The organism is Methylobacterium ajmalii, assembly GCF_016613415.1.
GTDB lineage: Bacteria > Pseudomonadota > Alphaproteobacteria > Rhizobiales > Beijerinckiaceae > Methylobacterium > Methylobacterium ajmalii.
On the sequence record NZ_JACWCT010000085.1, the window covers coordinates 1 to 49,776 of the forward strand.

General features: G+C 72.1%; 39 protein-coding genes and 2 pseudogenes. 12 read left to right on the plus strand and 29 right to left on the minus strand.

Features of this window, described 5'->3' with window-relative positions; translation table 11 throughout:
- The 5 genes from HPY23_RS15810 to pssA form a co-directional block, all read left to right on the plus strand.
- On the plus strand, positions 1-323 hold a 323-nt coding region (locus tag HPY23_RS15810; protein WP_200649645.1), incomplete at its 5' end, for a LysM peptidoglycan-binding domain-containing protein.
- A gap of 180 nt (positions 324-503) precedes the next feature.
- The gene (locus HPY23_RS15815; protein ID WP_210344648.1) at positions 504-2,459 is read left to right on the plus strand and encodes an ABCB family ABC transporter ATP-binding protein/permease; all 1,956 of its coding nucleotides are present in this window, start codon (positions 504-506) and stop codon (positions 2,457-2,459) included.
- Between the two features lie 87 nt (positions 2,460-2,546).
- The gene (locus HPY23_RS15820; RefSeq protein WP_236012959.1) at positions 2,547-4,847 is read left to right on the plus strand and encodes a fused MFS/spermidine synthase; all 2,301 of its coding nucleotides are present in this window, start codon (positions 2,547-2,549) and stop codon (positions 4,845-4,847) included.
- A gap of 85 nt (positions 4,848-4,932) precedes the next feature.
- Complete coding sequence (locus tag HPY23_RS15825; RefSeq protein ID WP_048431092.1) at positions 4,933-5,646, plus strand: phosphatidylserine decarboxylase; 714 nt, start codon at positions 4,933-4,935, stop codon at positions 5,644-5,646.
- Between the two features lie 15 nt (positions 5,647-5,661).
- Complete coding sequence (pssA, locus tag HPY23_RS15830; RefSeq protein ID WP_091881309.1) at positions 5,662-6,519, plus strand: CDP-diacylglycerol--serine O-phosphatidyltransferase; 858 nt, start codon at positions 5,662-5,664, stop codon at positions 6,517-6,519.
- A gap of 17 nt (positions 6,520-6,536) precedes the next feature.
- Here the strand turns inward: pssA and tam are convergent, their stop codons facing one another.
- Positions 6,537-7,310, minus strand: a complete 774-nt coding sequence (gene tam / locus HPY23_RS15835) for a trans-aconitate 2-methyltransferase (protein WP_091881307.1) — start codon at positions 7,308-7,310, stop codon at positions 6,537-6,539.
- Between the two features lie 109 nt (positions 7,311-7,419).
- On the opposite strand from tam, the gene mscL reads away from it, so the two are divergent.
- Positions 7,420-7,830 carry a large conductance mechanosensitive channel protein MscL gene (gene mscL, locus HPY23_RS15840; RefSeq protein WP_091881304.1) on the plus strand — a complete coding sequence of 137 codons (411 nt, stop codon included), beginning with the start codon at positions 7,420-7,422 and terminating at the stop codon, positions 7,828-7,830.
- A gap of 129 nt (positions 7,831-7,959) precedes the next feature.
- Here mscL and HPY23_RS15845 read toward each other — a convergent pair whose 3' ends face one another.
- The 3 genes from HPY23_RS15845 to HPY23_RS15855 all read right to left on the minus strand — a co-directional run bounded on the left by HPY23_RS15845 (position 7,960) and on the right by HPY23_RS15855 (position 10,546).
- Positions 7,960-9,051 carry a calcium:cation antiporter gene (locus tag HPY23_RS15845; RefSeq protein ID WP_407942707.1) on the minus strand — a complete coding sequence of 364 codons (1,092 nt, stop codon included), beginning with the start codon at positions 9,049-9,051 and terminating at the stop codon, positions 7,960-7,962.
- Between the two features lie 87 nt (positions 9,052-9,138).
- A complete protein-coding gene (locus HPY23_RS15850) occupies positions 9,139-10,020 on the minus strand; it encodes a branched-chain amino acid aminotransferase (protein WP_236012960.1) in 882 nt (293 codons plus the stop codon).
- Between the two features lie 175 nt (positions 10,021-10,195).
- Positions 10,196-10,546 carry a hypothetical protein gene (locus HPY23_RS15855; protein ID WP_091881299.1) on the minus strand — a complete coding sequence of 117 codons (351 nt, stop codon included), beginning with the start codon at positions 10,544-10,546 and terminating at the stop codon, positions 10,196-10,198.
- Between the two features lie 738 nt (positions 10,547-11,284).
- Here HPY23_RS15855 and HPY23_RS15860 point away from each other — a divergent pair.
- A complete protein-coding gene (locus HPY23_RS15860) occupies positions 11,285-11,884 on the plus strand; it encodes a DUF4142 domain-containing protein (RefSeq protein WP_091881296.1) in 600 nt (199 codons plus the stop codon).
- A 164-nt stretch (positions 11,885-12,048) separates the two neighbouring features.
- On the opposite strand, the gene HPY23_RS15865 is transcribed toward HPY23_RS15860, so the two are convergent.
- From HPY23_RS15865 to HPY23_RS15875, 3 genes are all read right to left on the minus strand, one after another.
- Positions 12,049-12,753 (minus strand): DUF4142 domain-containing protein, encoded by a 705-nt coding sequence (locus HPY23_RS15865; protein ID WP_091881294.1) that lies wholly within the window; start codon positions 12,751-12,753, stop codon positions 12,049-12,051.
- A 141-nt stretch (positions 12,754-12,894) separates the two neighbouring features.
- A complete protein-coding gene (locus tag HPY23_RS15870) occupies positions 12,895-13,284 on the minus strand; it encodes a hypothetical protein (protein ID WP_091881291.1) in 390 nt (129 codons plus the stop codon).
- Between the two features lie 142 nt (positions 13,285-13,426).
- Positions 13,427-13,975, minus strand: a complete 549-nt coding sequence (locus HPY23_RS15875) for an HNH endonuclease (protein ID WP_048431169.1) — start codon at positions 13,973-13,975, stop codon at positions 13,427-13,429.
- A gap of 619 nt (positions 13,976-14,594) precedes the next feature.
- Between HPY23_RS15875 and HPY23_RS15880 the strand changes: the two genes are divergently transcribed.
- Both HPY23_RS15880 and HPY23_RS15885 read left to right on the plus strand, forming a co-directional pair.
- Positions 14,595-17,246, plus strand: coding sequence for a DUF3772 domain-containing protein (locus HPY23_RS15880; protein ID WP_091881288.1), 2,652 nt, complete (start codon positions 14,595-14,597; stop codon positions 17,244-17,246).
- Positions 17,243-17,761: a CAP domain-containing protein gene (locus HPY23_RS15885; RefSeq protein WP_244537474.1), complete on the plus strand. Its 519-nt coding sequence runs from the start codon at positions 17,243-17,245 to the stop codon at positions 17,759-17,761. Before HPY23_RS15880 ends, HPY23_RS15885 begins: the two co-directional genes overlap by 4 nt.
- A 45-nt stretch (positions 17,762-17,806) precedes the next feature.
- Here the strand turns inward: HPY23_RS15885 and HPY23_RS15890 are convergent, their stop codons facing one another.
- The 3 genes from HPY23_RS15890 to HPY23_RS15900 form a co-directional block, all read right to left on the minus strand.
- Positions 17,807-18,760 (minus strand): class I SAM-dependent methyltransferase, encoded by a 954-nt coding sequence (locus tag HPY23_RS15890; RefSeq protein WP_091881285.1) that lies wholly within the window; start codon positions 18,758-18,760, stop codon positions 17,807-17,809.
- Positions 18,761-18,849: 89 nt separating this feature from the next.
- Positions 18,850-19,683: an OmpA/MotB family protein gene (locus tag HPY23_RS15895; protein WP_060850700.1), complete on the minus strand. Its 834-nt coding sequence runs from the start codon at positions 19,681-19,683 to the stop codon at positions 18,850-18,852.
- 70 nt (positions 19,684-19,753) lie between these two features.
- Positions 19,754-20,527 carry a motility protein A gene (locus HPY23_RS15900; protein ID WP_048427583.1) on the minus strand — a complete coding sequence of 258 codons (774 nt, stop codon included), beginning with the start codon at positions 20,525-20,527 and terminating at the stop codon, positions 19,754-19,756.
- A gap of 279 nt (positions 20,528-20,806) precedes the next feature.
- Here HPY23_RS15900 and HPY23_RS15905 point away from each other — a divergent pair, with 279 nt between their 5' ends.
- A complete protein-coding gene (locus HPY23_RS15905) occupies positions 20,807-22,582 on the plus strand; it encodes a glucan ABC transporter ATP-binding protein/ permease (RefSeq protein WP_060850699.1) in 1,776 nt (591 codons plus the stop codon).
- 402 nt (positions 22,583-22,984) lie between these two features.
- Here HPY23_RS15905 and HPY23_RS15910 read toward each other — a convergent pair whose 3' ends face one another.
- From HPY23_RS15910 to ahcY, 11 genes and pseudogenes are all read right to left on the minus strand, one after another.
- Complete coding sequence (locus tag HPY23_RS15910; protein WP_091881283.1) at positions 22,985-23,767, minus strand: helix-turn-helix domain-containing protein; 783 nt, start codon at positions 23,765-23,767, stop codon at positions 22,985-22,987.
- A gap of 107 nt (positions 23,768-23,874) precedes the next feature.
- Positions 23,875-24,471, minus strand: a complete 597-nt coding sequence (locus HPY23_RS15915; RefSeq protein WP_060850697.1) for a class GN sortase — start codon at positions 24,469-24,471, stop codon at positions 23,875-23,877.
- Positions 24,468-26,558, minus strand: a complete 2,091-nt coding sequence (locus tag HPY23_RS15920) for a marine proteobacterial sortase target protein (RefSeq protein ID WP_091882053.1) — start codon at positions 26,556-26,558, stop codon at positions 24,468-24,470. Before HPY23_RS15920 ends, HPY23_RS15915 begins: the two co-directional genes overlap by 4 nt.
- A gap of 296 nt (positions 26,559-26,854) precedes the next feature.
- Positions 26,855-28,510, minus strand: a complete 1,656-nt coding sequence (locus HPY23_RS15925; RefSeq protein WP_091881280.1) for a methyl-accepting chemotaxis protein — start codon at positions 28,508-28,510, stop codon at positions 26,855-26,857.
- A 182-nt stretch (positions 28,511-28,692) separates the two neighbouring features.
- Positions 28,693-29,369 (minus strand): annotated as a pseudogene (locus tag HPY23_RS15930) (transposase).
- Between the two features lie 162 nt (positions 29,370-29,531).
- Complete coding sequence (addB, locus tag HPY23_RS15935) at positions 29,532-32,702, minus strand: double-strand break repair protein AddB (RefSeq protein ID WP_244537473.1); 3,171 nt, start codon at positions 32,700-32,702, stop codon at positions 29,532-29,534.
- An 80-nt stretch (positions 32,703-32,782) separates the two neighbouring features.
- Complete coding sequence (locus tag HPY23_RS15940) at positions 32,783-33,280, minus strand: GNAT family N-acetyltransferase (RefSeq protein ID WP_091881275.1); 498 nt, start codon at positions 33,278-33,280, stop codon at positions 32,783-32,785.
- A gap of 184 nt (positions 33,281-33,464) precedes the next feature.
- A complete protein-coding gene (locus HPY23_RS15945; RefSeq protein ID WP_060847222.1) occupies positions 33,465-34,208 on the minus strand; it encodes a nucleotidyltransferase family protein in 744 nt (247 codons plus the stop codon).
- Between the two features lie 23 nt (positions 34,209-34,231).
- Entirely contained in the window at positions 34,232-35,764 is a 1,533-nt protein-coding gene (gene tsaE / locus HPY23_RS15950; RefSeq protein WP_175539841.1) for a tRNA (adenosine(37)-N6)-threonylcarbamoyltransferase complex ATPase subunit type 1 TsaE, read from the minus strand.
- Positions 35,765-35,923: 159 nt separating this feature from the next.
- Positions 35,924-38,395: a sensor histidine kinase gene (locus HPY23_RS15955; RefSeq protein WP_060847224.1), complete on the minus strand. Its 2,472-nt coding sequence runs from the start codon at positions 38,393-38,395 to the stop codon at positions 35,924-35,926.
- A gap of 370 nt (positions 38,396-38,765) precedes the next feature.
- On the minus strand, positions 38,766-40,172 hold the full coding sequence (gene ahcY, locus HPY23_RS15960) for an adenosylhomocysteinase (RefSeq protein WP_060847225.1): 1,407 nt from the start codon (positions 40,170-40,172) through the stop codon (positions 38,766-38,768).
- Positions 40,173-40,370: 198 nt separating this feature from the next.
- Here ahcY and HPY23_RS15965 point away from each other — a divergent pair, with 198 nt between their 5' ends.
- Positions 40,371-42,014: an ABC transporter substrate-binding protein gene (locus tag HPY23_RS15965; protein WP_091881268.1), complete on the plus strand. Its 1,644-nt coding sequence runs from the start codon at positions 40,371-40,373 to the stop codon at positions 42,012-42,014.
- Between the two features lie 59 nt (positions 42,015-42,073).
- Here HPY23_RS15965 and HPY23_RS15970 read toward each other — a convergent pair whose 3' ends face one another.
- From HPY23_RS15970 to HPY23_RS16005, 8 genes are all read right to left on the minus strand, one after another.
- Positions 42,074-43,465 carry an adenylate/guanylate cyclase domain-containing protein gene (locus tag HPY23_RS15970; protein WP_244537472.1) on the minus strand — a complete coding sequence of 464 codons (1,392 nt, stop codon included), beginning with the start codon at positions 43,463-43,465 and terminating at the stop codon, positions 42,074-42,076.
- 4 nt (positions 43,466-43,469) lie between these two features.
- Complete coding sequence (locus HPY23_RS15975; RefSeq protein WP_091881261.1) at positions 43,470-44,219, minus strand: pseudouridine synthase; 750 nt, start codon at positions 44,217-44,219, stop codon at positions 43,470-43,472.
- Positions 44,220-44,229: 10 nt separating this feature from the next.
- Positions 44,230-45,150, minus strand: a complete 921-nt coding sequence (locus tag HPY23_RS15980) for a class I SAM-dependent methyltransferase (protein WP_091881258.1) — start codon at positions 45,148-45,150, stop codon at positions 44,230-44,232.
- A 1-nt stretch (position 45,151) separates the two neighbouring features.
- Positions 45,152-46,156: a GTPase Era gene (gene era, locus HPY23_RS15985; protein ID WP_060847230.1), complete on the minus strand. Its 1,005-nt coding sequence runs from the start codon at positions 46,154-46,156 to the stop codon at positions 45,152-45,154.
- Complete coding sequence (gene rnc, locus HPY23_RS15990) at positions 46,153-46,863, minus strand: ribonuclease III (protein WP_091882050.1); 711 nt, start codon at positions 46,861-46,863, stop codon at positions 46,153-46,155. Before rnc ends, era begins: the two co-directional genes overlap by 4 nt.
- A 121-nt stretch (positions 46,864-46,984) precedes the next feature.
- Positions 46,985-47,776, minus strand: a complete 792-nt coding sequence (gene lepB, locus HPY23_RS15995; RefSeq protein ID WP_060847231.1) for a signal peptidase I — start codon at positions 47,774-47,776, stop codon at positions 46,985-46,987.
- A 173-nt stretch (positions 47,777-47,949) separates the two neighbouring features.
- Complete coding sequence (acpS, locus tag HPY23_RS16000; protein WP_060847232.1) at positions 47,950-48,363, minus strand: holo-ACP synthase; 414 nt, start codon at positions 48,361-48,363, stop codon at positions 47,950-47,952.
- Entirely contained in the window at positions 48,360-49,118 is a 759-nt protein-coding gene (locus HPY23_RS16005; protein ID WP_091881255.1) for a pyridoxine 5'-phosphate synthase, read from the minus strand. The genes acpS and HPY23_RS16005 overlap by 4 nt, the downstream gene beginning before the upstream one ends.
- Before the next feature lie 477 nt (positions 49,119-49,595).
- Here HPY23_RS16005 and HPY23_RS16010 point away from each other — a divergent pair.
- Positions 49,596-49,776: pseudogene (locus HPY23_RS16010) on the plus strand (hypothetical protein); the annotation flags it as partial.

Genomic DNA, 49,776 nt, shown 5'->3' on the forward strand with positions numbered 1-49,776 from the left:
CCGCGCCCCCGGCCGCCCCGGCCGCCCCGGGCGCGGAGGCCGGCCTCGCGCCCGCCGATCCCGGCGCGGTGTTCGTGCCCGGCATCAGCACCGCCAGGATCGTGCGCGGCGACAACCTGTGGAGCATCAGCCGCCGGACCTACGGCCGCGGCCTGCGCTACACGGTGATCTTCGACGCCAACCAGGACCAGATCCGCGACCCGAACCGGATCTATCCCGGCCAGGTCTTCGTGCTGCCCGGAGAGACGCCCCGGCCGCAGGGCCAGCGCGAGGGCAAGGGCGACGGCAAGGGTCAGCCGTCGGCGGCGCAGGGGCGAGGCTGAGTTTCCCGCTCCGACGGATCGGCATCGGCGAAGCCGTGCCGGGCGTCGTCGTGCTGCGACGTGCGGCCGGGCGCCGGCGCGCCGAACGCCGCCGCCGCAGGTCCGGGCCGCGTCGGACGCGCTGTCTTGCCGGATCGTCCTGGCCTATATCCGGCGCCGATCCCGCCCGGAACCGGTCCCTTGTCCAGTCAACAGACCCCCCCGGCCGAGCCCGAGCGGCCCGGCCTCGTCGCGACCTACCGCCGCCTGTGGCCGTATCTCTGGCCCCACGGCCGGCCCGACCTGCAGCGGCGCGTCTTCATCGCCTTCGGTCTCCTGCTCGTCGCCAAGGTGGTCACCCTGGCGATGCCGTTCACCTTCAAATGGGCGACCGACGCCCTGGTGGCGGTGGTGGGCGGCCGGGACGGCCTCGGCAAGGAGGCCGCGGTGCCGACCGGGATCTGGGCGGCGCCCGCCCTGATGATCCTGCTCTACGGCGCCACCCGGATCGCCATGGCGCTGCTGACGCAGGTGCGCGACGGGTTGTTTGCCAAGGTGGCGATGCACGCGGTGCGGCGCCTGGCGCTGCAGACGTTCCAGCACATGCACCAGCTGTCGCTGCGCTTCCACCTCGAGCGCAAGACCGGCGGCCTGACCCGGGTGCTCGAGCGCGGCCGCAACGGCATCGAGGAATTGTCGCGCCTGATGGTGCTGACGCTGGTGCCGACCATCGTCGAGTTCCTGCTCGTCATCGGCACGCTCGCCTACGAGTTCGACATCCTCTACTCGGTGGTGGTGCTCATCATGGTGGCGGCCTATCTCGGCTACACCTACAAGGCCACGGAGTGGCGCATCGCCATCCGCCGGCGGATGAACGATTCCGACACCGACGCCAACACCAAGGCGGTCGATTCGCTGCTCAACTACGAGACGGTGAAGTATTTCGGCGCCGAAAAGCGCGAGACGGACCGCTACGACCAGTCGATGGCCCGCTACGAGAAGGCCTCGACCCAGACCTACGTCTCGCTCGCGGTGCTCAACGCCGGCCAGGCGGTGATCTTCACGATCGGCATGGGCGTTGTGATGTGGCTGGCCGCCCGTGACATCATGGCCGGGCGGGCGACGATCGGCAGCTTCGTGCTCGTCAACACGATGCTGGTGCAGCTCTCCATGCCGCTCAACTTCATGGGGATGATCTATCGCGAGATCAAGCAGGCCCTGATCGACATCGACGACATGTTCAAGATCCTGCACCGCAACCCGGAGATCGCCGACCGGCCTGGCGCGCAGCCGCTCGCGGTCTCGGACGCGGTGGTGCGGTTCGAGGACGTGCACTTCGCCTACGTGCCGGAGCGGCCGATCCTGCGCGGCATCAGCTTCACGGTGCCGGCGGGGCGCACCGTCGCGATCGTCGGTCCGTCGGGTGCCGGCAAGTCGACGCTGTCGCGCCTGCTGTTCCGGTTCTACGAGCCGCAAGGAGGCCGCATCACGGTCGACGGGCAGGACATCGCGTCGGTGCAGCAGGACTCGTTGCGCGCCGCGATCGGCATGGTGCCGCAGGACACCGTGCTGTTCAACGACACGATCGGCTACAACGTCCGCTACGGCCGCTGGGAGGCCTCCGAGGCGGAGGTGCGCGAGGCGGCGACGCTGGCCCAGATCGACCGCTTCATCGCCGCCCTGCCGGAGGGCTACGACACGCCGGTGGGCGAGCGCGGCCTGAAGCTCTCGGGCGGCGAGAAGCAGCGCGTTGCCATCGCCCGCACCATCCTGAAGGGCCCGCCGATCCTCGTCCTCGACGAGGCGACCTCGGCGCTCGATTCCTTCACCGAGCGCGAGATCCAGGACGCCCTCGACCGGGTGAGCCGCGGCCGCACGACGCTCGTCATCGCCCACCGCCTGTCGACGGTGGTCGGCGCCGACGAGATCATCGTCCTCGACCAGGGCCGCATCGCCGAGCGCGGCACCCACCTGGGGCTGCTGGACCAGGGCGGGGTCTACGCGGCGATGTGGAACCGCCAGCGCGAGGCGGAGGCCGCCCGCGAGGCGCTCAAGCGCGCGGAATCGCAGGAGGGCGAGAGCCTGCGCACGCACCTGGAGCCCGGCGAGATCCCCGGGACGCTCGCCAAGGCGCCCGAGCCGGCCGCGGTCTCGTGAGTGACGGGGAGCGTGCATCGGCGCTCCCCTGCACCTCGTCTTAAACGGCACCGGGCGAGAATGGGCCCGAGCCCGCCGGACCTATCCATGTCGATCGACCTGCCCACTTCGGCCATCCCGCCCGCGACGGCGGCCGTCCCTCGCTCCGGCCCCTTCCTCGTCCGTTTGCAGGTTTCGGCCGCCGCGATCGCCCTGCTGCTCTCCGCCTTCCTGCTGTTCTCGGTCCAGCCGATGTTCACCAAGATGGTGCTGCCGCGCCTCGGTGGCAGCCCGGCGACGTGGTCGGTCGCCCTGGTGGTGTTCCAGGCCCTGCTGCTCGGCGGCTATCTCTACGCCCACCTGCTCGCTCGGCATCTCGGCACCCGCGCGGCGCTCGCAGTCCATCTCGGGCTGATGCTGGTCGCCGCGCTGGCGCTGCCGATCGGCCTGCCGGCAGGCTTCGACCGGCCGCCGGGAGAGAACGAGGCGCTCTGGCTCGTCGGCCTCTTCGCGACCGCGGTCGGGCTGCCGTTCTTCGCCCTTTCGGCGAACGGGCCGCTGCTCCAGGCCTGGTTCGCCCGCTCGGGCCATCCGCGGGCCGGCGACCCCTACTTCCTATACGCCGCCTCGAATGTCGGCTCCTTCGCCGCGCTCCTCGCCTACCCGCTGCTGATCGAGCCCCTCCTGACGTTGCGGGTGCAGGCCGAGGCGTGGGTTGCGGGCTTCGCGGTCCTCGGCCTCCTCATCCTGGCCTCGGGCCTCGCCTCCGGTACCGCTCTGCCGGCGTCACCGGGGACGCCGGCACCGGCCCTGGCTTCCCCCGCACCGGGCTGGCCACGGCGTTGGGCCTGGATCGGTTTCGCCTTCGTGCCCTCCGCCCTCCTGGTCTCGGTCACCGCCCACATCTCGACCGATGTCGCGGCGGCGCCCCTCCTCTGGGTGGCGCCCCTCGCGCTCTTCCTCCTCACCTTCGTGATCGCCTTCCGGGACGGGATGGGCCGGCCCGGCCCGGCGCTCCTGCGCCTCCAGGTCTGGGGCACCGCGCTCGCGCTCGCGAGCTTCGTCGTCGGCGTCGGGCTGTGGGGCGGGCTCGCGCTCCATCTCGGCCTGTTCTTCGTCAGCGCCCTGATCGGCCACGCGAGGCTCTACCACCTGCGTCCGGCTTCCGACCGGCTGACGGAGTTCTACGTGTGCGTCTCGCTCGGGGGCGTGCTCGGTGGCATCGCCTGCGGGCTGGTCGCGCCGCTCGTGTTCTCGCGGGTGGTCGAGTACCCGCTGCTGATCGTCGCCGCCCTGGCCTGCCAGCCGGGCTTCGCTGCCGGCGGCCGCGCCTCGCTCGTCCGGGCTGCGCAGGGCGGTCTCGCGGCGATGGCCGCGGCGGCGCTCATGGTGCTGGCCGGGCGGGCCCTCGGCGTGTCGGCCCTGCCGCAGCTCCTCGCCCTCGCGGGGGCGGGCCTGCTGGCGGCGAGCTGGCGCGATCCGCAGCGCCTCGCCGTGGCGGCATTGCTCGCCCTCGTGGCCGGCCTCTCGGTGATGCGGGCGGACGCGGCGGTGAGCATGCGCTCGTTCTTCGGCATCCACCGCATCGCCGAGACGCCGGACGGGACGATGCGCCTGCTCATGCACGGCACCACGATCCACGGGGCGATGCGGCTCGTGAACCCGGACGGCACCGCCCCCGACGGGCCGCCGGAGCCCCTGGTCTACTACACGCCCGAAGGGCCGCTCGGCAGGGCGATCCGAAGCGTGCGGGCGGCGCGGGGCGGCTCGCTCGGCGCCGTCGCGGTGGTCGGTCTCGGGACCGGCAGCCTCGCCTGCCACCGGGTCGGGGACGAAGCCTGGCGCTTCTACGAGATCGACCCGGCGGTCGCCCGCATCGCCCGCGATCCGGAGAAATTCCGCTTCCTCTCGGCCTGCGGCCCCGACATGCCGGTGGTGCTGGGCGACGCCCGCCTGACCCTCGCCGAGGCGCCGGGCGGCGAGAATCCGGGCGGGTTCGGACTCCTGATGATCGACGCCTTCTCGTCCGACGCGATCCCGGCCCACCTCCTCACCCGGGAAGCCCTGGCGCTCTACCTCGCCAAGCTGTCGCCCACCGGCGTGCTGGTGATGCACATCACCAACCGCCACCTCGACCTCGGTCGCATCGTGGCCCGGGTCGGTGCGGAGTTCGACCTGTCGACCTTCGTCGCCCGCGAAGCCTTTGCCTTCGACCCGGTGCGGTTCCGTGCCGCGGGCACGGTCGCGTTGCTCGCCCGCGATCCCGCCCATCTCGGCACGCTCGCGGCCGATCCGGCCTGGGAGCGGATCGGCCCCGATCGGGCGCGGCGCCCCTGGACCGACGATTTCTCCAACATCCTCCAGGCGATGGCCGACAAGCACGCGCTCCCGCGCCGATCGAACGATTGACGCGAAGCCACGCGCCTGCCATCCGCGGGCGCTGGACCGGCCGTTCGCGGCCGGGACGACGGCCCGAGGACCGACCCGAGGACTTATGACCGACCTGTTCGAGACGATCCGCCGCGTGCTCGTGCCGATCCACAAGGAGGGCTACCCCTTCATCGCGATCGGCATCGTGCTGACGGTGCTCGCCGGCACCTTCGTGCAGTTCCTCGGCTGGATCTTCCTGCTGCTGACCCTGTGGGTCTGCTACTTCTTCCGCGACCCCGAGCGGATCGTCCCGGTCGGCGACGGGCTGGTGATCTCGCCGGCCGACGGCCGGGTGAACCTGATCAGCACCGTGCTGCCGCCCTCCGAGCTCGACCTGCCGTCCGTGCCGATGCTGCGGATCTCGGTGTTCATGAACGTGTTCGACTGCCACGTGAACCGGGTGCCGGTCACCGGCCGGATCGACCAGGTCCACTACACCCCGGGCCTCTTCCTCAACGCCGAGCTCGACAAGGCGAGCGAGGACAACGAGCGCAACGGCCTCGTCATCGAGACCCGCCAGAACGGCGAATCGGTGCGGATCGGCGTGGTGCAGATCGCCGGCCTCGTCGCGCGCCGCATCGTCGACTGGGTCAAGCCCGGCGACGACCTCACGGTCGGCGACCGCTTCGGCCTGATCCGCTTCGGCTCGCGGGTCGACGTCTACCTGCCGGCGGGCACGCGGGTGCTGGTCGGCCTCGGCCAGAAGGCGGTGGCGGGCGAGACCGTGCTGGCCGACCTGCGCGGGACCGGCCCGGTGCGGCAGTTCCGGCGCACCTGACAGGGGAGGCCTCGCATGGACGACCTCTTCCCGCCCTTCGCGCCCGAGCCGAACGAGCCCAAGTCGACCGATTCGAAGTCGGTCGAACCGAAGTCGCGCCGGTTCAAGCCGGTGCCGGTGCGGATGATCATTCCCAACATGATCACCCTGATGGCGGTGTGCCTCGGGCTCACAGCCGTGCGCTTCGGCTTCGAGGGCAAGTTCGAGCCGGCGGTGATCGCGATCATCGCCGCCGCGGTGCTCGACGGGGTCGACGGGCGGGTGGCGCGCCTGCTCAAGGGCACCTCGCGCTTCGGCGCCGAGCTCGATTCGCTGGCCGATTTCGTCAATTTCGGCTGCGCCCCGGCGCTGATCCTCTACAGCTTCGTGCTGCACAACCTGAAGTCGCTGGGCTGGATCGTCGCCCTGATCTTCGCCATCGCGATGGCGCTGCGGCTCGCGCGCTTCAACGTGATGCTGGACGATCCCCACCGGCCGGAATGGAAGAAGAACTTCTTCGTCGGCATGCCGGCCCCGGCCGGCGCGCTGACCGTGATGCTGCCGCTCTACCTGCACTTCCTCGGCTTAGAGATGGCGCCGAGCTTGGCGCCGGTCGCGCTGATCTACATGCTGGTGATCGCCCTCATGGTGATCTCCACGGTGCCGACCTTCTCGGGCAAGACCATCGGCAAGCGGGTGCCGCGGGAATACGTGCTGCCGATCTTCGTCGTGACGGTGGCGGCGTTCGGGCTCTTGATCAGCTTCCCGTTCGAGATCCTGGCGCTCCTGAGCCTCGGCTATCTCTGCGCGATCCCAATCGGCGCCAACCAGTACCGGCGCCGCCTCAAGGCCGAGGCGGCCGCGGGCCCGGCCGAGGACGCGCCGGCGGCCTGAACCCGGCGCGGCGCCTTTCAGCGCCGCCGCGCCACCAGGAAGAGCCGCGGGAACGGCAGCAGCACCCGCCCGTCCTCCTGCGCCGGATAGGCCTCGCGCAGGCCGGCCTCGTAGCGGGCGAGGTAGGCCGCCTGCTCGTCCGGGGCGAGGGGCGCCAGGAACGGCCGCAGGCCGGTCGCGCGCACCCACTCGACGATGCCGCGATGGCCGGGGAGCGGGTGGATGTAGGTGGTGCGCCACAGATCGACGCTGCAGCCCGCCCGCGACAGCCAGGTGTCGTAGTCCTGCACGCTGCCCAGCGTGGTGCGGGCGCCCGCGGCGCCGGACAGCGCGTCGCGGAACGGCGCCTCGGCGGCCACCTCCCGCATCAGCCGGTGCGAGGGCTCGGCGAGGTTGTCGGGCATCTGCACCGCGAGGCAGCCGCCCGGCGCCAGGAACCCGGCGAGGCGCGGGAGCAGGGCGGCGTGGTCGGGCAGCCATTGCAGCACCGCGTTGGCGTAGATCAGGTCGGGCGGGGCCTCCGGCTCCCAGGCGGCGAGATCGGCCTCGACGAAGGCGAGGTCGGGCAGCGTCCGGCGCGCCTCGGCCAGCATGGCGGGTGAGGAATCGAGGCCGGTGATCGCCGCCCCGGGGTAGCGCGCCGCCAGGAGCGCCGTGCTGTTGCCCGGCCCGCAGCCGAGATCGACCACCCGGGCGGGCGCGGCCAGCGGCACCCGTGCCAGGAGGTCGGCCGCCGCGCGGGTGCGTTCGTCGGCGAATGTCAGGTAGCGGCCCGCATCCCAATCCGTCATCGTGACACTCCCCGGCGCCCTCTTGCGCTCCAGCTTAATCCCGGTCGGTCCGCCCGCGTGACGCCGCGTCGCGCAGGGCAGACCCCCGCTCGCAGGAGACCGGTCCGGCATGCTCGAGGAATTCAAGAAGTTCGCCCTGCGGGGCAACGTCGTCGACCTCGCGGTCGGCGTGGTGATCGGCGCGGCCTTCGGGGCCATCGTCACCTCGCTGGTCCAGGACGTGATCATGCCGATGGTGGGCGCGATCACCGGTGGGCTCGATTTCTCGAACTACTACCTGCCGCTGTCCTCGAAGGTGCAGACGGGGCTGGCCTACGCCGAGGCCAAGAAGCAGGGCGCGGTGATCGGCTACGGCCAGTTCATCACCACGGCGCTGAACTTCCTGATCGTCGCCTTCGTGCTGTTCGTGGTGATCCGCGCGATGAACCAGCTGCAGCGGCGCGAGGAGGTCAAGAAGGAGGATCCGGCCGAGGTGAAGCTGCTGGCCGAGATCCGCGACCTCCTGGCGGCGCGGCGCTGAGGGCCGTGCCGGACCGGCTCATGCCCGCGTGCCTCGGCGTCGACACGTCGATGCCGAGGCATCCGGCGCCGACGCCCGTTCGGGCTTGCCCTGCACCTTCGAACGCATCGGTTCGACGGTGCGGCGGTGTCACGGGCTGAAGATCAGCGTCAGGTAGGCGAAGAAGACCACGAGGTGGACGGCGCCCTCCAGCACCGTGGTGCCCTGGCGCGAGAAGGTGATGACGCTCAAAAGCAGCGTCATCGCCAGCACCGCCATCTCGGCCGGGGCGAGGCCCAGCACCACCCGCTGGCCCGAGATCAGCCCGATGGCGAGGACCGCCGGCACGGTGAGGCCGACCGTCGAGGTCACGGCGCCGAGGCACAGGTTGATCGCCCGCTGGAGCTGGTCGCGGCGGATCGCCTTGACGGCGCTGATGCCTTCCGGGGTGAAAACGATGGCGGCGATGATGACGCCGCCGAGCGCCGAGGGCGCGCCCAGCGCCTTGATGCCGTGGTCGAGGATCGCCGCCAGGCTCTTCGACAGGAGCACGATCGGCAGCAGGCTGACGAGGAGCAGGCCGGCATGGCGCAGGATCGCGCCCGCGCCGGCATCCGGGTGGGCGGCGCGCGCCTCCGGCGCGTCGGCGCCGGGCTTGACGAAGTCGAGGAAGAAGTCGCTGTGGCGCCCGGTCTGGAGCAGCAGGAAGATGCCGTAGAGCACCACCGTCAGCACCGAGAAGGCCACCGCCTGCACCACGGTCAGCGAGCCGTCTGGGGTCGAGGTCGTGAAGTTCGGAATGATGAGCGCGATGGTGGTGAGCGGGATGATCGCCGCGAGATACGCGCCCGCCCCGTCCAGGTTGTAGTTCTGGCGGTGGTGGCGCAGGCCGCCGAGGATCAGGCCGAGGCCGACGAGGCCGTTCATCACGATCATGATGACGGCGAACATCGTGTCGCGCCCGAGGGTCGGGGCGGCCTTGGCGCCGAGCATCACGGCGGCGACGAGCGCCACCTCGATCACCACGATCGACAGGGTCAGGATCAGGGTGCCGTAGGGCTCGCCCAGGCGGTCGGCCAGCTCCTCGGCCTCGTGCACCACCCCGAAGGCCGACCACAGGATGACGGCGAACAGCCAGGCGAACAGCCCGGCCGCCACCAGGGGGGCGTCGAGCCCTCCGAGCCAGCCGCCGCCGAACACCGCGAAGGCCGCCACCGTCGCCCACGCCACTCCCAACCGCACGACCATCATCGTCCCGAACGCTCTCCGGCTGCCCCGCCCGCCACAAGGGTCGCGCGGGCGCCGGCGTCAAGGTTTAATGTTGCTCGTTCATTGCCGGTGGGCGAAGGCCCAGTACAGCGCGCGCGCCTTGGAAAAGAGAGGGCCGGGCGCGAAGGTCCGGTCGTCGAGGGCGGTGACCGGGACGACCTTGGCGTAGTTGCCGACCGAAAAAACCTCGTCGGCGCCCATCAGGTCGTCGACCGTCAGCGTCGTCTCGACCACGGTGACCCCCGCCTCGCGCAGGAGCGCGATCACCCGGCCGCGGGTGATGCCGGCCAGGAACGTGCCGTTCGCGACCGGCGTATAGACCACGCCGTCGCGGGCCATCATCACGTTGGCGGTGGCGAACTCGGCGACGTTGCCGAGCGCGTCGCGCATCAGGGCGTTGCCGAAGCCGCGGGAGGCAGCCTCCGCGATCGCCCGGGCGCCGTTCGGGTAGAGGCAGCCGGCCTTGGCGTCGAGGGGCGCGGAATCGGCGGTCGGGCGCCGGAACGGCGACAGGGTGGCGGTGAAGCCGGTCGGCGGCGGCATCGGCGCCTCGTAGAGGCACAGGCACCAGCTGGTCGAGGCCGGGTCGATCCGCACCGCGCCGCCGAGCCCGCCTTCGGCCCAGTACATCGGCCGGATGTAGAGCGCGGCGTCGGGCGAAAACCGCGCCAGGCCCTCGCGCACGAGCGCGGTCCAGGTCTCGTGCGTCACCACCGGCTCGAGGCCGAGCGCCACGGCCGAGCGGTTGACCCGGGCGAGGTGGAGGTCGAGGTCCGGCGTCACCCCCTCGAAGGCGCGGGCGCCGTCGAACACCATCGAGGCGAGCCAGGCGGCATGGGTGCGCGGCCCCATCATCCGCACGTTGCCCGGATGCCAGGCGCCCTCGAAGTAGGTCCAGGTTTCTTCCTGCGCCGTGCCGGCCATGTCTTTCGTCCCGGTCATGTCGCGCTCCCGTTCCCGTTCCCGGCATGATGGCGCGGCCGCGCACCGGCTGTCCATGCCGGGAGGTCTTCGGCCGGCGAGGGGGAGGGGCGAGCCGGCCGCGGGTCGGGCCGTCGGCGTCACGCCAAGACTTCGGGGAGCAAGACTTCGGGGAGCAAGGCTTCGTGCAGAGGCGTCACGCGACGTCGAAGTCGCCGGGGCGCCGGGCCAGGAGCTCGAGAGTGCGCACCACCGCGAGGCCGATGCGGTCGGCGTCGAACATGCCGTCCGGGGTCGCCGGCTCGACGCCGACCGGGCCGATCTGCCCGTCTGGCGTGTCGATCACGACCTGGTAGACGTCGCCCTTCGGGCTCGCCCGGTCGCGCACCAGCGACACCGCATGCGTCCCGACCTCGCCGTAACACCGGACGTACTGCGCCGGGCCGCCGCTACGGCCCGCCTTCCGGTCGTTGCCCGGGGCCTCGTCCCGGGTCTCGTCCCGAGCCTTGGCCGCGCGCTGGAAATCCGGACGGATGACGTTGTCCATCTGCCTCTCCCGCTGGTCGCCAGTCGATCCGCCGGGGCTACTCCTCGGTCCGACCCGGCCCGTCCGGGACCCGGGGCGGCCGCGCGAGACCCGACGCGGCGTATTCCTCCTCGGCGCTTCGGGGCGCGCCCTGATTCGCCATGCCGCCTGTATGACACAACTGGATTGCGTGCGGATTGCGTTGAATGTTGCGCATGCGGCGACGCCGCCCGCGGCGGAGCCGGGACGGCGCGGGAGACGCGGGGAGGGGAGCGGGGAAGATCGGTCGTCGCGGTGGTGACGGTGCGGGCCGTGGTGATGCCTGCCCATCGGCCGGCTCGGCAGGATGGGGCGGCGCTTCCGTTCGGCAGGATGGGGCGGCGCTTCCGTCCTTCATCGAGGGTCGCGTAGAGCGGCTGCGCGCCGTCCATTCCCTGCGTCACAGGGCGCCGTCGAGCATCCGGGCGCTCCGGAGTCCCGCCAGAGCTCCAGTGGTCACGCTGCGTCGCATGACACGATCCCTCGCCGCGACACGTCCCACGACGCCTCCCGTGGGCGCCTGCGGCCCCCCGGGAGCGCGAGGACGCGTCGAGCAACTTGGCGCGGACCTCCCCGGAGGCCGACGGCTCCGTCACGTGCGGCATCGGCGGGCACGATTCGCGGAAGGCCACGCTGAAACCCGGCCAGGACCGGTTCGTTGGCTCGTGCGTCCGGTACTCCCCGGGTGTTTATTGCCGCGCAGTGTCCCAAGGGGTCTCCATGCATCGTCGTCTCGTCGTCTCCGCCATCGTGTCCGCCGTGGCGATCCCCTCCCTGGCGAGCGTCGCCTTCGCCCAGCAGCAGGGCGGCCCGACCGCCGCCGCCACCGGCAATACCGGGGCCCGGATGGGCGAAGCCGAGGCCAGGCACGCCGCCGACACCCTGGCGGCCGGCTCGGCCTCCCTGGCGGCGAGCCGTGTCGCCCTGAACAAGGCCACGGACCCGCACGTCAAGCAGTTCGCCCGGATGGAGGTCGCCGAGCAGGAGACCATCGCCGACGTGCTCAAGGCGATGCGCGATCCCGCCCAGGTCGCCAGCGGCCAGGTGAAGCCCCCGGCCGAGCCCGAGGTCACCGGCCGGCTCGACCCGAAGGGCAAGGCGATGCTCGACAAGCTCGACCAGGCCAAGTCCGGCAAGGCCTTCGACAGCGAGTACCTCCGCGGCCAGATCGAGGGCCACCAGGCGCTCCTGAAGATCCAGGAGGCCTATCTCGCCTCCGGCAAGGACCGGGAGAATCTCGGCGTCGCCAAGCTCGCCCGCGGCCAGATCCGCGAGCACCTGGCGCTGCTGACGGAGATCGAGAAGGCCCTCAAGGACTGAACGACGGACGCGCCCTCGAACGGCGTTCGAGGGCGCCAATCATCTGGCGAGAAGTGTCCAGCGGGAACCATCCGGCGCTCGTCGCGCGACGGAATGGCCGTCGGTCGTCCGCTCCGTGGCGGCCCCGCCGCATCCGGCGCGGGCCGCCCGTCGGATCGGGCCCGTCAGCCCTCGGCGGCTCCGCCCATCATTCGCTGCATCTGGGAGAGCTGCGAGATGTGCAGCCGGATCAGCGGCACGGCGCCCCGGGCGATGCGGCGGAGCGCCGGGTCCTCTCCGCCCTCGGCGTAGGAGCCGTGGAGCGCCAGGGCCTCGCGGTGGCCCTGGAGCGAGGCGTCGACGAAGGCCGCGTCGTATTGCGGACCGCCCTGAAGGCCGGAAAGCTGCCCCAGGATCTGCGCCTTCTGCTCGTCCGAGGCCATGCCGCCGGAGGCACTGCCGGGGCCCGTCACGCCGAGCACCCCGCCGACGGTTCCGGCCACGCCGCCCGCCACCGCGAGCGGCGCCGCCACCAGGCCGCCGACGAGTCCGCCGGGGCCCGCCAGACTTCCGCCCGCCAGACCTCCGCCCGGCTGGCCGCCGCCGACCGGCACCGCCACGTTGCCGCCGGTCACCGCGTCGATCTTGTTGGCGAGGTTGACCTGCTGGGTCACCTCGGCCCGCGCGAACCGCTTGACCCGCGGGTTCCCGGTCTTGGCGTAGGCGTCCCGGGCGGTGTTCTCGAGGAAGAGGCCGCCCTTGGTGGCCATCGCCAGGTAGGCGGGCGTCGGCATGGCGCCGGCCGCGACCGGCTGGGCGACGGCGGTACGGGTGACCGCCAGGGCAGCTGTGGCGGAGACGAGGCCGGCGAGAAGGTGGCGGCGATGCATGAAACGGGCTCCGGGTGAGGGTGCGCAACCCGGCGCTCTCGGCCCCGGATGCTCCGGGGGAGTAATTTCCTCGTTCTGCCGACGTTCCGCCGCGCCGAAACCCGATGCCACGATCGCGGCACCGTCACGCAGCGCTGGCGTTCACGCCCGGCGCGGCCACGCCTCCGGCGTCGCCCGTCGCGTGAAGCGCCGCCACGGCCGGCTCATCAGCACGAAGGCCAGCACCACGCCGGCGGCGTACCAGCCGTGCAGGCTGGCGTAGCCGCCCTCCGGCGTCCAGGCGAAGCCGCCCAGGAAGACGTAGGAGACGGCCGCCGCCAGGGTGCGGAAGGCGAGCAGCCAGGGATGCTGCAGGATCGGATCGCCGTTCGCGACTGCGACCCCGAGCCCGGTCAGGGCGAAGAGCACGCCGCCGAGCGGCAATCCGAGGAACAGCGAGAGGACGGCGCGCAGGAAGAGCCCCGGCCAGTCGCGGCGACGACGGGTGGAGGCGGGGATTGCGGGCGCGTCGGTCACGGTCGTGTGCGGCATGCGGCTTTCGGCGCTGGCGGGCCGCGCGACGCGGCCGGGGCGGATCAAGCCACCAGCGTGTAGCCCAAACCGGGCCGGTCCCTCCAGGGTGTCCGTGCGGGAGGGGCCGCGCGAAGCGCTCCTCCCGCCGCTGCGCCGCGCCTCAGGTCTCCAGTTCGCTGTCCCAGTACAGGTAGTCGATCCAGGTATGGTGGTACTGGCGGTGGTCGAATTCCGGCTGGCGGCGGTGCAGCTCGTGGCGGCTCGGCCGACGCGGCTCGTTGAGGAGCGGCATCTCGGCCTCCTCGGGGGTGCGGTTGGCCTTGCGCAGGTTGCACGGGCTGCAGGCCGCGACGACGTTCTCCCAGCTCGACAGCCCGCCGCGGGAGCGCGGCACGACGTGGTCGAAGGTCAGGCCGCCCGAGGGCAGGCGCAGACCGCAATACTGGCACGAGAACGTGTCGCGCAGGTAGATGTTGTAGCGCGTGAAGGCGGGGCTGCGCGCCATGGCGACGTAGCTCTTGAGCGCCACCACGCTCGGCACCCGCAACGAGCGGCTGGGGGAGCGCGCCTCGACGTCGTAGCTCGCCACCAGGGTGACGCGGTCGAGGAACAGGGCCGTGAACGCATCCTTCCACGACCACAACGAGAGCGGATTGTAGGAGAGCGGCCGATAATCCGCGTTAAGCACGAGGGTTTGAAGATCCAGCATCATCCTGCCCTGGCGACGGGCCGACCGCAGCGAAGGGGGCCGGCGCGATGCCGGTCCTCGCGGTGCTCGCCAGGAGAGGAGATGGGGACCATCGCCTACCCTCCGAGCCGGTCGGGAAGAGTGGGGGGACACGGCGGATGGACGCGGCGGCCGCTCGCGGAGCGCACGCCGTCGAGCCTGCCCGGGATGCGATCCGGGCGCCGTCTGGGCTGCCGATGAGGCGCGATCACCGCCATCCTCTCGCAGCAGAACGAAAAGGCCGTGTCCATCGGGGCTTAGTCTAATAGCAGCATGACAGGGTTGTGAAGGTTTCGGGTCGGGGCGTCTCGTCACGCCCCACCGGTTTCGCGCTCCACAGGGGAACGCGCGTCCCATTCCCTCGGTCCATCCTCGGCGCCGCGGTGCCGGATGCCGTTGCGTCAGGGACCGCCCGGCACCGATTTTCGCCCCATTGATTCGCGATTCCCCCGGCCCGCCGCGTTCGACCGTCCGTCCCCGATGACGTAGGTGGGGCGGGCAACCGTCCCCGCCGCCCCGGCCGACGGGCGGCCCGCGCGGGCCCCGGAGCCCTTGCGGCGGCGGGCGGACGACGACGCGACGCGGGTGAGAAGGAGTAGGCATGAGACAGCTTCGCCGATGGACGATCGCCCTGGCCGCATTCCTCGTGAGCCCCGGGCTCGCGGCTGCGCAGGGCCCCGCGGCGAAACCGGAGCGGGCCGTCCTCGCCCAGGCGCAGGGCGCCAAAGCCGACACCAAGGGCGAGAAGGCCGCCCAGCCCGCCGCGGCCCAGCCCGGCGCGCCCGCGGAGGCGGCCAAGCCCGCCGCCCCGCCGCCCCAGACCCCGATCTCCGAGCAGATCAAGCAGATCCGCGCCCAGCTCGACGCCGAGAAGGCCGACCTCGACCAGCGCGAGCAGGCCCTGACCCATCGCGAGCTGAACAAGGACGACCTCGCGCTCCTGCGCGAGGGCATTCCGCCGGTGGCCGATCGCCTGCGCCAGGTCGTCGACCATCTCGGGCCCCGGCTCGATGCGGCCAAGGAGCGGCTGACCCAGCTCGGGCCCAAGCCCAAGGAACCCGAGGGCGCCGACGTGGCGCAGGAGCGGGCCCAGCGCGAGGCCGGCGTCGCCGAGATCGACGACACCCTGCGGCTCGCCCGCTCGCTCCTGGTCCAGAGCGACCAGATCACCGACCAGATCAGCAACCGTCGCCGCGCCGCCTTCACCCGCGCCCTGTTCGAGCGCACCGACGGCCTGGTGAGCCCGAGCCTGTGGCTGCGCGCAACGAGCGATTACGGCCGCGACCTGCGGGCGCTGAAGGCCTCCCTCGACGACTCGGTCGTCCAGGTCCAGCGCCGGGGCACCGCCCTCAACCTCGTCCTGCTGGCGCTCGCGATCGGTGTCTCGGTGGCGCTCTATGTCGGGCGTCGCCACATCGCCCCCCGGGTCGGCCACCGCGCCGCGACCGACGGGCAGCCGACCCGGTTCGCCCGGGTGATGGCGGCCTGGCGGGTCTTCCTCGTCGGCGCCGTGCCGGCGGTGCTCGGCAGCTTCCTCGTCGGCTACACCCTCGACGTCACCGAGCTCCTGCCGGTGCGATTGCTGCCGGCGGCCCACCGGATCGTCGCCTCGCTGGCCTTCGTGGCGGTGGTCGAGGCGATGGCCGACGCGCTGCTCTCCCCCGACCGCCCGGCCTGGCGCCTCGTCGCGATGACCGACGCCACCGCCGAGCGGCTGAACCGCCTGATCCTCGCCATCGCCTCGGTGATCGCGATCGGGCGCACCATCGAGGGCCTGAACGAGGGCATCTCGCTCAGCCTGCCGATCACCATCGTGACGAAGGGCGTGTTCGCGGCCGTCGTCGCGGTGGTGCTGGCCGAGGGCCTGCGCCGTTTCGCGGCCCGGGCCGAGGAGGCCGACGAGGCCTGCCTCGGGCCCTACATCGCGGCCGAATCGAATGCCGGCATCGGCGGGCCCCTGCGCATCCTCGGCTGGATCGTGGTGGCGGCGATCGGGGTCTCGGCGCTCGTCGGCTACATCGCCCTGTCGTCGTTCCTGATCGACCAGCTGATGTGGACCGCGATCGCCGCGGCGATGCTCTACCTGGCGATCGCGAGCGTCGACGCCGTGGTGGCCTCCGCCCTCCAGGCCGATTCGCGCATCGCCACGGCGCTCCAGGCCAATACCGGCCTGCGCAAGCGCTCGCTCAACCAGATCGCGGTGCTGATCTCGGGCTTCGTCCGGGTGCTGCTCCTCACCGCCGCCGGCGTGCTACTGCTCGCCTCCTGGGGCGTCGATTCGACCGACCTGTTCACCTGGGCCCAGGCCGCGTTCTTCGGCTTCACGGTCGGCGGGGTGACGATCTCGCTCTCGACCATCGCCATCGCGATCGGGCTGTTCACGCTCGGCCTCGTCATCACCAAGGCGATCCAGCGCTGGCTGGAAAACACCTACCTGCCGGCCACCGACCTCGATCCCGGCCTGCGCAACTCGATCTCGACGGTGAGCGGCTATGTCGGCTTCCTGCTCACCCTGGCGCTGGCCTTCTCTTATCTCGGCCTGAGCCTGGAAAAGCTCACCATCGTGGCCGGCGCCCTGTCGGTCGGTATCGGTTTCGGCCTGCAATCGATCGTCAACAACTTCGTCTCGGGCCTGCTGCTGCTCTGGGAGCGGCCGATCCGGGTCGGCGACCTCGTGGTGATCGGCGACAACGAGGGCTATGTCCGCCGCATCAGCGTGCGCTCGACCGAGATCCAGACCTTCGACCGCTCGGCGGTGATCGTGCCGAACTCGAACCTGATCTCCGGCGTGGTGAAGAACCGGGTGCGCGGCGACCGCACCGGGCGGGTCACGATCACGGTCAGCGTCCTGCGCAACCAGGACCCGGTCCATGCCGCCGAGCTGATCGTCGGCTGCGCCAAGGCCCATGCCGAGGTGCTCAAGGAGCCGCCGCCCCGGGTGGTCTTCCGCAAGATCGGCGACCCGTTCCTCGAGTTTGAGCTGATCGCGATGATCACCGACGTCGGCTCGCAGGCGAAAGTGCAGAGCGACCTCAACTTCGCGGTGTTCAGGACCTTGTCGGAAGGCGGTCTCATCCCCAATCTCGGACCCGGATCGAGCATCGTCACGGTTCAGGGGCTCGACGCGATGCAGGACGCCATGGGGCAGATCGCCCGCATGACCCTGCCCGGCGCCGCCCGCCCCGAGCCCCGTCCCGAGACTCGCCCCGACACCGAGGCCGAGCGCCGCAGAACCCCCGAGACCGTGCCGTGACCGTCATCCCCGCCGCGCTGAGGCGCCTCGCCCTCCTCGCCCTTCCGGCCGGCCTCGCCGCCTGCTCGGCGACCGAGGCGACGCGGGTGACGAGCGCGGCGGGGGCGGGACCGAGCCTGTACTGGCCGATGGCGGCGACCGGCGCCCAGATCGACGCCGGCGCGGCCCAGCAGATGATCGCGGCATACCGCAGCAACAAGGGCCTGCCCCCGCTCGCCCTCGATCCCGGCCTCCAGCGCCTGGCCGAGACCGAGACCGCCGCCATGGCGGCGGCCGGCCGCCCGAGCCAGGCCGACATCGTCAAGACCGTTGCATCCCGGATGGGCTTCCCCGAGCCCGGCGCCAACCTCTCGGCCGGCTACCATACGCTGGCCGAGGCGTTCTCGGGCTGGCGCGAGAGCCCGTCCCACAACGCCGTGATGCTCGATCCGACTGCTACCCGGATGGGGATCGCCACCGCCTACGCGCCGGGCTCGAAGTACAAGGTGTACTGGGCGCTGCTGGTGGCGAAGTAGGCCGCCCCGAGACCGGTCGAAGGGTTTGCCCGGCCGGTTCGTTCCTCACCCCGGCTTGCGCGCCACGCTCAACAGGTTGCCGACGTCGAGCGCTGCCCCGCATCCGCCGAGGCCGAGCGCCTCCGCGGTGGCGAGGGCGATGGGCTTCAACGGGCCGGGGAGGGGCAGCAGGCGCAGCCAGTAGCGCAGGGGATAGCGGTTGCGGATCGCCCGGATGGCGATGTCGACAAAGCCCGCCTCGCCGAGCAGCCGGTCCAGGCTCGCCGGGCAGAAGAGCTGCATGTGCTCGATGTCGATGATCGGCGAGCGGCGGCCGAGTAGCCGGTTGATCGGCGCCCGGTAGTCGTGGGTCACGAAGGCGACCAGCCCGCCGGGCCGCAGGAGATCGAAGGCGGCCCGGGTCAGGGCGCGGGGATCGGTAACGTGCTCCAGGGTCTGGAAGCAGCAGACCAGGGACAGGCTGCCGGGGGCGTGGTCGCCGGGCTCGAACACCCCGATCCGCAGATGCGGGCGGATGTCGGCCGGAGCGGCCTCGGCGGCGGCGTGCGAGGGCTCGACCCCGATCACCTCGGCAAAGCCCAGCCGCTGCAGGTCGCGCAGGAAGATCCCGCTGCCGGCGCCGATCTCGAGGGCGGTGCCGCCACGATGCTCCGGGCGCAGGTGCGGCGCCAGGGCCTCGGCATAGGCGCGGGCAGCAAAGCGCGCCTCCTCGGCGCTGTCGTAGCCAGCCTGCCGGTAGGCATGCGCCAGGGCCTCGGCGCTCGGCGCCTCGGCGGCGTACACGGTTTCGCAGCTGCCGCAGCGCACGAGGCGGAATGACATGTATTCGGGCGGCTTGCGCGAGGCGAAGCTCAGCGCGCCGATCCGGGCCGGGTCGATCGAGGCCGACAGGAACGGGCGTGCGCCGCGCTCGGGCGCGCCGCAGACCGGGCAGTCGCGGCCCTTGAGCCCGTCGAGGAGCGCGGCCGGCGCGGCGGGATCGGGGCGGTCCGGGGTCACGGGCGCATCTCGTCGGTCGCGAGCGGGAGCGGGTGGCGGGAGGGGAGGGCGCGCCGCGATTTCCGCGGGCGTCCCCGGCCGGGGCCGGCTTACGGGAACCCCGTCCCCCGCGGCGTCGGCGGCGCCTCGTTCATCAGCGTCACCGTCACGCGCCGGTTGGCCGGCAGGTACGGGTTGTCGGGAAACAGCGGCTCGGTGTCGGCCTTGCCGGAGACCGCGGCGAAGCGATCGGCGGGCAGGCCGTTGCTCGCCAGGATCTCGCGCACGCTCACGGCGCGGCCGGCCGACAGCTCCCAGGGCGGGGCGACCGAGCGGCGGCCGGGCCGGTCGGCGGCGGTGTAGCCGGTCACCGCGATCCGGTTGGGCAGCCGGCGCAGGGTCGGCACGATCCGCTCCAGCACCTGGCGGGTGCGGTCGTTCGGCCGGGTCGAGCCCTCCGGGAACATCGAGCGGTTGTCCTGGTCGACGAGCGAGATGTCGAGGCCCCGCGCCGTCACCTCGATGACGATGCTCTTCGACAGTTCGGCGATCTCCGGCAGGTCCTGCAGCGCCTGGCGCAGGGAGGTCATGGCGAGGCCGAAGCCGTCCTTGTAGCCGTGATGCGAGATGCCGTCGGCCAGGATCTCGTCGTCCGTCGGCGGCTCGGCCCGGTCGGAGGCCTTCTCGGGCGGGATGTCGCGGACGTCCCGCAGCTTGGTCGCCGAGGGCAGGCCGTTCTTCTCGATGATGCCGTTGAAGCGCGATTCCCGGTTGGTGCCGAAGGCGTCGCGCATCGAGCCCGCCACCGCCTGGAGCTTCTTCTGGTCCTGGGTCGAGTAGGCGGCGATCATGACGAAGAAGCTCATCAACAGCGCCATCAGGTCCGCGAAGGTCACGAACCAGCCGTGACCGCCATGGGCCCCGCCCCGCTTCTTTCTGGCCACCGCTCAGGTCTCCTCGAAGGGCGAATGCCCGTGGCTCGGGCCGCCTCGGCGGCCCCGTCCTCGCGGTGCGTCAGGCCGCCTCGGCGGCCATGTCTTCACGATGATTGTGCGGCAGGTAGGCGATCAGCATCTCGCGCACGAGCGACGCGCTCTTGGCGTCGCGGATCAGCAGCACGCCGTCGATGATGAGCGAGCGCGACACGTCCTCCTCCTCGAGCTTGACGTGCAGCTTGTCGGCGATCGGCAGGGTGATCATGTTGGCGATCAGCGCGCCGTAGAGCGTGGCCAGCAGCGCGGTCGCCATCGCCGGGCCGAGCTTCGAGGGGTCCGACATGTTGGCGAACATCGTCACCATGCCGAGAATCGTGCCGATCATGCCCCAGGCCGGAGCGCAGTCGCCGAAGGCGCGGTAGACCTTCGAACCCTCGTCGAGGTGCATCAGGAAGTTGTCGCGGTCGCGCTCCATCGTGTCGCGAATGAACTCGCGGTCGTAGCCGTCCGCGATGTAGCGCACGCCCTGCGCCAGGAACGGGTCCGAGATCTCGAGGCTCTCCAGCGCCATCGGGCCCTGGCGCTTGACCACGTCGGCGATCTTGGTGATCTCGTCGATCAGGTCGCGCGGGCGGATCGCCCGCATGTTGAAGGCGTAGCGCAGGCCCATCGGCACGCCGTGGACGATGACCGAGAACGGGAAGCGCAGCATGGTGGCGGCGGTGGCGCCGCCGAAGATCACGATCACCGCGTGCTTGTCGAAATAGGCGGCGAAGTTGCCGCCGTCGATCATGATCAGCACGAACACGACCGCGATGCCGCCGACGAGGCCGGCGCCGGTTGCGATATCCATCTGGGGTCGGCCTCTTCATGCACCGCCGCGCGGCCCCGCGATCGTGGGGCGCGTCGTCGGACGTCGCGTGTGTCCTGACCGGCAGATTACGCCCGACAGGCTCAACGAAGCGTAAAGGTCCCCCTCCGCGACCCTGCGCCGTCATGCGCCGTTCAGCGAGAACCCGTTAAGAGACCATCCATGCGATCGAACGGCCGCCACAACAAGGCCGCGCGCGGGGCAGGCGGCGGGCGAGGGCCAGGGCCGCGGACAGGGTCATCTCACCAGGGTTCACCGTCCATGCGGTTGATCAGGCTCTACGTTCGGGTCATGGGCCAGCTCGGCTCCGATCTGCGCCTCGGCGCGCTGCTGACCGCCGCCAACGTCGCCCTGGCGGTGGCGGCCTTCGCCGAGCCGGTCTTGTTCGGCCGCATCATCGACCGGCTCACCCACATGCCGGCCGGCGGCGCCGGCACGTCGAGCCTGCTCGGCCTCGTCGCCCTCTGGGTCGGCTTCGGCCTGTTCTCGATCGGGGCCGGCGTGCTGATCGCGCTCCATGCCGACCGGCTCACCCACCGCAGCCGGCTTTCGGCGATGGCGAACTACTTCGAGCACGTCCTCGACCTGCCGCTCGCCTTCCACTCGTCCAACCATTCCGGCCGGGTGCTGAAGGCGATGCTGGAGGGCACGAGCGGCATGGCGGCGACCTGGCTCGGCTTCTTCCGCGACCATTGCGCGGCGCTCGTCTCCCTCGTCGTGCTCCTGCCGATGACGCTCTTCCTCAACTGGCAGCTCGGCTCGATCCTGGTCGCCCTGATGCTGGTGTTCACCGGCCTCACCACCTTCGTGCTGCGCCGCACCGAGACGCTGCAGGGCGAGGTCGAGGCCTATCATTCGGGCCTCGCGGCGCATGCCTCGGACGCGCTCGGCAACGTCGCGGTGATCCAGTCCTTCACCCGCGCCAAGGCCGAGAAGGAGGCGATGCACGGCATCATCCGCGACCTCCTCGCCGCCCAGACCCCGGTCCTGTCCTGGTGGGCGCTGGCCTCCGTCGCCACCCGCGCCTCCGCCACGCTGACCATGACGGCGATCTTCGTCACCGGCATCGTGCTGCACGGCCACGGGCTGGCCACCGTCGGCGACGTGGTCTCGTTCATGAGCCTCGCCACCATGCTGGTCGCCCGGCTCGACCAGGTCGTCGCCTTCGTCAACAGCCTCTTCCTGCAGGCGCCCAAGATGCAGGAATTCTTCGACATCCTCGACACCGTGCCGGCCGTCCACGACCGGCCCGGCGCCAAGGCGGTGGCGCGGCTCGACGGCAACGTGTCGTTCGAGGACGTGCGCTTCTCCTACGACGGCCGCCGCCCGGCGCTGGACGGGGTGTCGTTCTCGGCGCGGGCCGGCGAGACCGTGGCGCTCGTCGGCACCACCGGTTCGGGCAAGTCGACGACGCTCGGCCTGCTCCACCGCGCCTTCGACCCCGATGCCGGCACGATCCGCATCGACGGCGAGGACCTGCGCGACATCGGCCTCTCGTCGCTGCGCCACAACATCGGCGTGGTGTTCCAGGAGCCGATGCTGTTTGCCCGCTCGATCCGCGAGAACCTCCAGGTCGGCCGGCCCGACGCCACCGACGCCGAGATGCTCGATGCGCTGGAGCGCGCCCAGGCCTCCGAGTTCATGGCGCGCCAGCCCGACGGGCTCGACACGATCATCGGCGAGCGCGGCCGCTCGCTGTCGGGCGGCGAGCGCCAGCGGCTCTCGATCGCCCGGGCGCTCCTGAAGAACCCGCCGGTCCTGATCCTCGACGAGGCGACGAGCGCGCTCGACGCCACCACCGAGCGCAAGCTCCAGGGCGCGCTGGAAGCGGTGATGGAGGGGCGCACCACCTTCGTGATCGCCCACCGCCTGGCGACGATCCGCGACGCCGACCGCATCCTGGTCTTCCACGAGGGCCGCATCGTCGAGAGCGGCACCTTCGACGAACTGGTGGCCGAGGGCGGCCGCTTCGCCGCCCTCGCCCGGGCGCAGTTCATGGCGGCCGAGCCCGTGGCGGACTACGCCCTCGCGGCATGAGGCGGGTCCGTCCGCCGACGGGGAGAGGGGCGGCCCGTCGCGACCCGGTCAGCGCATCCCGCCTCGCCCTCTCGGTCCGATGCGGAATCCGGACGATCGCTTCCGGATTTCGCGTCACCCGCCCGCGCGGTGGAGCCGCAGGCTCCACACGCATGAGCGAAGCCGGGATCGGCATTGCGAAGCGATCAGCCAGAAATCGTATCAGACCATCATTGGTCCAAAGCGATCATCGGCCCGGGACGAACCACCGCCATCCACGCAAAGCGCGCGAGAACCACCGATCCAGGGCAATCCCAACCCCCGCTTCGGATATCGGGAAAAGGCCCTGAAGAAAGCGGCCGTCCGAGATCGGGAAAATTCGCTAGAAATTGCGAATTTGAAATACCTTGAAAGGCGAGGCTCTTACGCTGGACCCCGCCCCGGGAAGACCGCGAACCCGTCCTCCCGTACCCGATCGAGGATCGTCCGGTAGGCCGGATCGCAGGGGCTGCCGGGGGCGATCCGGCCATATTCCACCGCCTCCGGGGCGGAGCGCTCCGGCACCAGCGCGATCGGGGTGGCGGCCGGGGTGAGATGGGCGCCGCGGCCCGAGACCAGGGTGGTGAGGATGCCGAACAGCTCGCCCCGGATCGTCGGCCTGCCCAGCACGGCGAGGCGGTACTGCCCCTGGAACTCGGTGACGAGGTAGATGTGGCCCGACTGGTTCGGCACCGACACGGTGCCGGACTGCGCGAAGGGCGCATCGAGCCGCTCGGCCTCGCGGAAGACCAGCCGGGCGCTGCCCGCGTCCCAGGCGATCTCGGTGACGTAGGCAAAGATCGTCCCCTCCTGGCCGAAGGACGGCCGGAGCGTCAGGTAGCGGCCTTCGAGAAAGGCCACCGCCGCGCGCGTGTAGGAGCCGAACGCCTCCGGCGCCTCGCGGGGGAGGACCTCCCGGCTCGGGGCGGCCTGGCGCAGCGACAGGCCGAGCGCCTCCTCGAGGCGGATCGTCGTCGCCAGCGTGAAGGGCCGGCGGCCGGACAGGGCTTTTTCCAGGGTCGAGATGCTGATGCGCGCCGCATCCGCCAGGGCGAGGCGCGACATCCGCCGCCGCGCCAGGGCCTCCCGCACCGCGTCGGCGACGGCAAGGCTCTGCCCCTCCGGCAGGGCGGCCTCGTCGGTCTCGATCACGGTCTCGGGCGGCATGCGGAGGTGTCCCGTGGAACCCGGGCGGGCTCCGGCCGGAGACCGAGCCGATCCCGGACGGACCCGCACGAAACCGCACGTGCGGGACACCGTCAAGGTGCGGCGCGTCATCGGGGCGATCCGCCCGGCCCGACCCCCGGGTCCTCCTTCGCCACCGCCTCGACCACCAGGCGCTCGGGCCCCGGCCCCAGAGCGTCGAGGGGCCAGCAGGTGACGAGCGCCAGGCGCCGGCCCGGCGCCGCCGGATCGAGGCCGGACTGGTCGAACCGTACGATCCGGCGCCCGGTGACCCGGAAGCGGACGACCCGCCCGTCCAGCCTCCGCACCTCGACCGGATCGCCGGGGACGAGGCGCCCGAGGCTGCGGAACTGGGTGTCGCGATGGGCGGCGTAGACCGCGATGCCCGGCTCGCCGGCCTCCGGCGTACCCTCGACGTGGCCCGGCCCGAAGGCCAGCGCCTGCCCGCTCGACCCGGCCAGCGCGATGTGGGCCTCGCCGAGGGTCGGGAAGGCGATGCGGGCGACCGGCCTGGTGTCGGCTGCGGGCCAGGGGCGCACGGGCGCCCCCGTCTCGAGGCCGCGGGCGAAGGCGCGGGCCAGCAGCGCCTGCGCGAGCGCGGCCTTGGCGGGGATCCAGGCGCCCTGCGCCGCCAGGATCAGGCCGCCCGACGCCAGGGCGGCGGCGAGGAGCGCGCGCGCCCTCACCGGGCGACCCGCCGGCCGCGCACGAGCAGGGCGAGGCCGAGGAGCCCGGCGCCGAGCATCAGCCGCAGCGTGGAATCGGTCGCGGTCTGCGGCAGGGCGAGCGACCCGGTGGCGGCGGGGGCCAGCGCGGCCTTGCGCAGGATCGGGGCGGGGGCGGGCGCCCGCGGCTGGTCGGTGCCAAACACCGCCTCGAAGTCCCAGCCCGCCGGCAGGTTGAGCGGCAGGTCGGTGCGGGCGAGGCGCGCCCCCGCCGGCCGGCGCGGCGTGGCGTCGGTCGCGACGAGCGAGGTGAGCCGCGTCGTCAGGCCGTGGTCGAGGGCGAGCCGCAGGATCGCCGCGTCGGCCGCCTCAGGGGTCATCCGGCCGGTGATCCGCGCGGTCTCGGCCTCGCCGATCCGGGCCCGGGCCCAGACCTTGCCGATCCCGGCACCGTCCTCCGCCTGAGACAGGTCCAGCACCGTGCGCCAGGGCCGGCCGCCGATCCGGCCGGTGAGGGTCAGGGTGCCCCTGGCCTCGTGCATCCGCGCCGCGATCGTCACCGGCTCGCCGCGATAGAGGTCGGGCAGCGCGGTCGGGGTGGCTTCCGCCGGCTCCGAGAAGGTCGCGGCAAGGTCGGTGACGACCGGGCTCTCGAGCTTCGCCAAGAGCTCGCGCATCCGGTCGGCGACCTGGTCGACCGAGCCGATCAGCGTGACGGTGCCGCGGCCGAGTTCGGCGGCGTGGCGCATCAGGTGCCCGTTCGGCGCCGAGCCGATGCCGACCATGAACAGCCGGGTGCGCCCGCGCGCCTCGGCGATGGCCGAGAAGATCCGGCCCTCGTCGCCGATCGCCCCGTCGGTGAGGAAGACGACCTGGCGCACCCGCCCGGTCTCCTCCGGGTCGGCGTCCCGCAGGGCCGCCTTGAGCGGCGCCAGCATCTCGGTGCCGCCCCGCGCCTCGAGCCCGCCGACGAAGCTCTTGGCTTGCGCCAGATGCGGCTCGTCGGCGGCGACGAGGTCGGAGAAGACCGTTTCCATCGTGTCGTCGAAGCGGATCACGTTGAAGCGGTCGCCCGGGCGCAGGCGGTCGAGGCCGACGAGCAGGCTCGCCTTGGCCTGGCGGATCGAGGTGCCGCCCATCGAGCCCGAATTGTCGATGACGAAGATCACGTCCCGCGGCAGGGACGCGGCTTGCGCTGCGGCGACGGGCGGGGTGACGACGGCCAGCACCGCGTCGGCCCCCGCCACGCGCTCGCGGAAGAGGCCGAGGCCGGGGCTCGTGCCGGGGGCCGGCGTCCAGGTCAGCTCGAAGTCCCGGTCGGTCGCGGTGGCGCCGTCGCGCAGCGCGATGCGGCGCTCGCGCTCGGACGGGGCGTCGATCGTGATGGCATGGGTCGCGCTCTCGACCCGGCCGAGGGAGAATCCGGCCTTGAGGTCGATCGAGAGGGTCAGCGGGTTGACCGGCGCGTGGCGGGCGGGATCCAGCACCGGGGCGGTGATCGCGTCCCGGTCGGGCACCGGATCGGGGGCGGGGCGACCGGTCGCGGCCTCCTGCACGGCGGGCGGGGCGGGGTTGTAGCGCGGGGCGGCGACGGTCGGCAGGCGCAGGGAATAGGTGTCGCCGGAGCGCCGCACGCCCTGCTGGTACTGGATCTGGACCAGCACGGTCTCGCCGGGGCCGATATTGGCGACCGCGTTGGTGAACAGGTTCGGCCGCTGCTGCTCGACGAGCGCCGCCGCCTTGCCCTCGGCCCGGGCGGCCTCGTAGTCGCGCCGCGCCGCCTCCCGCTCGCGGATGTCGGCGACGATCACCCGGTCGCCGACGACGAGGCGCATCGCGTCCACCGCCGCGTCCTCCGGCAGCGGAAACAGGTAGGTGCCCTCGACCCAGTCCGACGTGGTGTTGCGGAAGGCCTGGGTGATGGTCGCCCGCGCGGTCGGCCCGCTCACGGTGATCGCCGCATCGGCGGCGAGCCGCGGGGCGGCGACCGGCGCGCCGCCGCCGTGGCGCAGGAGCAGGGTGCCGGCCTCCTCGGCCCTGGCCTGCATCCCGCCAAGCAGCGCCAGCGCGGCGGCGACGAGGGGAGCGACGAGGAGGTTGCGGGGCATCGGGCGCGGGTTCGACACGGGTATCACGAGGAGCCTCCATCCTTGGTCGACCGGCTCGGGGACCGGCCGACCTGGAGGCTCGCGCAGAGCCGAAAGCGTCGCCACGGGACGCTTCGCCCAGTGTCCGGCCGCACCCGGACGGAGGCGTCCGCCGCGGTGCGGGCACGCGCGCGGCGGCGGCCGGGCGGTGAGGTGTCGTGCGGGTCCGTGCGGGGGAGGGCGGGTCCGGCAAGGGGCGGGCGCCGGAGTGCCGGTGCGAGGCCGCGGGGGCCTTCGCCACCGGGTCCGGGCGGTGGTCAGGCCGCCCGTACGGTCGCGAGGAGGCGCGCGACCTCGGCCGCGAGGTGCTCGGACTGGCGCGTCAGGGCGGAGGCCGCCGTGAGCACCTGGCCCGCCGCCGCCCCGGTCTCCTCGGCGGCGCCCGCCACGCCCGCGATGGTGCCGGTGACCTCGCCGGTGCCGGCGGCCGCCTGACCGACGTTGCGGACGATCTCCTGGGTCGCCGCGCCCTGCTCCTCCACGGCCGCGGCCATCGAGGTCGCTACGGTCGAGAACTCGTCGATCCGCGCGGTGATCCCGCCGATCGCCCCCGCCGCCTGACCGGTCGAGGCCTGGATCGCCGCGATCTGGGTCGTGATCTCCTCGGTGACTCGTGCCGTCTGACCGGCGAGTTCCTCGACCTCCGCCGCCACCACCGCGAAGCCGCGGCCCGCCACGCCGGCCCGGGCCGCCTCGATGGTGGCGCTGAGGGCCAGCAAGTTGGTCTGGCCGGCGATCGACGAGATCAGCCCGACGACGCTGCCGATGCGGGCCATCGCCTCGGTCGGCGCCCGAACCCGATCGGCGGTCTGCCCGGCTTCCGCGACCGCAGCCCGGGCGAGCCGCGCCGAACCGTGGACCTGGCGGCCGATCTCCTGCACCGAGGCACCGAGCTCTTCGGCCGCCGCCGCCACCGTGCCGACATTCGACGACGCCTCTTCGGCAGCGGCCGCCACGGCGGTGGATTGGGCGGCGGTCTGGGTCGCGGCCGCCGTCATGGTCCGGGCGGTCGCCTGCAACTTCGTCCCCGAGGCGGAGACCATGCCGACGATGCCGCCGACCGCCGTCTCGAAGGCATCCGCCATCTGGCGCATGCCGGCCTTCCGCTGCGCCTCGGCCGGGGCGCGGGCGAGCGCGGTCTCCTCCTCGAGCTGTCGCGTGCGGATCGGATTGTCCTCGAACACCTGCACGGCGGCGGCCATGGCGCCGATCTCGTCCCGGCGGGTCTTGAACGGAACGTCGACCGTCGTATCTCCGGTCGCCAAGCCGCCCATCATGCGGGTGATGCGCCCGAGCGGCACCGAGATGCGCCGCATCCCGTACAGCGTGGCGCCGAGGCTGACGGCCAGCGACAGGATGATTGCGATCCAGGCCGCGATCGTGGCGTCGCGAGCGGCCACGACGCTCCCGTTCGCGTCCCTCTGAGCGCCGCTGTCGTTCAACTTCACATCGCGGTCCAGGGCCGCGCTCATCGCATCGTAGAGCGCCAGGTTGTCCTTTCCGATCAGGGCGTCGAGGGCTTCGCCGGTCTTGTCGGAGGCGACCAGGCCCTTGATGGCATCGGTCGCCGCCTCGTACCTGCTCCAGCTGCCCACGAATTCATCGTATGCAACTTTTTCACCCGCGGAAGAGATCAGCGGTTCGTAACGGATGCGCGCCTGGGCGACGTGATCGATGCTCAGTTCGTACTGGCGCAGATGCTCGGCCAGCAGTCGCGGATCGTGCGCTGCCGCGACGAGGCGATACGGCTTGATGCGCACCTGATCGATCTGAGCGCGCATCTCGTTGATCGCGATGACCGAGGGCAGCCAGTTCGTCGAGACTTCGACGACGCTCCGGCGGATGGTCCCCAACTCGAAGATCGACAGCGCGCCCTGCGCGCCGGCGAGGGTGGACTTGATCGAGAGCGGCATGGAGGGGACGGGCGCGTGAAGGGCTGATCGATGCGCCGCGCGCGCCCTCGATCAGGGTCGGGATGCCTGCAGCCGAGCATCCTGGTATTAATAAAATATATTTTTACAATGTTTCTGAATTCGATGGCGATCGACGTCGTTGGAATGTTCTTGCCGAGCGAGTGTCGCAAAAAAGACTGTTCTTATTTCAATATCTCTTGCGATCTAGGCCGACGCCTAGGGTCGAGACTCAATGAGCACCAGAACGCGATGACGGCAGCGAGGGCGAGAGCCGAAGCGAAGTTGCGGGCGAGCTTGTCGTAGCGTGTGGCGATGCGGCGGAAGTCCTTGAGGCGGCAGACCACCGCCTCGACCCGCCAGCGATCCCGATCCCGTCGCTTGTCCAGCCGGATCTTGCGCTTGCGGGCGCGGGTGCCGGGAATGACGACGCTGATGCCCTGCTCGCGCAGGTCCTGGCGCAGCCAGTCGGCGTCGTCGCCCTTGTCGGCGATGAGCCGGCGCACGCGGCCGGGCGCCTTGTCCAGCACGGCGGGGGCGGTCTTCACGTCACTGGCGTTGCCGGGGGTGAGGTGGATGACGCCGGGGCGGCCGCTTTGCCGGACCCTCCGGCCTTGGCCGGGGCCTCCAGCCTGCTGGTCCAGAAGCGGCGGCGCGCCCATCTGTTGAAGCGGTTGTAGACGGTGGTGTGAGGGCCGTACTCGCTCGGGCAATCCTTCCAGCGGCAGCCGGACTTGATGACGTGCAGGATGCCCGACAGGATGGTGCGGTCGTCCTTGCGACGAGCGCCGAACTGGTTGGTGGGCATGAACGGCGCCATCGCCTGCCATTGTTCGTCCGACAGCCAGAACAGCTCTGCCATAGCCTCCTCCATCTGGGAGGCGATGCGAGTCAAATTTCCCTTATCCTTGCAACGCCTTGAACGGGTTTAGACCCTAGAACTGGCTGATCGCCATGCCAGACGCCATCAGTACTATCACATCCCGAACATGGGCAAACGTATCAGCGTAAATCGCCGTTGGTATCACTCCTCCCCCTCGACCAGCGACCATTCCCGCACCCGCGCCAGATGGTCGTAATCCGAATAGGCCTTGGCGTATTTCGGGTAGGGCCGCGACAGGTAGGAGGCCTCGCCGGCCATGAAGGCGCCGACGAGCTGGCGCAGGCCCGCGACATGGGCCTCGACCAGCTCGGGCAGGCTGCGCCCGTCGCCGCGCGGGGGCTTCAGGGGTGCCGGATCGAGGGGCGTCTTGCCGCCGCCGGCCCGGACGTAGAGGAGGTCGGGCGTCTCGGCGGCGGCCTCCAGGCCCCGGAAGGCGCCGGCCTGCAGCATCGCGGCTTCCAGCGTCAGCTGCGGCGAGAAGCCGGCAAAGACCTCGCGGGTGCTCGGCGGCTGGCCGGTCTTGAAGTCGATGATGGTGTGGCCGCCGTCGCGGCGGGTCTCGATCCGGTCGGCGCGGGCGCGCAGGGTCAGGACGTGGCCGCCCGGGATGGCGAGCGCCCAGCGCCCGCCGACCTCGGGCGCCACCCGCCTCAGGCCCGGGCGGCGCTCGGCCTCCCAGGCCAGGAACGCCTCGGCGAGGCGCACGAAGCGCGGCCACCACTCGGCGTAGAGCTCCGGATAGGCGTCGGAGATCGGCGCGAAGGCGTTGGCGGCGAGCGCGTAGAGGACCTCCTCGGCCTCGTCGAGGGCCGGCAGTCCCTCGGGAAACCGCTCGGCGAAGCCGCCCAGGACGGCGTGCACGATGGTGCCGCGGTCGCTGGCGCCCGGCTGCACGGCCACCGGCTCCAGGGCGTCGAGGCCGAGCACGTGGCGGGCGAAGATCCCGTAGGGGTCGCGCACCAGGGTCTCGATCTCGGTGACGCTGAGCGAGCGCGGAAACAGGGCCGGGTCGGGCCGGGGCGCCGGTCGGCGCGGCCGCGGCAGGACCGGGAGGTCGGCAGGGCCGAGGCCGGCATCGATGGCGGCGGCGAGCGAGCGGAAGCGCTGCCCGCCCTTCACCAGGCTCTTCCAGGCCGCCTCGCCGGCGAAGGCGCGCAGGCGCTGCAGGAAGCGCGACGGCACCGTCGGCGCACCTTCGCGCTTGTGGGCGCGGGTGACGATCGCATCCGGGCAGCCGAGGGCCTGGACGAAGTCGTGCGCGGTCTGGCCGAGGCGCCGCTCCGGCGGGGCCAAGCCGACCCGGGCGCGCATCGGCCGGTTGAGGAAGGCGTCGGTCTCGGCCTTGGGCGGCCAGACGCCCTCGTCGAGGCCGCCGAGCACCACCCGGTCGACGGTGAGGAGCCGGGCCTCCAGCAGGCCGAGGATGCGCAGCCGCGGGTGCGGGCTGGCGTTGCGCCGCGACACCACCCGCTCGCGGGCGAGCGCGGTGAAGAAGGCCGGGTAGTCGGAGAACCGGCCGGCGAGCAGGCCGGGCTGGGCCAGCTCCATGTCGTCGAAGAGCGCATCGAGCACCGCCACCGAGGCGTCGGGCTCACCTTCCTCCTCGGCTGCGTCCTCCTGCCCGTCCTCCTCCGGCCCCGCCATGAGGAGGTCGCAGGTGGCGCGGTGGCGCTGCGCGATGGCGATCAGGTCGTCGGGCGCATCGTCCTCGTCGGCGGCGAAGTCGCGGAAGGCGACCGCGAGGCGCACCAGCAGGGCGTCGGCCGCCTCCCAGTCCTCGGGGGTGAGGCGCCGGCGCGGCCGGGGATCGTGCGGGCGCTCCTCGGTGCGGGCGAGCCGCAGGGCGTCGGCGATGCCGTCGAACCCCTTGGCCGGGGCAGGACCGCGCAAGACGCCGATCTCGAGCGCGCTCGCCGCGCGCTCCACCTCGGGCCGGGTCAGCCCGAGGCGCACCAGCGGGTGGGCGAGGAGCGCCAGCACCCGCTCGGGCTTGGCGTCCAGCGCCGCGACGTCGGCGGCGAGGCGCGCGAGCCGCCCGGCCGGGCTGCGGGCCAGCGGCTCGCCGGCCGAATCGTCGGCGACGATGCCCCAGCGCCGGAGTTCCGCGGCGACGCGCAGCGCCAGCGCCCGGTCGGGAGTGATCAGGGCAGCGGTCCGGTCCGGCCGCTCCAATGTCTCCCGCAGCGCGACCGCGATGGCGAGCGCCTCCTCGCGCTCGTCGGCGGCCTCGACCACCCGGATCCCGGCGGTCCCGTCGCGGGCCAGCCGTTCGCGGAACGCCGGGTCGAGGTCGGCCCAGGCATCGGTCGTCTCGGCTGGGCGCAGGGCCTGGGACAGGAGGCCCGCCCGGGCGGCGGCGGCCGGGCTCGGCGTGCCGAGCGGAACGACCTCGGCGCGCTCCACCGCGAGGAAGTCCCTGCCGACCAGGCGGTGCAGCACCGCCTGCGGGTGGGCGTGAGCCGCCGCCTCGCCGTCGCCGGCGGGGTCGATCGCGCTCCATCCGGCCTCGTCGAGGTCGCGGTCGAGGCCCGGCAGCACCACGGCGCCGCGGGGCAGACCGGCGATGGCGGCGATGAGCCGGGCGGTGGCCGGCACCGAGCCGGTCGAGCCGGCGACGATCACCGGATCGGCCGGGCGCTCGCGCACGAGGCGCGCGGCCTCTGCCAGCACCAGGGCGCGGCCGCGCTCGACCGGATCGCTCACCCCGCGATCGGCCAGGATCTTCGGCCAGTGCTCGGCGGCGATGCGGACGAAATCGAGGGTGAGGGAGAAGTAGCGCGAATGCTCGGCCTCGACGGCGCCCGCGATGTCGTCCCAGGGCAGGCCCTCGACGGTGAGCGAGTCCATCAATCCTTCGAGGTCGGCGGCGAGCCCGACCGCATCGGCCGGCGAGGACGGCACCCGGAACGGCACCTCGTCGCCGAGCGGCAGGAGCCCGCGGTCGACGGTGCCGGCCCAGGCCTGGACCAGGCGGGCAAGGATCAGCCGGCGCTCGAGGGCGGGGATCGGCGGGCGCAGGATCTCCTCGCGGCGCTCGCCGGGCGGCGCCGACAGGAGGTCGAGCTCGGCCTCGTCGGCCTCGCCGAGCGGCACCATCCGGGGGAGCAGCGCGGCCGGGCCGCATTCCCGGGCCAGGATCGCCGCCAGCGCCCGGGCGGCGCGGCGGGTCGGCAGGTAGAGGGTGACCGCGGCGAGCCCGAACGGCCCGCCGGCGAGGTCGCCGACGAGGCGGCCCGACAGCAGCGCCTCGGCCAGGGTATCGAGGAAGGGCAGCCCCGGCGGAATGGTGAAGACGTGGCCGTCCCGGCTCACGGAAGGGTTTTCGCGAGGGCCCTTGGTACTGCCCTTGGTACTGCCCTTGGTGCTGCTCTTCGTGCTGCTCTTGGCGCGGCTCATGGCTTGGTCTCGCGCATCAGGTAGCGCACGGTCTTCGTCCCGTCGTGGATGTCGGCGCTGCCGACCTCCGCGAAGCCGAGGGCGGCGTGGAAGGCGTCGGAGCCCGGGTTCGGCGGCAGGCGGTTGACCTCGCAGGCGATGCGGTCGTGGCCGGCCGCGGCGGCCCGCGCGAACAGGGTCCGGTAGAGCGCCCGCGCCAGCCCACGGCCGCGCGCCGCCGGGGCGGTGACGATCCGGTCGACATAGACGAAGCGGGGATAGCGCTCCCGGAACCAGCCGAAGTTGGGGCTGGCGTAGGCGGCGTCCTGGTCGAGGGCGATCAGGAAGGCCGACAGCCCCTCGGGCCCGGTCACGGCGGCGGCGAGAAAGGCCTGGTCGCGCAGCGCCCGCAGGGCCGCTTCGTCGAGATGCGAGGTCTCGGCGACGTGGGCGGCGTTGAGCGCCAGCACCGCGCCGAGGTCGTCGAGGGGGCCGATCGAGAAGCCGGGGGGCATGACGGGGTCCGTGTGGGGGGCCGGCGGGGTCGCGGCCCCGGAAGGCCGCCGGACCAAGGCGTGGGGGGCTCTCCTCTCCCCGCCCGCAGGGAGAGGGGAAGACCCGTGCCTCTTCTTTTCCAAACCGTTCTGCACGATCGAGGGATGAGCCATCCACCAAGGACGGCCGCCCTCCTCCATCCGCTCACGGCTGCGCCGCGCTCGCCTTCACCCGCTCCTCGGCGTCGCGCAGCGCCTCCGGCGTGCCGACATGGAGCCATTGCCCGTCGAGGCGGAGTCCGAACAGGCGGTCCGCCTCGATCGCGCGGTCGAACAGCAGGTTGAGGGAGAACGAGCCCTCCGGCGTATCGGCGAACAGCTCGGGCTTCAGGATCGCGACGCCGGCATAGACGAAGGGCGAGACCTCGCGCTCGGCCCGGCGGGTCAGCCGGCCCTCCTTGTCCATGTTGAAGTCGCCCGGGCCGTCATAGCCGAGACTTGTGGCGGCGGAGGCGAGAAGGAGCAGCATGTCCATCCGCTCCGGGTCCCAGGCGGCGACCAGCCGGCGCAGGTTCGGCTGCGGCCCCTCGAGCCAGAACGAATCGGAGTTGAGCACCATGAACGGCGCCGTCCCGAGGAGCGGCAGCGCCTTCTTCACCCCGCCGCCGGTCTCGAGGAGCTTGTCGCGCTCGTCCGAGATGGTGATGGCCGGGCCGCCGCGGCGGCGCACGAGATGCGCCTCCATTAGGTCGGCGAGGTAGTGCACGTTCACCACCGTCTCGGGGATGCCGGCCTCGGCGATCCGGTCGAGGGCGTAATCGACCAGCGACTTGCCGGCGACCTCGACCAGGGGCTTGGGCGTGGTGGCGGTGATCGGGCGCATGCGCTTGCCGAGGCCCGCGGCCAGCACGAAGGCGCGCGTCACGGCGGGAGGCGGGGTGTCGGTCATTGGTGCGGCGCTTCGTCGATCGGTCAGGATTCGGCCGGGCAGAGGCGCGGCAGGTGCTGCGCGTACCAGGCCCGGACGCCGGAAAGCGCCGGATGGGCGAGGTTGCGGGCGAGGTAGCCCTCGATGCGCGGCAGGTGGGCGAGGTAGCCCGGCTTGCCGTCGCGCCGGTCGAGGCGGGCGAAGATGCCGAGGATCTTGGTCGCGCGCTGCGCCGCCAGCACCGCGTAGGCGCGGGCGAAGCCCTGCATGTCGAACTCGGCGTCGCGCATCCGGCGCTCGCGGGCGTAGAGGCCGAGCAGGCGCAGCTCGAACTCGGCGCTGGCATCGACCCGGGCATCCTGCAGGAGCGAGGCGACGTCGTAGGCCGGGTGGCCGAGCACCGCGTCCTGGAAGTCGATCACGCCGATGCGCTCGATCCCGTCGCGCTCGGGCAGCCAGATCAGGTTGGGCGAGTGGTAGTCGCGCAGGGTCCAGGTCCGCGCCTCGGATTCGAGGGGCTCCAGCGCCTCGCTCCAGGCGGCGACGAACGACGCGCGGGCGTCCGGCGCCAGCGGCGCGTTGGCGACGAAGGGCGCGTACCATTCGGGCAGCAGCTCGGCCTCGTACAGCAGCGCCCCGCGGTCGTAGGGCGGCACCTCGTGGTCGCGACCCTCGGCCACCGGCAGCACCGTCGGCAGCGTGGTGCCGTGCAGGCGCGCCAGCACCTTGACCGCCTCGGCGTAGCGCTCGGGCCGCGGGCCGCCCTGGTCGACGACGGGCTCGCTGCCGAGATCCTCGAGGATCAGGAGGCCGGCCTCCAGGTCCTCGCCCAGGATCTTCGGGGCCGAGAGGCCGAGCGCCCGCAGGCCGCGATCCATCGCCACGAAGGCGTGCACGCTCTCGGCGAGGTGAACGATGGCGCTGTAGGGCTTGCCGTCGCGCACCGGCGGCCCGTCGGCCTTGGGCGGCGAGATCATCAGCACCGCCTTGGCGCCGTCCGGGTTGGTCAGGCGCTCGTAGGCGCGGCTCGAGGCGTCGCCCTGCATGTGGGTGCGCTCGGCCTCGCCCCAGCCGGAGCGGTCGAGGAGCACGCGCAGCGCGCGGGCCCGCATCAGCCGGCCGCCCAGGCCCCCGCCGCCGATGAGGCGCACGAGCCGGGCGTCGTCGCCGAATTCGGGCTTGAGGGAGAGGTCGATGGCGAGCGTCGGGCCGTGGCGCGGCGGCAGCCGGTCCGGCCACTCGACGAGCGCGATCGCCCGCTCGGTCAGCTCGTCGAAGCCGAGCTCGACGAGTTCGTCGGGGCCGCGCAGGCGGTAGAGGTCGGCATGGACCACGGCCTGCCCGTTCCGGCCCTCGTAGGGCTGGACGAGGGTGAAGGTCGGGCTCGGCACCTCGAGCCCGGGGTCGCCGACGATGTCGCGGATGATCGCCCGGGCCAGCGTCGTCTTGCCGCCGCCGAGCCCGCCGGAGAGCGCCACCAGGTCGCCGGGCCGCAGGATCTCGGCGAGGAAGCGGCCGAGATCCTCGGTCGCGCTCTCGTCCGGCAGCACGATCTCCCAGGGTGTGCGCTCGGCCATGCCCTCCTGGTCCACTCCGCCATCCTCGCTCACGGGCCCGTCCGGGGCCAATCCCGTCGGTGATAGCGCATGAACCTTAAACTTTCCCGGCCCTTCCCGGGGGACCGCGACGATGCGCCCGGGGCGATCCTCGCGCGCGGCCTGTTCGGACCGCGCGGCCTATTCGGCCGCCGCCAGATGGGCCTCGCCGTCGCCGACCGGGAAGGTGCAGGTCACCCGGGTGCCGGTCCCGGGCGCCGACGCGATGTCGATGCGTCCGCCATGCAGCTCCACGAAGGAGCGCACGATCGAGAGCCCCAGGCCGACGCCCCGGTGGCGGGTGCCCAGCGTATGGCTCTCGAAGCGCTCGAAGACCCGCGCCATCACCTCGGGCGGCATGCCGCGGCCCTGGTCGGCCACCTCCAGCACCAGGCTCTCGCCGTCCTTGCGGGCGCAGACCCGCACCTGCTGGCCCGGGGCCGAGAAGCCGACGGCGTTGGACAGGAGGTTGAACAGGATCTGGCGGATGCGCTTGCCGTCGGCGACGAAGCTGCCGATGTCGGCCGGCACGTCGAGGACGAGGGCGATGTCTGCCTCCGCCAGCCGGTCGCCGATGCCCCGCACCGCCGCCGCGATCGTGGTCTGCACGTCGACCCGCTCGCGCGTCAGCTCCATCGAGCCGGCATCGATCGAGGCGAGGTCGAGGATGTCGTTGATGATGACGAGGAGCGCCGCCGAGGAGCGCATGATGTGGTCGGCGTATTCGCGCTGGCGCGGATTGAGAGCGCCGACGGTCTCGTCGCCGAGGAGTTCGGTGAAGCCGATGATGTTGGTGAGCGGCGAGCGCAGCTCGTAGGAGACGTGGTGCACGAACTCGTCGCGCAGCCGCGTCGTGCGCTCCAGCGCCTCGTTCTTGTCGGTCAGCGCCCGCTCGACGTTGACGCTCGCCGTCACGTCGATGTGGGTGAGCAGCGTCGCCCCGTCGGGGAGCGGCTCGGCGGCGCAGTCGAGCATGGTGCCGTCGGCGAGCGCCAGGCGGCAGGTCAGGCCGTGGCGGGCATCGACGAGGCCGGTCACCGCCTCGCGGATCTGGGTCCAGGGCTCCTCGGCCGGGCTCAACGTGCGGCAGGCCGCGATCACCTGGTCGATATGGGGCTGGACCTCCAGCATCTCCGGGGTGATGCGCCAGACCTGGGCGAAGGCCCGGTTGGCGAATTTCAGCCGCCCGTCGGTGCCGAACACCGCCACCGGCTCGCGCAGGGTGTCGAGCGTCTCGCTCTGCACCTGCATCAGGACATTGTAGCGCGATTCGAGGTGGACCCGCTCGGAGACGTCCTCGAACAGGTAGGTCAGCCCCCCTTGCGGGTTCGGGTCGGCGAGGACGCGGAGCGTCCGCCCGTCGGGCAGGTGCCACCAGTTCTGCTGCGCCTCCGCCGCCCGGTAGGCGCCGAGCACCCCGGCCTTCCAGCTGCGGAAATCCGCCTGCTCGGGCAGCTTGCGGGCGTTGCGCAGGGCGTCGAGGATCTCGCCGTCGAGCGGCCGGCTCTCCAGGAAGCCGGGGTCGAGGTCCCAGAGCTGGCGGTAGGCGGCGTTGTGGAAGATCAGCTGCTGGCGCGCGTCGAACATCGCCACCGCGGTGGGCAGCTGGTCGAGGGTGCGGACGTTGGCGTCCATCTGGCGCTGCAGGTCGGCGCGCACGCTCTCGAGCTCCGAGACGTCGACCGCGATGCCGACGGTGCCGGAATCGGTCGCCACCTCGGTGACGTCGAGGATGCGGCGCGCGCCCGCCACCACGGCCGAGACCCGGAGCGGGTTGCCGGCGCCGCGGGAGCGGCGGCGATCGGCCTCCTCGCGGGCGGATCGCTCCAGCAGCTCGGCGCTCTCCCGCACCGCGTGGTCGACGTCGCCGGCCTCCGCGGCGGTGACGTAGGCGGCGTTGGCCCAGGCCAGGCGGCCGTCGCGGCCGCGGCGCCAGACCGGCTGGGGAATCGCGTCGAGGAGGCCGGCGAGCGCCGACAGCCCGTGGCGGGCCTCCTCCAGGGTGGCGCGCAGCTCGACCAGCTCGCGCCGCTCGCCGGTGAGCTCGCGCAGGCGCAGCAGCGCCTGGCCGCCGACCGCCTGGCCCTGCGCCTCGACGGTGCGGCCCTGGAGGGTGTGGACGGTGCGGCGGAAGCGCTCGCCGCGCCCGCACAGCGCCTCGACCGCGGCGTCGAGGGCGGCGGCGTCGGCGGGCACCAGCCAGGACCCGAAGGCGAGCACGCGGCGGGGCGAGCCGGCCCGGGCGGCCTCGGCGGTGATGCCGACGTCGCCCTCGATCCGCGGCTCGCCGCGGGCATCCCAGGTCACGACGACCTGCGGCTCGGAGCCGAGCAGCAGGTCGGCCCGGTCGTGGGCGCCGCGCAGCTCGGCGAGCTCGGTCGTCAGGGTGTGCTCGCGCCGGGTCCAGCGGGCCCGCTCGCGCAGGTAGAGCAGCGACAGGATGGTGGCGAAGATCGTCAGCCCGATCAGCACCGCGAAGCCGACGGCGTTGTGCGCGTGCAGCCCCGGGGCCGTCTCCGCCGCCTGGGCGGCGGCCGCCAGGCCGAGTGCGCCGCCCAAAATGCCGGCGCCCGCGCGGCCGCCGAGCCGCCGCGACGTTCGTCCAACCCCCATGACCCGTCCGTCTCCACGCGAACCGGCGCGCCGGTCCTCGACCGGACCGGCACGCCTTTGCGACCTCAACGCTACGCCTGATGAACGCCGGGACCGTCCGCGACCGCGAATCGGCACCCCTCACCACAGATTCGGCGCGAGCTTAGCGCGGCGCGGATTCGGCCCGGAAGGGGTGAATTGCGGCAAGGCCGACGATGGCGGCGCGGAGCACCGTCAAGAGCACAGAAATGCCACACTGGTGACAGAACAAAGAAAGAACATTCGATAGGTTGAAACACACACAACCGTGAGCGACGAGCGTACACGCAAAAAGAAGAGCCCGGCCTCGCGGCCGGGCTCCCACCCCGTCATTGGATGACGACGCTGCCGATCAGTAGCGGTAGTGATCGGGCTTGAACGGACCGGAGGTCTTCACGCCGATATAGGCGGCCTGGTCGTCGCGCAGCTTGGTCAGCTTGACGCCGATCTTCTCGAGATGAAGCGCCGCGACCTTCTCGTCGAGGGCCTTGGGCAGAGTATAGACCTTCTTCTCGTACTTGCCCGGGTTGGTCCAGAGCTCGATCTGGGCCAGCGTCTGGTTGGTGAACGAGGCCGACATCACGAAGGACGGGTGGCCCATGGCGTTGCCGAGGTTCACCAGGCGGCCCTCCGACAGGAGGATGATGCGGTGGCCGTCGGCGAACTCGATCTCGTCGACCTGCGGCTTGATGTTCTGCCACTTCAGGTTCTTGAGACCCGCGACCTGGATCTCGTTGTCGAAGTGGCCGATGTTGCAGACGATGGCCCGGTCCTTCATCGCCCGCATGTGGTCGAGGGTGATGACGTCCTTGTTGCCGGTCGCGGTCACGAAGATGTCGGCGCGCGGCGCGGCATCCTCCATGGTGGTGACCTCGTAGCCTTCCATCGCGGCCTGGAGCGCGCAGATCGGATCGACCTCCGAGACCATCACGCGGCAGCCGGCGTTGCGCAAGCTGGCGGCCGAGCCCTTGCCGACGTCGCCGAAGCCCGCCACCATCGCGACCTTGCCGGCCATCATCACGTCGGTGCCGCGGCGGATGCCGTCGACCAGCGACTCGCGGCAGCCGTAGAGGTTGTCGAACTTCGACTTGGTGACCGCGTCGTTGACGTTGATCGCCGGGAAGAGGAGCTTGCCCTCGTTGGCGAGCAGGTACAGGCGGTGTACGCCGGTGGTGGTCTCCTCCGAGACGCCCTTGATCGCGTCGGCGAGGCCGGCGAACCAGCCCTTCGGCTTCTCGGCCAGCATGCGCTTGAGGAGCGCGAAGAAGATCTCCTCCTCCTCCGAGCCCGGCTTGTCGAGGAAGGCGGTGTCGCCGTTCTCGGCGCGCAGGCCGAGATGCACGAACATCGTGGCGTCGCCGCCGTCGTCGAGGATCATGTTCGGCATGCCGCCGTCATGCCACTCGAACAGCTTGGCGGTGTAGTTCCAGTAATCCTCCAGGGTCTCGCCCTTGATGGCGAAGACCGGGATGCCGGCGGCGGCGATCGCAGCGGCGGCGTGATCCTGGGTCGAGTAGATGTTGCACGACACCCAGCGGATGTCGGCGCCGAGAGCCTTCAGGGTCTCGATCAGCACCGCGGTCTGGATGGTCATGTGCAGCGAGCCGGCGATCTTGGCGCCCTTCAGCGGCTGGCTCGCGGCGTATTCCTCGCGCACGGCCATCAGGCCGGGCATCTCGGTCTCGGCGATCGCGATCTCCTTGCGGCCGAAATCGGCCAGGGCGATGTCCTTGACGATGTAGTCCTGCGCGCTCGGCATTGGTCCGTCTCCCGTGTCGTCCGGTTCGACGGGGCCTATAGCAGCCGCCCGGCGGGGAGGCAATCAAGATATAAAGATGTCTTTATGCGAGCGGTTCGAAGCGGCCCGGCTCGCATCCCCGCCCGTGCTTGCATGCGTTTTGCAGACGTCAGGCGCGTAACGCGGCCGGACCGGCCGCGCGCCTGCCGGGGTTCATCGATGCGTCACGCCTCCCTCTCGCGCCGCCAGTGGCTCGCCGGAGCCTCCGCCCTCGCGGCGCTCGGGCCCACCGGCACCGCGCTCGCGCAAGGGGCAGCCCCCGCCGGCCCGGCGGGGGCGCCGTCCGGCAGCTTGACCTACGGCATCTCGCTGTTCGACCTGCCGCTCACCACCGGCCAGCCGGACCGGGGTGCCGGCGGCTACCAGTTCACCGGGCTCACCCTCTACGATCCCCTGGTCGCCTGGGAGCTCGACGTCGCCGACCGGCCGGGCAAGCTGGTGCCGGGGCTCGCCACCGCGTGGGAGAGCGACGCCGCGGATCGCCGCAACTGGATCTTCCGCCTGCGCGAGGGGGTCAAGTTCCACGACGGCTCAGGGTTCGACGCCGACGCGGTGATCTGGAACTTCGACAAGGTGCTGGACGCCAAGGCGCCCCACTACGACCAGCGCCAGGCCTCGCAGGTGCGCCCGCGCCTGCCCTCGGTGGCCTCCTACAAGAAGCTCGACCCGATGACGGTGCAGGTCACCACCAAGGCGGTCGACGCGCTGTTTCCCTACCAGATGCTGTGGTTCCTGATCTCGTCGCCGGCGCAGTACGAGGCGGTCGGGCGGGACTGGACCAAGTTCGCGTTCCAGCCCTCGGGCACCGGCCCCTATCGGCTGGCCGCCCTGGTGCCGCGTGTGCGGCTCGACCTCGTGCCGAACGAGACTTACTGGAACGCCAAGCGGATGCCGCGGCTCGCCAAGCTGACGCTGGCCTGCATTCCCGAGGACCTGGCGCGGGCCAACGCCCTTCTCTCCGGCAATGCCGACCTGATCGAGCTGCCCGCCCCCGACGCGGTGCCGCGCCTCAAGGGTGCGGGCATGCGGGTGACCGGCAACGACACGCCGCATGTCTGGAACTACCACCTGTCGATGCTGGAGGGCAGCCCGTGGCGCGACCTGCGCCTACGCAAGGCCGCCAACCTCGCCATCGACCGCGACGGGGTGGCGGCGCTGATGGGCGGGCTCGCCACCCCGGCCGTCGGCCAGGTGCAGCCCTCGAGCCCGTGGTTCGGCAAGCCGGGCTTCCAGATCAAGTACGACGTCGACCAGGCCCGCAAGCTGGTGGGGGAGGCCGGCTACTCGCCCCAGAACCCGCTGCGCACGACTTTCATCATCCCGACCGGCGGCTCGGGCCAGATGCTGTCGCTGCCGATCAACGAGTTCGTGCAGCAGAGTTGGGCCGAGGTCGGGATCGCGGTCGAGTTCCGGGCGGTCGAGCTCGAGGTCGCCTACACCGCCTGGCGCCAGGGCGCCGCCGACCCGTCGCTGAAGGGCGTCACCGGCAGCAACATCGCGTACGTCACCTCCGACCCGCTCTACGCCATCCTGCGCTTCTACGATTCGAAGCAGGTCGCCCCGACCGGCGTGAACTGGAGCCACTACCGCAACCCGGAGGTGGATCGGCTCTGCGACGCGGTGCGGGCGAGCTTCGACCCGGCCGAGCAGGACATGATGCTGGCGCGCATCCACGAGATCGTGGTGGACGACGCGGTGCAGGTCTGGGTCGTGCACGACACCAACCCGCACGCGCTCTCGCGGAAGGTGAAGGGGTACACCCAGGCGCAGCACTGGTTCCAGGACCTGACGACCCTGGGATAGAGGCGGCCCGGAACGCATCGGCCCGTCACACGGGCCGATGATCTCGCAGACGACGCTCGTCAGCCGCGCAGGGCGGCGTAACCCCGCCCTGCCACCCGGCGGTCGGCGTCGACCTCCGCGAGGGGACCGACGAACCGCGGCCTGCGCCGGTCCGCGAGCGCATGCACCGCCATTGTCCCGCTCCGCCCGCGCAGCCGGTACGAACCGAGCGCCTCGGCCTCGATCCCCTCCGGCAGGGCCGGCAGCCGCGCGAGGACGGCCTCCGAGATCAGCACGTCGCGCTTCGTCTCGCGGCACAGCCCTTCGAGCCGGGCGGTCGTGTTCATGACGTCGCCGAAATACGCGATCTTGTGCCGGTCGACGCCCACCTCCGCCGTCACCACGCTGCCGCCGTGCAGGGCCGCGCGCAGTTCGGGCACCAGGCCGAAGCGTGCGAGCCAGCTTGCCCGGTCGCGGTCGAGAACCTGGCGGATCGCGAAGATGCAGGCAACGCAGCGCGCCCGCTCGATGCCTCGCGCGAGCGGCCAGGAGACGATCACCTGATCGCCCACGTAATCGTCGACCTGTCCGCGATGCCGACGCACCGGCTCGGCGATCGCCGAGAAGACCGCCGTCAGCAGTTCCTGCGCGGCGATGTCGCCGTTTCGATCCGCGTAGGCCGTCGAACCGACGAGATCGAGAAAAAGGAAGACGCGCTCCTCCCTGACCGGGCGGTGGTAGCGCCCGAGAATGAGGTTCACGAACGTCTCGCCGCCGATCAGGTCGCGCACCCGCAGGACCGACACGATGATGGCCGACATGACCAGGGCGAAGGGAATGGTCGAGAGCTTCGGCGTGATCGCCCCCATGAGCGGCTTGTCGACGATGCCGAGCGTCCAGAGGAGCAGGCCGGTCAGCGCCATGCCGACGACGATCACCAGCACGAGGCTGATCTCGGCAGCGACGACGTAGGCCGGCGTGGGCAGCCGCCGCAGTCGCTCGCTGTAGCCGGCGAGGAAGACGCCGCGCTGGTAGGCGATGGTGAAAAGGCCGATGAAGGTCCCGTACAGGATGCCCGCGAGCGTCGGCCCGTCGCTGAACAGGAGCCCATGCAGGGCACCGAACGAGGCGCTCACGGCGGCGATGATGATCCAGAAAGTCGCGGTGCCGCTCGACATCGTCTTCCTCGACTCGGGAACGATGTTGCATGATTGAACGAGCGGCAACGACGATACAACGATCATCGGATACTTGGCAGCAGCCGGTAACGCGGCCGGTGCGGCATCGCACAAGCCGCGTCGGGCGGAGGATCGAACCCCGGAGCGGCGGCGGGTCGTGTCCGGTACGGCCGGCCGGCCGACGAAAAAGGGAGATTGGTTCGCGTGCCGACGTGGATGTGGGTTCGCCGCGCGGCGAGAGAGACGAACCGCGCCGTCTGATAGGCGGATCCGTCCTCGCCGGACGGGCGTCACCCGCTCACCCCTGCCCGAACACCCGCGCCACATCCTCCTCCCCCATCACCCGGTACTGACCGGGCTCCAGGTCCGCCGGCAGGTCCAGCGCCCCGACCCGGTCGCGGTGCAGCGCCGTCACGTGGTTGCCGACCGCCGCGAACATCCGCCGGACCTGGTGGTAGCGCCCCTCCGTCAGGGTCACGGCGGCGCTCGTCGGGCCGTGGACCTCGAGATCGACCGGCAGGAGCGGCTTCTCCTCGCCCTCCAGCATCAGGGTGCCGGAGGAGAAGATCGCACCCTCGTCGCCGCGCAGGGGGCGATCGAGTGTCACCTGGTAGCGCTTCGAGACGCTGGCCTTCGGCGAGATGATCCGGTGCAGGAGCGCCCCGTCGTCGGTCAGCAGCAGGAGGCCGGAGGTCTCCTTGTCGAGGCGGCCGACGGTGGAGAGCGGCGGCTCGCGGCGGCGCCAGCGCGGCGGCAGTAGGCCGTAGACGAGCGGGCCGGCCTCCTTGTGCGAGCAGGTGACGCCGAGCGGCTTGTGCAGCATCAGCGCCACCCCGGGGAGCGGGTCGAGGGGCCTGGTCTGGACGGTGAGACGGGCCGGCAGGTCGGGATCGAGGGCGATGCGCCGGTCGGCGTCCAGCAGGGTTGCGCCGTCGAGCACGATCGTGCCGGCGCGAGCCAGCATCTGGATCTCGCGGCGCGAGCCGTAGCCGAGATTGGCGAGCAGCCGGTCGAGCCGGACCGACGGGACCTTGGCCTTCCCGCTCATCGCGTGCGGCTCATTTGCGCGCCTCGTGGATCTTGTAGCCCTGCGCGGCGGCCCGCTGCGTGACCTCGCGAAACACCTCGCCGAGCGTCGCCTCGTAGGGCAGATGGGTGTTGGCGGTGAGCCACAGCGTGCCGCCCGGCCGCAAGGCTGCGGCGGCGCGGCGGATGAAGGCCTGGCCCAGCGCCCGGTCCTCGGCGCCGCCGTCGTGGAAGGGCGGGTTCATCACCACGAAGTCGAGGCGCTCCGGCACCGCATCGGCGGCGCGGGCATCGGCCCATGTCACCGTCACGCGCGGCTCGTCGACGTTGCGCCGGGACGCCTCGACCGCCCGGCGGTCGTTGTCGACGAGGGCGAGCGCCGTCACCTTGGGCGAGGCCAGCACGGCGTGGGCGAGGATGCCGAGGCCGCAGCCGAGATCGGCACCGCGTCCGGACAGGGCGGGCAGGGTCTCGATCAGCAGGGCGGTGCCGGGATCGATCCGGTTCCACGAGAAGATGCCCGGCTGCGTCCACAGGCCGATACCGTCGTCGCGCCGCGGTGCGCCCTCGGCGATCGCCGCGTCGAGCCCGGACGGCGCGTCGGGCCGAACCGTGCGGACGATCCGGTGATGGCTTTTGGCGCTCTCGTCGAGGCGGCAGCCGAAGCCCGAGAGTTCGCGGGCGAGCCGCGAGCCGCCCTTGTCCTTCGGGGCGAGCACGGTCAGCGCCCCGCCGGGGGCGAGGGCGCGCAAGGCCAGCGCCAGGGTGTGGCGCCGCTCGAGGGTGCCGGGCGGGGCCAGCACGGTCAGGCTGTCGAGGGCGCCGGGGGCGAGGTCCTCGAGGGACTCGCTCCCGGGGACCAGGGGGGAGAGCTGCACCGCGCCGTCCGGGACGGCGGCGAGGTCGGCGGGCGGATGGCCGTAGACGCCCGGCCGGGCGATCGGGTCGGTCACGTCAGCCGCGGGGGAATTCCAGGCCCATCTCGCGGTAGCGCTCCGGGTCGTCGGCCCAATTCTCCCGCACCTTCACGAACAGGAAGAGGTGGACCTTGGTCTCGGCCGCCTCCGCGATGTCGATCCGGGCGGCCTGGCCGATGGCCTTGATGGTCTGCCCGCCCTTGCCGAGGACGATCGAGCGCTGGCTCTCGCGCTCGACGAAGATCGTCTGCTCGATCCGCACCGAGCCGTCGGGCCGGACCTGCCACTGGTCGGTCTCGACGGTCGAGGAATAGGGCAGTTCCTCGTGCAGCCGGTCGTAGATCTTCTCGCGGGTGATCTCGGCGGCGAGCATCCGCAGCGGCGCGTCGGAGACCTGGTCCTCGGGGTAGAGCCAGGGGCTCGGCGGCATCCGGCCGGCGAGTTCCCGGCGCAGGTCGTCGACCCCGTCGCCGGTGAGCGCCGAGATCATGAAGATGCGCTCGAACTTCACCCGCTCGTGGAGCGAGGCGGCGAGCGCCAGCAGGCGCTCGCGGGCCATCAGGTCGATCTTGTTGAGCACCAGGTATTTCGGGCGCTTCAGATCCGGCATCCGGGTGAGGATCGCCTCGACCTCCTCGTCCACCCCCTTGCGGGCGTCGATCAGCAGGCAGACCGCGTCGGCATCGGCCGCGCCGCTCCAGGCCGAGGTCACCATCGCCCGGTCGAGGCGGCGCTTGGGCGCGAAGATGCCGGGGGTGTCGACGAGGACGATCTGCGCGTTGCCCTCCATGGCGATGCCGCGCACCAGCGCCCGGGTGGTCTGCACCTTGCGCGACACGATCGACACCTTGGTGCCGACGAGGCTGTTGAGCAGGGTGGACTTGCCGGCATTCGGCACGCCGATCAGGGCGACGAAGCCCGCCCGGGTGTCCTTGGGCTGTGCGGGTTGGGGCGCCGCCGCTTCGGGCGGCGCGGTATCGGGGGCGGCGGTCTCCGGCAGGCCGGAATCGTCGGTCTCGGGCGTGGTGTCGTCGTCGATCATTCTGGTTGCTCCCCGGGCTCGTCCCCGGTCCACAGCCCCTCGCGCAGCAGGAGCGCGCGCGCGGCCGTCTGCTCGGCCAGCCGCTTGGAGCCGCCGATGCCGAGGCCGGGCTCGGTCCCGGTGACCCGGGCCTCGATGTGAAATTGCGGCGCGTGGTCGGGCCCGGACCGTTCCACCACCACGTAGGTCGGGGTCGGCCAGCCTTGCGCCTGCGCCCATTCCTGGAGCGCCGATTTCGGGTCGCGGCTGCGGGTCCCCTCGGTCTGGCGGTCGGCCTCGAAGGCACGGTCGATCACCGCCTTGGCGGCGCCGTAGCCGGCATCGAGGAAGATCGCCCCCAGGATCGCCTCGCAGACGTCGGCGAGGATCGCGGCGTTGCGCCGGCCGCCGCCATGGACCTCGCCGCCGCCGAGGTTCAGGTGCGGCCCGACCTCCCAGGCATTGGCGACGATGGCGCAGCTCTCGCGCCGCACCAGGCTCGACAGGCGGCGCGACAGGTCGCCCTCGTCGGCGCCCGGCAGCGCGTTGTAGAGCCCGTCGGCCACCGCGAGCCCGAGCACCCGGTCGCCGAGGAATTCGAGGCGCTGGTAGCTGTTCTTACCGTTGGTCGCGCTGACATGGGTCAGCGCCCGGATCAGCAGGTCGCGGTCGGCGAAGCGATGGCCGATGCGCTCCTCGAGCACCGAGAGGTCGGGCCGCCGCCGCATCCCGCGCTTGCGCCGCGGCGGGGCCTCGCCCGGCCCCGCGGTGCCGGAAACCGGGAGGGCGGCGTCGGGCTGGGTGTCGGCCCGCTCCGCGGGCTCGGCGTCGCTCACGCTCGGGCTCCCGTCAGTGGATCGGCTTGAACAGGCGGTTCCAGCGCACCGTCCACGGCCAGTTCCAGATCTGCCAGGCGGCCGCGCCCTCGTCGATCGAGAAGAAGATCACCTCGGCCCGGCCGATCAGGTTCTCGTACGGCACGTAGCCGACATTGCCGAGATCGCGCGAATCGGTCGAGTTGTCGCGGTTGTCGCCCATCATGAAGAAGTGGTTCGCCGGCACGGTGTAGACCTGGGTGTTGTCCCACAGGCCGCGGTCGCCGTCGCGCTCGATGATCTCGTGGGTGACGCCGTTGGGCAGGGTCTCGCGGTATTGCGGCACCAGGGTCGGCTGGCCGAAGGCGTCGGTGGTCGAGTAATCGGCGATGCGCTCGCGCTTGACCGCCCGGCCGTTGATGTTGAGCACGCCCTCGATCACCTGGATCCGGTCGCCCGGCAGGCCGATCACCCGCTTGATGTAGTCGGTGGCGTTGTCCTTCGGCAGCTTGAACACCACGATGTCGCCGCGCTTGGGCTCCGCGCCCCAGATCCGGCCCTTGGCCTCGAACGGCAGGTATTCACTCAGCGGCAGCGAGTACTTCGAGTAGCCGAGCGAGTACTTCGACACGAAGAGGTAGTCGCCGATCAGGAGGGTCGGGATCAGCGAGCCGGACGGGATGTTGAACGGCTGGAACAGCAGGGTGCGGACCACCAGGGCGATCAGCAGCGCCTGGACGCCGACCTTGACGGTCTCCTTGATCGAGTCCCAGAGGCCGGCATCCTTGCCGCGTTTCAGGTCCTGGTCCGTGCGTGCGCGATCCATGCTCGTCTCTCCGGCGGTCCGTGCAGAATACGCCTGGGCACCCGCCGAGGGCACGCGGCCGGCTTTTTGCGCGGTGCGGGGGGTCTAGACCAACGCTTGCCCGCCCGCAACGCGGCGCGGCGGAGTGGGCGAATCGGTCCGTTCGGCCTTGTCCCCCGGCGACGGCGCGCCGCTCAAGCGGGACTCTGCCCCTCAGGCAGCGCCTCGATGATCACGAAGGCCTGGGCGAGCGGGGGATCGTCGGTGAGCGTCACGTGGACCACCGGGCGATGGCCCGGCGGCATCAGGGCGGCGAGGCGCTCGGCGGCGCCGTTGGTGAGCCGCAGGGTCGGGCGGCCGCCCGGCAGGTTCACCACCTCCATGTCGCGCCAGAACACGCCGTGGCTCATGCCGGTGCCGAGCGCCTTGGAGCAGGCTTCCTTGGCGGCGAAGCGCCGCGCGTAGGAGGGCGCCCGGGCGGCGCGGCGGTCGCTGCGGGCCCGCTCGCCCTCGGTGAAGACCCGGTGGGTGAAGCGGTCGCCGAAGCGCTCGAGCGAGCGCTCGATGCGGCGGATGTCGCAGAGGTCGGAGCCGATGCCGACGATCATGCGGCGCTCGCGACGCGAGCGGCGTCCATCGCGGCCCGCATCGCCCGGATCGCCGCCGGCAGCCCGTCGAAGATCGCCTCGGCCATCAGCGCGTGGCCGATGTTGAGCTCACGCACCTGCGGCAGGGCGGCGACCGGGCCGACGCTGTCGACCGTCAGGCCGTGCCCGGCATGGATCTCGAGGCCGAGGGCGCGGCCGTGCTCGGCGGCGCGGGCGAGGCGGGCGAGCTCGGCCCGCACCGCGGCCGCATCCCCGGCGATCACCGCCTCGCAATAGGTGCCGGTGTGCAGCTCGACCACGGGAGCGCCGAGCGCCCGGGCGGCCTCCATCACGTGCACCTCCGGCTCGACGAAGAGCGAGACCCGCACCCCGGCCTCGACGAGGCGGGCGATCGCGGGCGCGAGGTGCTGGCGGCCGCCGACGATGTCGAGCCCGCCCTCGGTGGTGCGCTCCTCGCGCTTCTCCGGCACCAGGCAGGCGGCATGGGGCTGCAGCCGCAGGGCGATGGCCACCATCTCGTCGGTCGCCGCCATCTCGAAGTTCAGCGGCCGGTCGATCTCGCGCCGCAGCCGCTCGACATCGGCGTCGCGGATGTGGCGGCGATCCTCGCGCAGGTGGGCGGTGATGCCGTCGGCCCCGGCAGCGATCGCCGCATGCGCCGCCCGCACCGGATCCGGCATCGTGCCGCCGCGGGCGTTGCGCAGGGTGGCGACGTGATCGACGTTGACGCCGAGGCGAAGGGGCGAGGCGGGCATCGGGCGGGCTCCGGACAATGCCCGCGATGTAGCGTCGTCCCTCCGGCGCCGCCACCCGCACGCTTGGGCAATCTCCCTTGGGCGATCTCCGGGGCGATCTGCCGACCCGTCCGGCCCCGCCCGTGGAACAACACTCCCCCGCAATCCGTGCCGGACCGTGCGCATCCGCCTGGACAACCTCGCCCGGTGCGCCGCACTGTGCGGCCTCCGCGGCGCGGGCCCGCCGGTTCGCCCGGCGCGGGCCGCACCCCGCCGCGACAACCCGACGACCGATGCTCGGGCGGGCCGCGCGGCCCGCCCCGGAGGCCCACGATGTCTGCTCGACGGCTCGACCGCGGCGGTGACGCGCCCGCCCGGCTGCCCCTGCCGCCCCGCCCCCACACCTTCGCCGCGTTCGTCCCCCATCCCGGCGCGTCGCCGGGATCCGCGCGGCCGGAACTCCCGGCCTCGGCGGCGGTTGCCCGGGGGATGCGTCGCATGACCCTGCGAGAGACCTGCTTGCCCGGAACCCTGCGGTTGATCCTGACGGCCTGCGCCGTGCTCTCGGTCGCCGGAGCGGCCCACGCGCAGCAGGGCTCGGCGCCCGCGGATGCCGGGAAGCCGCCGGCGGCGGCGCCCGCCCCCGCCGCGCAGCCTCCCGCCGTCCAGGCGCCCGCCC

Coding starts and splice junctions, on each gene's coding strand:
- HPY23_RS16005 (WP_091881255.1), bottom strand. CDS start 49,118: ATGCCCGCCTCGCCCCTTCGCCTCGGCGTCAACGTCGATCACGTCGCC.
- HPY23_RS15825 (WP_048431092.1), top strand. CDS start 4,933: ATGACCGACCTGTTCGAGACGATCCGCCGCGTGCTCGTGCCGATCCAC.
- HPY23_RS15940 (WP_091881275.1), bottom strand. CDS start 33,280: ATGCCCCCCGGCTTCTCGATCGGCCCCCTCGACGACCTCGGCGCGGTG.
- pssA (WP_091881309.1), top strand. CDS start 5,662: ATGGACGACCTCTTCCCGCCCTTCGCGCCCGAGCCGAACGAGCCCAAG.
- HPY23_RS15900 (WP_048427583.1), bottom strand. CDS start 20,527: ATGGATATCGCAACCGGCGCCGGCCTCGTCGGCGGCATCGCGGTCGTG.
- acpS (WP_060847232.1), bottom strand. CDS start 48,363: ATGATCGTCGGCATCGGCTCCGACCTCTGCGACATCCGCCGCATCGAG.
- HPY23_RS15820 (WP_236012959.1), top strand. CDS start 2,547: ATGTCGATCGACCTGCCCACTTCGGCCATCCCGCCCGCGACGGCGGCC.
- HPY23_RS15920 (WP_091882053.1), bottom strand. CDS start 26,558: ATGCCCCGCAACCTCCTCGTCGCTCCCCTCGTCGCCGCCGCGCTGGCG.
- rnc (WP_091882050.1), bottom strand. CDS start 46,863: ATGCGGCGGCGGCCCGACCTCTCGGTGCTCGAGGAGCGCATCGGCCAT.
- HPY23_RS15910 (WP_091881283.1), bottom strand. CDS start 23,767: ATGCCGCCCGAGACCGTGATCGAGACCGACGAGGCCGCCCTGCCGGAG.
- HPY23_RS15965 (WP_091881268.1), top strand. CDS start 40,371: ATGCGTCACGCCTCCCTCTCGCGCCGCCAGTGGCTCGCCGGAGCCTCC.
- HPY23_RS15855 (WP_091881299.1), bottom strand. CDS start 10,546: ATGGACAACGTCATCCGTCCGGATTTCCAGCGCGCGGCCAAGGCTCGG.
- HPY23_RS15860 (WP_091881296.1), top strand. CDS start 11,285: ATGCATCGTCGTCTCGTCGTCTCCGCCATCGTGTCCGCCGTGGCGATC.
- HPY23_RS15850 (WP_236012960.1), bottom strand. CDS start 10,020: ATGACCGGGACGAAAGACATGGCCGGCACGGCGCAGGAAGAAACCTGG.
- HPY23_RS15870 (WP_091881291.1), bottom strand. CDS start 13,284: ATGCCGCACACGACCGTGACCGACGCGCCCGCAATCCCCGCCTCCACC.
- HPY23_RS15875 (WP_048431169.1), bottom strand. CDS start 13,975: ATGCTGGATCTTCAAACCCTCGTGCTTAACGCGGATTATCGGCCGCTC.
- lepB (WP_060847231.1), bottom strand. CDS start 47,776: ATGGATCGCGCACGCACGGACCAGGACCTGAAACGCGGCAAGGATGCC.
- HPY23_RS15880 (WP_091881288.1), top strand. CDS start 14,595: ATGAGACAGCTTCGCCGATGGACGATCGCCCTGGCCGCATTCCTCGTG.
- HPY23_RS15925 (WP_091881280.1), bottom strand. CDS start 28,510: ATGCCGCTCTCGATCAAGTCCACCCTCGCCGGCGCGCAGGGCGCGCTG.
- tsaE (WP_175539841.1), bottom strand. CDS start 35,764: ATGGCCGAGCGCACACCCTGGGAGATCGTGCTGCCGGACGAGAGCGCG.
- mscL (WP_091881304.1), top strand. CDS start 7,420: ATGCTCGAGGAATTCAAGAAGTTCGCCCTGCGGGGCAACGTCGTCGAC.
- HPY23_RS15865 (WP_091881294.1), bottom strand. CDS start 12,753: ATGCATCGCCGCCACCTTCTCGCCGGCCTCGTCTCCGCCACAGCTGCC.
- tam (WP_091881307.1), bottom strand. CDS start 7,310: ATGACGGATTGGGATGCGGGCCGCTACCTGACATTCGCCGACGAACGC.
- HPY23_RS15945 (WP_060847222.1), bottom strand. CDS start 34,208: ATGACCGACACCCCGCCTCCCGCCGTGACGCGCGCCTTCGTGCTGGCC.
- HPY23_RS15955 (WP_060847224.1), bottom strand. CDS start 38,395: ATGGGGGTTGGACGAACGTCGCGGCGGCTCGGCGGCCGCGCGGGCGCC.
- era (WP_060847230.1), bottom strand. CDS start 46,156: ATGATCGACGACGACACCACGCCCGAGACCGACGATTCCGGCCTGCCG.
- HPY23_RS15905 (WP_060850699.1), top strand. CDS start 20,807: ATGCGGTTGATCAGGCTCTACGTTCGGGTCATGGGCCAGCTCGGCTCC.
- HPY23_RS15975 (WP_091881261.1), bottom strand. CDS start 44,219: ATGAGCGGGAAGGCCAAGGTCCCGTCGGTCCGGCTCGACCGGCTGCTC.
- ahcY (WP_060847225.1), bottom strand. CDS start 40,172: ATGCCGAGCGCGCAGGACTACATCGTCAAGGACATCGCCCTGGCCGAT.